Origin of the sequence: Pseudomonas sp. SB113, from assembly GCF_040754745.1 — a bacterium.
GTDB lineage: Bacteria > Pseudomonadota > Gammaproteobacteria > Pseudomonadales > Pseudomonadaceae > Aquipseudomonas > Aquipseudomonas grimontii.
The window spans coordinates 54,821-111,679 of the sequence record NZ_JBFMHW010000019.1 but is presented as its reverse complement, the minus strand read 5'-3'; the positions used below and the strand labels follow the sequence as shown (position 1 = coordinate 111,679).

51 protein-coding genes, 1 tRNA gene and 1 pseudogene (2 of these 53 only partly in view) are annotated in these 56,859 nt (G+C 61.0%); 26 read left to right on the top strand and 27 right to left on the bottom strand.

The window, feature by feature from the left end; all coding sequences use genetic code 11:
- Together AB1462_RS23075 and AB1462_RS23070 are read left to right on the top strand one after the other, a co-directional pair.
- A protein-coding gene (locus AB1462_RS23075) for a thiolase family protein (protein ID WP_090406946.1) crosses the window boundary here: on the top strand, window positions 1-578 show its 3' portion. Its footprint begins 607 nt before the window's first position; the window shows 578 of its 1,185 coding nt (coding positions 608-1,185); the start codon falls outside the window, past its left edge; the stop codon is at window positions 576-578.
- Between the two features lie 129 nt (window positions 579-707).
- Entirely contained in the window at window positions 708-1,664 is a 957-nt protein-coding gene (locus AB1462_RS23070) for a DMT family transporter (protein ID WP_090406943.1), read from the top strand.
- Here the strand turns inward: AB1462_RS23070 and AB1462_RS23065 are convergent.
- The gene (locus AB1462_RS23065) at window positions 1,661-3,043 is read right to left on the bottom strand and encodes a class II fumarate hydratase (protein WP_090406940.1); all 1,383 of its coding nucleotides are present in this window, start codon (window positions 3,041-3,043) and stop codon (window positions 1,661-1,663) included. The genes AB1462_RS23070 and AB1462_RS23065 overlap by 4 nt on opposite strands.
- Before the next feature lie 192 nt (window positions 3,044-3,235).
- On the opposite strand from AB1462_RS23065, the gene AB1462_RS23060 reads away from it, so the two are divergent.
- The 7 genes from AB1462_RS23060 (at window position 3,236) to AB1462_RS23030 (ending at window position 11,010) form a co-directional block, all read left to right on the top strand.
- Window positions 3,236-3,754 carry a DUF2059 domain-containing protein gene (locus tag AB1462_RS23060; RefSeq protein ID WP_090406937.1) on the top strand — a complete coding sequence of 173 codons (519 nt, stop codon included), beginning with the start codon at window positions 3,236-3,238 and terminating at the stop codon, window positions 3,752-3,754.
- Window positions 3,755-3,760: 6 nt separating this feature from the next.
- Window positions 3,761-4,054 carry a BolA/IbaG family iron-sulfur metabolism protein gene (locus AB1462_RS23055; RefSeq protein ID WP_090406934.1) on the top strand — a complete coding sequence of 98 codons (294 nt, stop codon included), beginning with the start codon at window positions 3,761-3,763 and terminating at the stop codon, window positions 4,052-4,054.
- Between the two features lie 196 nt (window positions 4,055-4,250).
- Window positions 4,251-5,192 carry a rhodanese-related sulfurtransferase gene (locus AB1462_RS23050; RefSeq protein ID WP_065923916.1) on the top strand — a complete coding sequence of 314 codons (942 nt, stop codon included), beginning with the start codon at window positions 4,251-4,253 and terminating at the stop codon, window positions 5,190-5,192.
- Between the two features lie 36 nt (window positions 5,193-5,228).
- The gene (locus tag AB1462_RS23045; protein WP_186731520.1) at window positions 5,229-5,831 is read left to right on the top strand and encodes a DsbA family protein; all 603 of its coding nucleotides are present in this window, start codon (window positions 5,229-5,231) and stop codon (window positions 5,829-5,831) included.
- A complete protein-coding gene (locus tag AB1462_RS23040) occupies window positions 5,824-7,626 on the top strand; it encodes an ABC transporter ATP-binding protein (protein ID WP_367248001.1) in 1,803 nt (600 codons plus the stop codon). Before AB1462_RS23045 ends, AB1462_RS23040 begins: the two co-directional genes overlap by 8 nt.
- Window positions 7,627-7,697: 71 nt before the next feature.
- Window positions 7,698-10,160 (top strand): EAL domain-containing protein, encoded by a 2,463-nt coding sequence (locus AB1462_RS23035; RefSeq protein ID WP_367248000.1) that lies wholly within the window; start codon window positions 7,698-7,700, stop codon window positions 10,158-10,160.
- Between the two features lie 46 nt (window positions 10,161-10,206).
- A complete protein-coding gene (locus AB1462_RS23030) occupies window positions 10,207-11,010 on the top strand; it encodes a TenA family transcriptional regulator (protein WP_090406922.1) in 804 nt (267 codons plus the stop codon).
- 21 nt (window positions 11,011-11,031) lie between these two features.
- Here the strand turns inward: AB1462_RS23030 and AB1462_RS23025 are convergent, their stop codons facing one another.
- Complete coding sequence (locus AB1462_RS23025; protein WP_315336990.1) at window positions 11,032-11,958, bottom strand: GGDEF domain-containing protein; 927 nt, start codon at window positions 11,956-11,958, stop codon at window positions 11,032-11,034.
- Between the two features lie 280 nt (window positions 11,959-12,238).
- Entirely contained in the window at window positions 12,239-13,381 is a 1,143-nt protein-coding gene (gene lldD / locus AB1462_RS23020) for an FMN-dependent L-lactate dehydrogenase LldD (protein WP_090406916.1), read from the bottom strand.
- Window positions 13,382-13,481: 100 nt separating this feature from the next.
- Between lldD and AB1462_RS23015 the strand changes: the two genes are divergently transcribed.
- Complete coding sequence (locus AB1462_RS23015; protein WP_367247999.1) at window positions 13,482-14,378, top strand: LysR family transcriptional regulator; 897 nt, start codon at window positions 13,482-13,484, stop codon at window positions 14,376-14,378.
- A gap of 60 nt (window positions 14,379-14,438) precedes the next feature.
- Window positions 14,439-14,514: transfer RNA gene (locus tag AB1462_RS23010), tRNA-Asn, on the top strand.
- A 267-nt stretch (window positions 14,515-14,781) separates the two neighbouring features.
- Here AB1462_RS23010 and AB1462_RS23005 read toward each other — a convergent pair.
- From AB1462_RS23005 to AB1462_RS22995, 3 genes are all read right to left on the bottom strand, one after another.
- Window positions 14,782-15,693, bottom strand: coding sequence for a DMT family transporter (locus tag AB1462_RS23005; protein ID WP_367247998.1), 912 nt, complete (start codon window positions 15,691-15,693; stop codon window positions 14,782-14,784).
- A 549-nt stretch (window positions 15,694-16,242) separates the two neighbouring features.
- A complete protein-coding gene (locus AB1462_RS23000; protein ID WP_090406884.1) occupies window positions 16,243-16,836 on the bottom strand; it encodes an NADPH-dependent FMN reductase in 594 nt (197 codons plus the stop codon).
- The gene (locus AB1462_RS22995) at window positions 16,833-17,690 is read right to left on the bottom strand and encodes a sterol desaturase family protein (protein WP_367247997.1); all 858 of its coding nucleotides are present in this window, start codon (window positions 17,688-17,690) and stop codon (window positions 16,833-16,835) included. The genes AB1462_RS23000 and AB1462_RS22995 overlap by 4 nt, the downstream gene beginning before the upstream one ends.
- A 67-nt stretch (window positions 17,691-17,757) precedes the next feature.
- Between AB1462_RS22995 and AB1462_RS22990 the strand changes: the two genes are divergently transcribed.
- Both AB1462_RS22990 and AB1462_RS22985 read left to right on the top strand, forming a co-directional pair.
- Complete coding sequence (locus tag AB1462_RS22990; protein ID WP_367247996.1) at window positions 17,758-18,720, top strand: AraC family transcriptional regulator ligand-binding domain-containing protein; 963 nt, start codon at window positions 17,758-17,760, stop codon at window positions 18,718-18,720.
- Between the two features lie 128 nt (window positions 18,721-18,848).
- Window positions 18,849-19,025, top strand: a pseudogene (locus AB1462_RS22985) (integrase); the annotation flags it as partial.
- 155 nt (window positions 19,026-19,180) lie between these two features.
- On the opposite strand, the gene AB1462_RS22980 reads toward AB1462_RS22985, so the two are convergent.
- The gene (locus AB1462_RS22980; RefSeq protein ID WP_315337015.1) at window positions 19,181-20,404 is read right to left on the bottom strand and encodes a benzoate/H(+) symporter BenE family transporter; all 1,224 of its coding nucleotides are present in this window, start codon (window positions 20,402-20,404) and stop codon (window positions 19,181-19,183) included.
- A gap of 211 nt (window positions 20,405-20,615) precedes the next feature.
- Here AB1462_RS22980 and AB1462_RS22975 point away from each other — a divergent pair, with 211 nt between their 5' ends.
- The 5 genes from AB1462_RS22975 (at window position 20,616) to AB1462_RS22955 (ending at window position 26,472) form a co-directional block, all read left to right on the top strand.
- Window positions 20,616-22,115, top strand: coding sequence for a PLP-dependent aminotransferase family protein (locus AB1462_RS22975; RefSeq protein ID WP_259192027.1), 1,500 nt, complete (start codon window positions 20,616-20,618; stop codon window positions 22,113-22,115).
- Window positions 22,116-22,514: 399 nt separating this feature from the next.
- Window positions 22,515-23,618 carry a non-hydrolyzing UDP-N-acetylglucosamine 2-epimerase gene (gene wecB / locus AB1462_RS22970; RefSeq protein WP_367247995.1) on the top strand — a complete coding sequence of 368 codons (1,104 nt, stop codon included), beginning with the start codon at window positions 22,515-22,517 and terminating at the stop codon, window positions 23,616-23,618.
- Entirely contained in the window at window positions 23,615-24,721 is a 1,107-nt protein-coding gene (locus AB1462_RS22965) for a glycosyl transferase (protein ID WP_259192025.1), read from the top strand. Before wecB ends, AB1462_RS22965 begins: the two co-directional genes overlap by 4 nt.
- A complete protein-coding gene (locus AB1462_RS22960) occupies window positions 24,699-25,610 on the top strand; it encodes a glycosyltransferase family 2 protein (RefSeq protein WP_259192024.1) in 912 nt (303 codons plus the stop codon). Before AB1462_RS22965 ends, AB1462_RS22960 begins: the two co-directional genes overlap by 23 nt.
- Window positions 25,603-26,472: an SDR family oxidoreductase gene (locus tag AB1462_RS22955; RefSeq protein ID WP_259192023.1), complete on the top strand. Its 870-nt coding sequence runs from the start codon at window positions 25,603-25,605 to the stop codon at window positions 26,470-26,472. Before AB1462_RS22960 ends, AB1462_RS22955 begins: the two co-directional genes overlap by 8 nt.
- On the opposite strand, the gene AB1462_RS22950 is transcribed toward AB1462_RS22955, so the two are convergent.
- Genes AB1462_RS22950 through AB1462_RS22920 form a run of 7 tightly spaced genes read right to left on the bottom strand, consistent with a single transcriptional unit; the run spans window position 26,473 to window position 35,798 of the window.
- Window positions 26,473-28,530 carry a glycosyltransferase gene (locus AB1462_RS22950; RefSeq protein WP_315337019.1) on the bottom strand — a complete coding sequence of 686 codons (2,058 nt, stop codon included), beginning with the start codon at window positions 28,528-28,530 and terminating at the stop codon, window positions 26,473-26,475.
- Between the two features lie 13 nt (window positions 28,531-28,543).
- A complete protein-coding gene (locus AB1462_RS22945) occupies window positions 28,544-29,521 on the bottom strand; it encodes a class I SAM-dependent methyltransferase (RefSeq protein WP_315337021.1) in 978 nt (325 codons plus the stop codon).
- Between the two features lie 19 nt (window positions 29,522-29,540).
- Window positions 29,541-31,697 (bottom strand): glycosyltransferase, encoded by a 2,157-nt coding sequence (locus AB1462_RS22940; RefSeq protein ID WP_367247994.1) that lies wholly within the window; start codon window positions 31,695-31,697, stop codon window positions 29,541-29,543.
- 11 nt (window positions 31,698-31,708) lie between these two features.
- Window positions 31,709-32,413: a 2OG-Fe(II) oxygenase gene (locus tag AB1462_RS22935; RefSeq protein WP_259192019.1), complete on the bottom strand. Its 705-nt coding sequence runs from the start codon at window positions 32,411-32,413 to the stop codon at window positions 31,709-31,711.
- A complete protein-coding gene (locus tag AB1462_RS22930; RefSeq protein WP_259192018.1) occupies window positions 32,406-33,728 on the bottom strand; it encodes a polysaccharide pyruvyl transferase family protein in 1,323 nt (440 codons plus the stop codon). Before AB1462_RS22930 ends, AB1462_RS22935 begins: the two co-directional genes overlap by 8 nt.
- Complete coding sequence (locus tag AB1462_RS22925; protein ID WP_259192017.1) at window positions 33,725-34,993, bottom strand: ABC transporter ATP-binding protein; 1,269 nt, start codon at window positions 34,991-34,993, stop codon at window positions 33,725-33,727. Before AB1462_RS22925 ends, AB1462_RS22930 begins: the two co-directional genes overlap by 4 nt.
- Window positions 34,983-35,798 carry an ABC transporter permease gene (locus AB1462_RS22920; protein ID WP_259192016.1) on the bottom strand — a complete coding sequence of 272 codons (816 nt, stop codon included), beginning with the start codon at window positions 35,796-35,798 and terminating at the stop codon, window positions 34,983-34,985. Before AB1462_RS22920 ends, AB1462_RS22925 begins: the two co-directional genes overlap by 11 nt.
- 255 nt (window positions 35,799-36,053) lie before the next feature.
- Here AB1462_RS22920 and AB1462_RS22915 point away from each other — a divergent pair, with 255 nt between their 5' ends.
- Together AB1462_RS22915 and AB1462_RS22910 are read left to right on the top strand one after the other, a co-directional pair.
- Window positions 36,054-36,512: an Hsp20 family protein gene (locus AB1462_RS22915; RefSeq protein WP_090406878.1), complete on the top strand. Its 459-nt coding sequence runs from the start codon at window positions 36,054-36,056 to the stop codon at window positions 36,510-36,512.
- Between the two features lie 181 nt (window positions 36,513-36,693).
- Window positions 36,694-37,749: an NAD(P)-dependent oxidoreductase gene (locus tag AB1462_RS22910; protein ID WP_367247993.1), complete on the top strand. Its 1,056-nt coding sequence runs from the start codon at window positions 36,694-36,696 to the stop codon at window positions 37,747-37,749.
- A gap of 81 nt (window positions 37,750-37,830) precedes the next feature.
- On the opposite strand, the gene AB1462_RS22905 is transcribed toward AB1462_RS22910, so the two are convergent.
- The 4 genes from AB1462_RS22905 to AB1462_RS22890 form a co-directional block, all read right to left on the bottom strand.
- Window positions 37,831-40,242 (bottom strand): TonB-dependent siderophore receptor, encoded by a 2,412-nt coding sequence (locus AB1462_RS22905; protein ID WP_259192013.1) that lies wholly within the window; start codon window positions 40,240-40,242, stop codon window positions 37,831-37,833.
- 75 nt (window positions 40,243-40,317) lie between these two features.
- Complete coding sequence (locus tag AB1462_RS22900; RefSeq protein WP_090406869.1) at window positions 40,318-41,268, bottom strand: FecR family protein; 951 nt, start codon at window positions 41,266-41,268, stop codon at window positions 40,318-40,320.
- Window positions 41,265-41,786, bottom strand: a complete 522-nt coding sequence (locus tag AB1462_RS22895; RefSeq protein ID WP_367247992.1) for a sigma-70 family RNA polymerase sigma factor — start codon at window positions 41,784-41,786, stop codon at window positions 41,265-41,267. Before AB1462_RS22895 ends, AB1462_RS22900 begins: the two co-directional genes overlap by 4 nt.
- A gap of 140 nt (window positions 41,787-41,926) precedes the next feature.
- Window positions 41,927-42,568: a TetR/AcrR family transcriptional regulator gene (locus tag AB1462_RS22890; protein ID WP_315337037.1), complete on the bottom strand. Its 642-nt coding sequence runs from the start codon at window positions 42,566-42,568 to the stop codon at window positions 41,927-41,929.
- A gap of 122 nt (window positions 42,569-42,690) precedes the next feature.
- Here AB1462_RS22890 and AB1462_RS22885 point away from each other — a divergent pair, with 122 nt between their 5' ends.
- The 4 genes from AB1462_RS22885 (at window position 42,691) to AB1462_RS22870 (ending at window position 46,892) form a co-directional block, all read left to right on the top strand.
- Entirely contained in the window at window positions 42,691-43,902 is a 1,212-nt protein-coding gene (locus AB1462_RS22885; RefSeq protein WP_367247991.1) for an MFS transporter, read from the top strand.
- Window positions 43,903-44,065: 163 nt separating this feature from the next.
- Window positions 44,066-44,398 (top strand): hypothetical protein, encoded by a 333-nt coding sequence (locus AB1462_RS22880; RefSeq protein WP_244176384.1) that lies wholly within the window; start codon window positions 44,066-44,068, stop codon window positions 44,396-44,398.
- Window positions 44,395-45,864, top strand: coding sequence for an RAD55 family ATPase (locus AB1462_RS22875; RefSeq protein ID WP_367247990.1), 1,470 nt, complete (start codon window positions 44,395-44,397; stop codon window positions 45,862-45,864). The genes AB1462_RS22880 and AB1462_RS22875 overlap by 4 nt, the downstream gene beginning before the upstream one ends.
- Before the next feature lie 8 nt (window positions 45,865-45,872).
- Entirely contained in the window at window positions 45,873-46,892 is a 1,020-nt protein-coding gene (locus AB1462_RS22870; protein WP_259192009.1) for a HAMP domain-containing sensor histidine kinase, read from the top strand.
- Here the strand turns inward: AB1462_RS22870 and AB1462_RS22865 are convergent.
- Window positions 46,889-47,950 carry an SDR family oxidoreductase gene (locus AB1462_RS22865; RefSeq protein ID WP_367247989.1) on the bottom strand — a complete coding sequence of 354 codons (1,062 nt, stop codon included), beginning with the start codon at window positions 47,948-47,950 and terminating at the stop codon, window positions 46,889-46,891. The two genes, AB1462_RS22870 and AB1462_RS22865, sit on opposite strands and share 4 nt — an antisense overlap.
- Window positions 47,951-48,106: 156 nt before the next feature.
- Here AB1462_RS22865 and AB1462_RS22860 point away from each other — a divergent pair, with 156 nt between their 5' ends.
- Window positions 48,107-48,904, top strand: a complete 798-nt coding sequence (locus AB1462_RS22860; protein WP_367247988.1) for a DNA/RNA non-specific endonuclease — start codon at window positions 48,107-48,109, stop codon at window positions 48,902-48,904.
- 9 nt (window positions 48,905-48,913) lie between these two features.
- Here AB1462_RS22860 and AB1462_RS22855 read toward each other — a convergent pair whose 3' ends face one another.
- From AB1462_RS22855 to AB1462_RS22845, 3 genes are read right to left on the bottom strand one after another with little or no spacing between them, the layout of a single operon-like run.
- Window positions 48,914-49,093, bottom strand: a complete 180-nt coding sequence (locus AB1462_RS22855; protein WP_090406844.1) for a DUF1289 domain-containing protein — start codon at window positions 49,091-49,093, stop codon at window positions 48,914-48,916.
- Window positions 49,094-49,126: 33 nt separating this feature from the next.
- On the bottom strand, window positions 49,127-50,050 hold the full coding sequence (gene dmeF / locus AB1462_RS22850) for a CDF family Co(II)/Ni(II) efflux transporter DmeF (RefSeq protein ID WP_367247987.1): 924 nt from the start codon (window positions 50,048-50,050) through the stop codon (window positions 49,127-49,129).
- On the bottom strand, window positions 50,047-50,322 hold the full coding sequence (locus AB1462_RS22845; RefSeq protein WP_367247986.1) for a metal/formaldehyde-sensitive transcriptional repressor: 276 nt from the start codon (window positions 50,320-50,322) through the stop codon (window positions 50,047-50,049). The genes dmeF and AB1462_RS22845 overlap by 4 nt, the downstream gene beginning before the upstream one ends.
- Window positions 50,323-50,644: 322 nt before the next feature.
- Here AB1462_RS22845 and AB1462_RS22840 point away from each other — a divergent pair, with 322 nt between their 5' ends.
- The gene (locus AB1462_RS22840; protein ID WP_367247985.1) at window positions 50,645-51,856 is read left to right on the top strand and encodes a YeeE/YedE family protein; all 1,212 of its coding nucleotides are present in this window, start codon (window positions 50,645-50,647) and stop codon (window positions 51,854-51,856) included.
- 1 nt (window position 51,857) lies between these two features.
- On the opposite strand, the gene AB1462_RS22835 is transcribed toward AB1462_RS22840, so the two are convergent.
- From AB1462_RS22835 to AB1462_RS22815, 5 genes are all read right to left on the bottom strand, one after another.
- Window positions 51,858-52,019, bottom strand: coding sequence for a DUF2986 domain-containing protein (locus AB1462_RS22835; protein WP_090406832.1), 162 nt, complete (start codon window positions 52,017-52,019; stop codon window positions 51,858-51,860).
- 80 nt (window positions 52,020-52,099) lie between these two features.
- The gene (locus tag AB1462_RS22830) at window positions 52,100-53,326 is read right to left on the bottom strand and encodes an MFS transporter (RefSeq protein WP_259192003.1); all 1,227 of its coding nucleotides are present in this window, start codon (window positions 53,324-53,326) and stop codon (window positions 52,100-52,102) included.
- 211 nt (window positions 53,327-53,537) lie between these two features.
- Window positions 53,538-54,056: a DUF2569 domain-containing protein gene (locus AB1462_RS22825; protein WP_090406826.1), complete on the bottom strand. Its 519-nt coding sequence runs from the start codon at window positions 54,054-54,056 to the stop codon at window positions 53,538-53,540.
- An 80-nt stretch (window positions 54,057-54,136) separates the two neighbouring features.
- Complete coding sequence (locus AB1462_RS22820; protein WP_367247984.1) at window positions 54,137-55,177, bottom strand: alpha/beta hydrolase family protein; 1,041 nt, start codon at window positions 55,175-55,177, stop codon at window positions 54,137-54,139.
- A 95-nt stretch (window positions 55,178-55,272) separates the two neighbouring features.
- A protein-coding gene (locus tag AB1462_RS22815; RefSeq protein WP_276544320.1) for a methyl-accepting chemotaxis protein crosses the window boundary here: on the bottom strand, window positions 55,273-56,859 show its 3' portion. 435 nt of this gene lie beyond the right edge of the window; 1,587 of the gene's 2,022 nt are visible here — the last part of the coding sequence; its start codon lies beyond the right edge, outside the window; it ends in the stop codon at window positions 55,273-55,275.

Genomic DNA, 56,859 nt, shown 5'->3' with positions numbered 1-56,859 from the left:
ACACGGGTGCCGTACAAATCCTCGAGGGCGTCGTTGATCGCGATGACTGCAACCGCCCGGACACCACGTTGGCCAGCCTGTCCGGTTTGAAACCGGTGTTCGCCGAAGACGGCTCGGTGACGGCGGGTAACTCGTCGCAGCTCTCCGATGGCGCCTCGATGACCCTGGTGATGAGCCTGGAGAAAGCCCTGGAGCTGGGGCTCAAGCCCAAGGCGTTTTTCCGTGGATTCACCGTGGCCGGTTGCGAGCCGGATGAGATGGGCATCGGCCCGGTCTTCTCGGTGCCCAAGCTGCTCAAGGCGCGGGGCTTGCAGGTGGCGGACATCGACCTGTGGGAACTCAACGAGGCATTTGCTTCGCAGTGCCTGTATGCGCGCAATCGCCTGGAAATCGACAACGCCAGGTACAACGTCAACGGCGGCTCGATTTCCATCGGCCACCCGTTCGGCATGACCGGCTCGCGCCAGGTCGGGCACCTTGTGCGCGAGTTGCAGCGACGTAATTTGCGCTATGGCATCGTCACCATGTGCGTGGGCGGCGGCATGGGCGCCACGGGACTGTTCGAAGCCGTACGCTGATAAGTGTGGGAGGGGGCAAGTCGAATCGTCGCACCGCCCCTCCCACAGGTAAGCAGCGCCATATCCCAATTCGTCCACTTGCCCCTAGAATGGCCGCTCCTCCACCTCTGGCATTTTTTTGGGGCACTCATGCACATCTCTTCCGGCCGCTGGGTCTACGGTTTTTTCCTGACCCTGCTGACCGCGTTTCTCTGGGGCATTCTGCCGATCAAGCTCAAGCAAGTGTTGCAGGTGATGGACCCGATCACCGTCACCTGGTTTCGCCTGATAGTGGCCGGCAGTTGCCTGTTCGTGTACCTCGCCGCGACCCAGCGCCTGCCCAGTCGTAAAGTGCTCGGCCCCAAGGGCGGCTGGCTGGTGGCGATGGCGGTGTGCGGCTTGGTGGGCAACTACGTGTTGTACCTGGTGGGCCTGAAACTGCTCAGCCCCGGCACCGCGCAGTTGGTGGTACAGATGGGCCCGATCTTCCTGATGATCGCCAGTGTGTTTGTGTTCAAGGAGCGTTTCAGCGTCGGGCAGAGCGTGGGCCTGGTGGTGCTGATCGTCGGCTTTGGTCTGTTCTTCAACCAACGCCTGGAGGAGCTGTTGACATCCCTCGGCGCTTATACCGCCGGCGTGCTGACGATCCTGCTCGCGACTTCGATCTGGGTGTTCTATGCCTTGGGCCAGAAGCAGTTGCTGACCGTCTGGAATTCGCTGCAAGTGATGATGGTGATCTACCTGTCGTGCGCCGTGCTGCTGACGCCTTGGGCACATCCGCTGGAGGCCCTGCAACTGAGCCCGCTGCAAGGCTGGCTGTTGCTGGCGTGTTGCATGAACACACTGGTGGCCTACGGCGCATTTGCCGAAGCCCTGGCCCACTGGGAAGCCTCCCGGGTGAGCGCGACCCTGGCACTGACGCCGTTGGTGACCTTTGTGGCGGTGGCATTGGCGGCGTGGCTGTGGCCCAGCTATGTGCAGGCCGAAGAGATCAATGCCCTGGGCTATTTCGGCGCGTTGGTGGTGGTCATGGGGTCGGCGGCGGTCGCGCTGGCGCCGTCGTTGCTCGCCGGGCTCAAGGCCCGGCGGCTGCGTATGGCGTCTTAGGTGCCCAGCATGTTTTCCGGGCGTACCCACTGGTCGAATTCTTCATCCGTGAGGTAGCCCAGGTCCAGCGCGGCTTCCCGAAGGGTCAAGCCTTCGGCGTAGGCCTTCTTGGCGATCTCTGCCGACTTGTCATAGCCGATGTGCGGGTTGAGTGCCGTGACCAGCATCAGCCCGCGCTCCAGGTGCTCAGCCATTTTCGCGGCGTCGGGTTCGAGGCCGGCGATGCAGTGCTCCTGGAAGTTATTGCAGCCATCGGCCAGCAGGCGGATCGATTCAAGCAGGTTGTGGATGATTACCGGCTTGTACACGTTCAACTGCAGATGCCCTTGGCTCGCCGCAATGCCGATGGTCACGTCATTGCCCAGCACCTGGCAGGCCAGCATCGACAGCGCCTCGCATTGGGTCGGGTTGACCTTGCCGGGCATGATCGAGCTGCCTGGCTCATTGGCCGGCAGTTTCACCTCCGCAAGGCCGGCACGCGGGCCGGAGCCCAGCAGACGCAGGTCGTTGGCGATTTTCATCAGGGCCACGGCCAGGGTTTTCAGGGCGCCGTGCAGGGTCACGATCGGTTCATGGCCGGCCAGCGCGGCGAATTTGTTCGGTGCGGTGACGAAGGGCAGGCCCGATAAGGCTGCCAATTCCGAGGCGATCGCCTCGCTGAAGCCATGGGGTGCATTGAGCCCGGTGCCCACGGCGGTGCCACCCTGGGCCAGCTCGCACACCTGGGGCAGGGCGCTGCGGATCGCGCGTTCGGCGTAATCGAGCTGGGCGATAAACGCCGAGAGTTCCTGGCCGAAGGTGATCGGCGTGGCGTCCATCATGTGGGTACGGCCCGTTTTCACCAGCTTTGCATGCCGCGCCGACAATTCCGCGAGGCCGCCGGACAGCGTGTTGATCGCCGGCAACAACTGCTTGTGCACCGCTTGCACCGCCGCAATGCTCATGGCGGTGGGGAAGCAGTCGTTGGAGCTTTGGGAGCGGTTGACGTGATCGTTGGGGTGAACCGGGCTTTTGCCGCCACGGGGCTTGCCCGACAGCTCGTTGGCACGGCCGGCGATGACCTCGTTGGCGTTCATGTTGCTCTGGGTGCCGCTGCCGGTTTGCCAGACGACCAGGGGGAACTGGTCATCATGTTGACCATCGAGCACTTCGTCGGCGGCTTGTTCGATCAGGCGGGCGATGTCGGCGGGCAGGTCGCCGTTGCGGTCGTTGACCCGGGCGGCGGCCTTCTTGATCAGGGCCAGCGCGTGCAGTACCGCCAGGGGCATGCGCTGCTCGCCGATGGCGAAGTTCACCAGCGAACGTTGGGTCTGGGCGCCCCAGTAAGCGTCATCCGGGACTTCCACTTCTCCCAGGCTGTCGGTTTCGATACGGCTCATCGGGCACACTCCTTCAGGTTCGTTTGCGCAGTTTAGGCCCTGATCAGCCTGGGGGGTTCCCTAAAAGACTTTTCATCGGATTCATTCACGGCAATCCGCGCCCGGTAAGGCTCGGGGTTGAGCCGCAGCGTTTTTTAGGCGCAGAATGGGCGCCCTTGGGGTCTTACCTCGCCTGCTAGAAAAGGAAACTCGATGACTCGTCTTCGTGCCATCTGTACCGCGGTTGCTCTGGTTTGCGCCAGCGGCCAGGTTTTTGCCGATACCGCCAGCCACAACGCCAGTGCCGAAGCCTTCCTTACCCTGGCCCATGCCGACAAGCTGGGTACCCCGGTGTACATGCAAGTGCAGCAAATGTTCGCCCAGCGTTTCGAACAGACCAAGGCGCCTGCCGCCAAGCAGTCCGTACTGGACAGCTACCAGGCCAAGGCCAACGCCGCTCTGGACCAAGCCATCGGCTGGCCGAAACTGAAGCCGGACATGGTAAAGCTCTACACCACCACCTTCAGTGAATCCGAGCTCAAGGACCTGGTTGCCTTCTACCAGTCGCCACTGGGCAAGAAAGTCCTGGAAAAAATGCCGCAGCTGACCCAGCAATCGGCCCAGATGACCCAGCAGAAGCTGGAAAGCGCCGTGCCGGTGGTGAACAAGCTGTTGGAAGACATGACCAACGAGCTGACGCCAAAAGCCGCTGCACCGGCCAAGAAGAAGTAAGCAGGAATGACCATGCAACAGCGTATCGAAACGGCGCTCGCCGCCCTGGTCCCGGACCACTTGAGCGTGCTGGATGAAAGCCATATGCACAGCCGTGGGTTGCAGACCCACTTCAAGGCTGTGCTGGTGAGCCAGCAGTTCGAGGGGCTTAACCGCGTCAAGCGCCACCAGAAGGTCTACGCCACCCTGGGTGACCTGATGAGCGAATTTCATGCGCTGGCGCTGCATACCTACACGCCCGAAGAATGGGCGAAAATCGACGCAGCCCCGGCCTCGCCGACCTGCGCCGGAGGGCACTGACAGCAGCTGCAAGCTTCAAGTTTCAAGCTGCAAGATTGAAGCGCGCTTGCCTCTGCGTTTTTGTTAGAATCCCCACGCGCCGCCTAGTCGGCGCGTTTTTTTGCTTTCGCTTTTACTTGCAGCTTGCAGCTTAAAACTCGCAACTGCCCAAATCCGGTCCACCCCTTACGAGGGTAGCCACCTGGAGAGAACACCCATGACTCAACCGATTGTCGTGGCGGCACTGTATAAGTTCGTCACCCTCGAAGATTACGTCGCCCTGCGCGAGCCCTTGCTGCAGGCGATGGTCGACAACGGCATCAAAGGCACCTTGCTGATCGCCGAAGAAGGCATCAACGGCACCGTCTCCGGCAGCCGCGAAGGCATTGATGGCCTGATGGCCTGGCTGAAGAACGACCCACGCATGGACGACATCGACCACAAAGAGTCGTACTGCGATGAGCAGCCGTTCTACCGCACCAAGGTCAAGCTCAAGAAAGAGATCGTGACCCTGGGCGTCGAAGGCGTCGACCCGAACAAAAAAGTCGGCACCTATGTCGACCCGCAGGACTGGAACGCGCTGATCAGCGACCCCGAAGTGCTGTTGATCGACACCCGCAACGACTACGAAGTGTCGATCGGTACCTTTGAGGGCGCAATCGACCCGAAAACTACCAGTTTTCGCGAATTTCCCGACTATATCAAAGCCAACTTCGACCCAGCCAAGCACAAGAAGGTCGCCATGTTCTGCACCGGCGGCATTCGTTGCGAGAAGGCGTCGAGCTATATGCTCAGCGAAGGTTTCGATGAGGTCTACCATCTCAAGGGCGGCATCCTGAAGTACCTCGAAGAGGTGCCGCAGGCCGAAACCAAATGGCAGGGCGACTGCTTTGTGTTCGACAATCGCGTCACTGTGCGCCACGACCTGAGCGAAGGTGACTACGATCAATGTCATGCCTGCCGCACACCGGTGAGCGCTTCCGACCGCGCATCCGAACACTATGTGGCTGGCATCAGTTGCCCTCATTGCTGGGATAAGCTGCCGGAGAAAACCCGTCGCAGCGCGATCGACCGGCAAAAGCAGATTGAGCTGGCCAAGGCCCGCAATATGCCGCACCCGATTGGCTTCAACTACAAGCAAACCCCTTCCGAGGCCTGACCCATGTCCGCGCGCCTGCTCTATGTTATGGACCCGATGTGTTCCTGGTGCTGGGGGTTTGCCCCGGTAGCGCAGGCGCTGGTTGAGCAGGCCCAGGCGGCCGGCGTGGACGTGCACCTGGTGGTGGGCGGCTTGCGTACCGGCAGCGGTGCGGCACTGGAACCAACCACCCGGCGCTACATCCTTGAGCACTGGCAGGCGGTCACCGACGCCACCGGCCAGCCGTTCAAGCGCGATGGTGCGTTGCCCGACGGCTTTGTCTATGACACCGAACCTGCCTGCCGCGCCATTGTCACCGCGCGTAGCCTGGCACCGGATTGCGCATGGACGTTGTTAGGGCTGATCCAGCGCGCGTTTTATGTCGAGGGCCGCGACGTGACCCTCGCCAGCGTGCTGGTGGAGTTGGCTGAGGAGGCGGGTATCCCGCGCATCGAGTTTGCCGGCGAATTCGACCGTGCCGAGCAGCATGCCGCGACCGCCGCTGACTTCACCTGGGTCCAGGACCTGGGCATCGCCGGTTTTCCGACTTTGCTCGCCGAGCGTAACGGCCAGTTGGCGTTGCTGACTAACGGCTATCAGCCGCTGTCCGAGTTGTCACCGTTGTTGGGGCGATGGCTGGAGCGAGCAACCTGTGCATGACCAGCCACCGCGCACTGATCGATTGACCTGGGCGGAAGTTCGCCGCCTGGCCCTGCGTCACAAGAAGTCCCTGTGGATCGCCAATGGCGTCGCCGTGCTGGCGACGCTGTGCAGCGTGCCGATTCCCTTGCTGTTGCCGTTGCTGGTGGACGAAGTGCTGCTGGGCCACGGCGATGCCGCGCTCAAGGTGATGAACCACGCGCTGCCTCTTGTCTGGCAGAAAGCCGCCGGTTATATCGGCCTGATGCTGCTGATCACCCTGGCCCTGCGTTGCGGCGCACTGCTGTTCAACGTGGTGCAGGCGCGACTGTTTGCGCGCTTGGCCAAGGACATTGTGTATCGCATTCGCGTGCGCCTGATCGAGCGGCTCAAGCGCATCTCCCTGGCCGAATACGAAAGCCTGGGCAGCGGCACGGTCACCACCCACCTGGTCACCGACCTGGATACGCTGGACAAATTCGTCGGCGAAACCCTCAGCCGTTTCCTGGTGGCCATGCTGACCCTGGTCGGCACCTCGGCGATCCTGGTGTGGATGCATTGGCAGCTGGCGTTGCTGATCCTGCTGTTCAACCCGCTGGTGATCTACGCCACGGTGCAGTTGGGCAAGCGCGTCAAACACCTGAAGAAGCTGGAAAACGACAGCACGTCGCGCTTTACCCAGGCCCTGACCGAAACCCTCGACGCCATCCAGGAAGTACGCGCCGGTAACCGCCAGGGCTTTTTCCTTGGGCGTCTCGGCCAGCGTGCCCAGGAAGTGCGTGACTACGCCATTCACTCGCAATGGAAAACCGACGCGTCGAGCCGCGCCAGTGGCTTGCTGTTCCAGTTCGGCATCGACATCTTCCGTGCGGCGGCGATGCTCACCGTGTTGTTTTCCGACCTGTCCATCGGCCAGATGCTCGCGGTGTTCAGTTACCTGTGGTTCATGATCGGCCCGGTGGAGCAACTGCTGAACCTGCAATACGCCTACTACGCGGCGGGCGGGGCGCTGACACGGATCAACGAACTGCTGGCGCGCGCCGATGAGCCGCAATACGCCGGCGGTGCAGACCCGTTCACCGGGCGCGAAACCGTGGGCATCGAAGTGCGTGGCCTGAACTTCGGCTACGGTGAAGACTTGGTCCTCGACCAGTTGAACCTGACCATCGCGCCCGGTGAGAAGGTGGCGATTGTCGGCGCCAGCGGCGGTGGCAAAAGTACCTTGGTGCAACTGTTGCTCGGGTTGTACACGCCGCTGGCGGGCAGTATCCGTTTCGGCGGTGCCACCCAGCAGGAAATTGGCCTGGAGACCATTCGCGAGCACGTCGCGGTGGTGCTGCAACACCCGGCGCTGTTCAACGACACCGTGCGCGCCAACCTGACCATGGGCCGCGAGCGCAGTGACCAGGCTTGCTGGCAGGCGCTTGAAATCGCCCAGCTGGAGGCTACCGTCAAGGCATTGCCCCAGGGCCTGGACAGTGTGGTGGGGCGCTCCGGCGTGCGCTTTTCCGGCGGCCAACGTCAGCGCCTGGCGATTGCGCGCATGGTCCTGGCCGAACCCAAGGTGGTAATACTCGACGAAGCAACCTCCGCCCTGGACGCCGCCACCGAGTACAACCTGCACCAGGCGCTGGCACGCTTCCTCAGCGGCCGTACTACACTGATCATCGCCCACCGTCTGTCGGCGGTAAAACAAGCTGATCGAGTGTTAGTGTTTGACGGCGGTCATATCGCCGAGGATGGCGACCATCAGCAATTGATCGCCGATGGCGGTCTTTACGCCAAACTCTATGGGCACTTGCAGCAAGTACGTTGATTTAGCCTAGGCTGTGCTATCGGAAGTGGGTGTTTGCGTGCGTTTCCAGCAGTGCATATGCAAGGGACTTCATGAAGCAAAAGCGGACTTTCGGAACGCCTCGGCTACTGGGCATTGTCTGGCCCTTTATCGCCGTCGTGCTGTTCCAGGCATTGTTGGGTTGCGTCAGTCTCTACGTGCTTTCAGCGGTGCGTGGTTATGTGGGCGGCGAGAGCTTGTGGTCCAAGGGCCAGAAGGACGCGATCTATTACCTGACGCTTTATGCCGATAACCGCGCCGAAAGTACCTACCTCAAATATCACCAGGCCATTGCCGTGCCTCAGGGCGGCCATGAACTGCGCATTGCCCTCGACCGTCCCAGCCCTGACCTGGCGGCCGCGCGCCTGGGCATCCTCAAGGGCGGCAACCACCCGGACGATGTTTCCAGTGTGATCTGGCTGTACCTGAATTTTCGGCATTTCAGCTACCTGGAAAAAGCCATCGAGCTGTGGACCGTGGGCGATGGCTACCTGGTTCAGTTGGACGATCTGGCCCGCGAGATGCACCGAGCGATCAGTGCCGATCGGGTCAATCCCAACGATGTTCGGCAGTGGAAAGCCCGCATCACCGCCATCAACGAGGGTGTGACCCCTGCCGCCAAAGCCTTCAGCGACGCCTTGGGTGAAGGCTCGCGCATGATTCTGCGGTTGCTGCTGATCACCAACCTGGCGACGGCCCTGGGCCTGATTGCGCTGGCGCTGTTGCGTACCCATAAGCTGCTGACCCAGCGCCATGCGTTCGCCAATGCCCTGCAAGCCGAGAAGGAGCGCGCACAGATCACCCTGGAGTCGATAGGCGACGGAGTGATCACTACCGACGTCGATGGGACCATTACCTATATGAACCCGGCAGCCGAGGCGATGACCCACTGGAACTCGGCCCAGGCCCAGGGCCTGCCCCTGGCTGCACTGTTCAACCTGCTGGATGACAATGCGCAGCCGGATGGCTTTACCCTGATCGAACACATCGTCAAGGGCCAGCTCAAGGGCGGCAGCGAGCATTCGAAAACCATCCAGCGCCTGGACGGCAGTACGGTCTCCGTCACTCTGGTGGGCGCGCCGATCCTCAGTGGCGGCAAGGTCAGCGGTGCAGTGCTGGTACTGCACGATATGACCCAGGAGCGCCAATACATCGCCAACCTGTCGTGGCAGGCCACGCACGACGCCTTGACCGGCCTGGCCAACCGTCGCGAGTTCGAGTACCGCCTGGAACAGGTGCTGCACAGGGCAGGGCAGTCCCAGGGTGGTCGACATGCATTGATGTTTCTCGACCTTGACCAATTCAAGCTGGTCAACGACACCTGCGGCCATGCGGCGGGCGACGAGTTGCTACGGCATATCTGCGCGCTGCTGCAATCGGACCTGCGCGAAGGCGACACCCTGGCGCGCCTGGGGGGCGACGAGTTCGGCATCCTGCTGGAGAACTGCCCGGCGGCAGTGGCGGAAAAAGTCGCCGAGAGCCTGCGCCACACCGTGCAGAGCCTGCATTTTGTGTGGAAGGGCCGGCCGTTCATGACCACCGTGAGCATCGGCCTGGTGCACGTCTCACAAACCCCGACCACCCTGGAAACCTCGCTGCGTGCCGCCGACATGGCCTGCTATATGGCCAAGGAAAAGGGCCGCAACCGTGTTCAGGTGTACCACGCCGATGACTCGGAGCTGTCCCTGCGCTTTGGCGAGATGGCCTGGGTGCAGCGCTTGCACATGGCGCTGGAAGAAAACCGGTTTTGCCTGTACGCCCAGGAAATTTCGCCCCTGGGACATACCGACGGCGGCAATGGGCATATTGAAATCCTGCTGCGCCTGCATGACGAGGCGGGTCGGATCATCCTGCCCGACAGCTTCATCCCGGCGGCCGAGCGTTACGGTTTGATGACCTCCCTGGACCGTTGGGTGGTGGAAAACGTATTCAAGTTCATTGCCCGGTGCATGCACGAGCATCCGGGCCGGCCTATGGCGATGTGTGCGATCAATCTGTCAGGTATTACGATTGGCGATGATGATTTTCTCGGCTTTTTACGGGAGAAATTCGAGGCTTACAGCATTCCACCAGAAATGATTTGTTTTGAAATAACAGAGACAAGCGCTATTGCAAATCTGGGCAGCGCCATTCGCTTTATTAATGAACTCAAAGCCTTAGGCTGCTACTTTTCCCTCGACGACTTCTGCGCCGGAATGTCCTCATTCGCGTACCTGAAACATTTACCTGTAGACTTCCTGAAGATCGATGGAAGTTTCGTAAAGGATATGCTGGACGACCCGATTAACCGCGCGATGGTCGAAGTGATCAACCACATCGGCCACGTCATGGGTAAGCGCACAATTGCCGAATTTGTTGAAACACCGCAAATCGAACAGGCTTTGCTCGACATCGGTGTGGATTACGCTCAGGGCTACCTGATTGAACGACCGCAATTGTTTACCTTTGATAGCTTGCAGTGTCGACCTGTGCGGCCGCAGCCCCTGTTATTCAGGGCGCCCGGCACATTCCGCTGAAACATTTGCCGGTCTGTAAAATCACACTTAAAAAGGAGCCTTAATAGTGATCGACACATTCAGCAGAACCGGCCCGCTTATGGAAGCCTCAAGTTACCCCGCCTGGGCTCAGCAATTGATCCAGGACTGCAGCGAGAGCAAGCGCCGGGTTGTCGAACACGAACTGTACCAACGCATGCGTGACAACACGCTCAGCGCCAAGACCATGCGTCACTACCTGATCGGTGGCTGGCCCGTGGTGGAACAGTTTGCCTTGTACATGGCACAGAACCTCACCAAGACCAAATTTGCCCGCCATCCAGGGGAAGACATGGCGCGACGTTGGCTGATGCGCAATATCCGTGTGGAGCTGAACCACGCGGATTATTGGGTCCATTGGGCGCGTGCCCATGGCGTCAGCCTCGAAGAACTGCAGGCCCAGAATGTGCCGCCGGAGTTGCATGCGCTGAGCCACTGGTGCTGGCATACCAGCTCGGCCGATTCGTTGATCGTGGCCGTTGCCGCGACCAACTATGCGATCGAGGGGGCGACGGGGGAGTGGTCGGCGGTGGTGTGCTCCACTGGCGTGTATGCGGCGGCCTTTCCCGAGGAAGACCGCAAGCGTGCGATGAAGTGGCTGAAGATGCACGCCCAGTACGACGACGCCCATCCTTGGGAAGCCCTGGAAATCATCTGCACCCTGGCCGGGATGAACCCGACCAAGGCACTGCAGGCAGAGCTGCGCCAAGCCGTGTGCAAGAGCTACGACTACATGTACCTGTTCCTGGAAAGTTGCATGCGTCTGGAGAAAGACAAACCTGCGAGCGCTGTTGTGCGTGAGCGCCCGATGCGCGTCGCCAGCGAAGCGTGATGTAACGGCAATGGCGGGGTTTTATCCCGCCATTGCCAGGCGATTACGGCCTTCGCGCTTGGCCACGTACAAGGCGTTGTCGGCCCGGCGCAACAGGCTTTCGGCCGACTCGGCGGCCAGTAAGGTCGAACAACCGAGGCTCACCGTCAATTCGATCCGTGTTTCATCCGCCCAATAATCCTGGGCCTGCGCCGCCTGGCGCAGGCGTTCACCGACCATGGCCGCCGCATCCCGGCCGGTGTTGGACAGCAGGATCAGAAACTCTTCCCCGCCAAACCGAAACACCATGTCCACGTTACGCAACTGCCCCTTGATCGCCCCGGCGACGGCGCGCAATACGTTATCGCCCGCCGCATGGCCGTGGGTATCGTTGATGATCTTGAAGTGGTCGATGTCCAGCATCAGCAAGGAGAGCGGACTCAGGTGCCGGCGCGCCATGTCGATTTCGCGTTGCAGGGTCTGGTCCATGGCAATGCGGTTGCCCGTCTCGGTCAGCGGGTCGCGCAGGGCGCTGCGGGTTGCGGCGCGGTAGAGCAGGGCGTTGCGCATCGGGTAGAGCAGGGTCGACAGCAGTGATTCGAGTTGGCCGAGTTCCTCTTCCAGCAGGCGCTGGTTGCGGCGAAAGATCAGCTCGCCGAGGTGCTCGCCTTCGTGGCTCAGGCTGTAGCTCACCGAGTGGTGGCCGCGCAGGCCAAACTCCAGGCGCAGGTCGCTGGTCTCGTGGCGATATTGCAGGGCATCCAAGGGCACCAGGCGCTGTATCTCGCGGAAAAACACCGCGAGGATGCGCTCCGGTTCCAGGCTGGTCTGCAATTGCATCCCCAGTTGCTGGCGAAGTTGCGCGACGGTCGTGGGGCGGCGAGGTACGAGTAATGGCTGACCAAAGCCCAGGCGTTGCAATTTGGCACTGTCGAAGTCAATTGCGTTGGTCTGGGTTGGTGTTTTCATAAGCGTTCGGCCTCTAAGCACTTAGCTGTCTTACAGGCTCGATGAGAGTGGCGAGCGCCAAGCGTCTTACTGTTCCTTCAGTTCCGTAAAACATTGGAAACAGTTTAAACCGCTTTGCCAGGGGTTATAACCCCTGGGCCCTGCCGCACGTCTTGTCATCGCTTAACCTGCTTGAGCGTGTTAGAGCGATATTCATGCCACTTCGTTTGAATTAATAAAAGTCCTTATAAATCAAAGACTGTTTTTAAACTCAACAACAGTCGTTGAGCAATGACGTCAGTTATTTGGCAGCTTGCACCAGGGTGGTGGAGTCAATCTGGTCAATGGAGGTGACACCGGTCAGCGTCATGGCCACGCGCATTTCCTTGGCGAAGATGTCCAGCAGGTTTTCCACGCCGTGCTGGCCATCGGCGGCCAGGGCATAGGCGGTGGCGCGTCCGAGCAGGCACGCCTTGGCACCCAGGGCGAGCATGCGCACCACGTCCAGCCCGGAACGGATGCCGGAGTCCACCAGCACTGTCAGGTCATCGCCCACGACATCCGCAATCGGTGGCAAGGCCTTGGCGGTGGACAGCACACCGTCCAGCTGACGGCCGCCATGGTTGGAAACCACGATGCCATCGGCGCCGAAACTCACCGCGTCCTTGGCATCCTGGGGGTCGAGGATGCCCTTGATGATCATCGGGCCTTTCCAGAATTCGCGGATCCACTCCAGGTCTTTCCAGCTGATGGAGGGGTCGAAATTATTGGCCAGCCAGCCGATGTAATCTTCCAGGTGGGTGGGTTTGCCGAGGTACTTGGAAATATTGCCCAGGTCGTGGGGGCGGCCCATCAAGCCTACGTCGAATGCCCATTGCGGCTTGGTGACGGCCTGCAGCATGCGCCGTTGCGCCGCGAACGGCCCGGACATGCCCGAGTGGGCATCGCGGTAGCGCGCGCCCGGCGTGGGCATGTCCACGGTGAACACCAGGGTGGTAACCCCAGCCGCCTGGGCCCGCTCCAGGGCGTTGCGCATAAAGCCCCGGTCCTTGAGCACATACAGCTGGAACCAGATCGACTGCGGGCTCTGCGACGCCACTTCTTCAATCGAACATACCGACACCGTCGACAGGCAGAAGGGGATGCCCTTGTTCGCCGCCGCCTTCGCCGCCTGCACTTCGCCACGCCGCGCATACATGCCGGTCAGGCCGACCGGGCTGAGGATGACCGGCATGTCCAGGGCCTGACCGAACAGCGTAGTCTTGAGGCTCAGGCTATCGACATTGCGCAGCACGCGCTGGCGCAGGCTGATCTCGGCCAGGTCCGAACTGTTCGCGCGCATCGTGTGCTCGGCGTAGGCACCGCCGTCGATGTAGTCGAACAGAAAGCGCGGCAGCTTGCGTTTGGCCGCTGCGCGGTAGTCGGAGGCGGACGAGATGATCATTAAGCGTGTCTCCACAAGGCTGGGCGGGTCAGGATAGGCAAATATCTGTCATGATAAAAACAACTTTTATCGCTAGTAGCCAGTCGCTAAAGGAATACCCATGAACTTGAGGACGTTGCGCACGTTCGTCGAAGTGGTGCGCCAGGGCGGATTCTCCCAGGCCGCCGAAGTGGTGGCCTTGACCCAATCCACGGTAAGCAAGGCGGTGAAGACCCTGGAGGAGGAACTCGGCATGCCGCTGCTCGACCGCCTGGGGCACCGCAACGAACTCACCGCCGCCGGTGAGATCGCCTACCGCCGCGCCCTGGTGCTGCTCGCCGAACACCATGACCTGGTCGCCGAGATCAACGACCTGCGCGGTCTCAGACGCGGCGTGTTGCGCATCGGCCTGCCACCGGTGGGGTGTGGTGTGCTGTTTGCGACGATGTTTGCCACCTACCGCAGTCGTTACCCGGACATCGACATCGAACTCACCGAATACGGCAGCAAAAGATTGCGCGAGTGCCTGGAAGCGGGGGAGGTCGACCTCGCTGCATTGCTGCTGCCGGTTGACGAAGGCTTCGATTATCAGCCCGTGCGTAACGAACCGCTGATGGCCGTACTGCCCAGGAGCCACCCACTGGCCCAGCGTCAACGCATCGACTTCGCCGACCTGGCGGATTCGCCGTTCATCCTGTTCGAAGCCGGCTTCGCCCTGAACGCCAAGATCTTGGCCGCCTGCGAGCGCAAAGGCGTGACACCCCGCGTGGCGGCGCGCAGCGGACAGATCGACTTCATCGTCGACCTGGTCGCCGCCGGCCTCGGCGTCGCCTTCCTGCCCCGCATGCTGGCGCACAAGCACCAACACGCAGGCATCGCCCTGATCCCCCTCGACGAACCCCACACAGACTGGCACATCGCCCTGGCCTGGCGCGCCACCGCCCACCTGCCCCCCGCCGTGCGAGCCTGGCTGGAGCTGGCCAGGGAGCAGCAACGTTCAACCGGTCATCCGGATTAATCGTCCAGAGTGTCAGGGAAGGCTTGACTTCTCCTTTTCAATCAGTAACATACGGCGCATTCCGCGATAGCTCAGTTGGTAGAGCAAATGACTGTTAATCATTGGGTCCCTGGTTCGAGTCCAGGTCGTGGAGCCAGATAGGGAAAAGCCTGCAGCGATGCAGGCTTTTTTTTGCCCTGGATTTTTCCGGGGCGATCAAAGCGCACAGCCCGTTCAGGACGTTCTGAAGTCGAAGCAGGGCAATTGCCTAGCCGTAACGTCACATCTTCAATCCGGTACATAGCTCCCGAGTTGGTATCCGTCCGGCCAAGTCATCTCCCAGACTCCGCAAAACTAAGACATGGTTCTTCGTGGCCACCAGCCAATCAGATTAGAAATCGTTGAGGGCAGCTAAGTTATTGGATCAATCCGAAGCAGGTGAGGGCTCTTGCTTCGGCTTGCTCTTACTGAGAACGAACCACACAGCTAAACAGATAAGCCCGCCGCCGTATAAATGTGCGACCGAAGGACGCTCACCAAGGAACATCACACCCCACAGCACGCCGAAGGGAGGGATGAGGAAGGTAACGGTCAGCGAGCGCACCGGCCCGATATCCGCTATCAAGCGGAAGTACAGAATGTATGCACACGCGGTGCAGATGAAACCCAGCGCAACCAGCGCTATCCAACCCTCCGGGTTACCCCAACTCGTCGGTAGGTTTATTGCGGTTGAGATTCCGAAAAACGGTACGAGAAACAGGGTAGCGCCAATATGACTGCCAAAAGCTACGAGTTTCGCGTCCAGCCCACCCTTGTCTGCTATCCATCGTTTAGTCATAAATCCTGCTGCACCGTAGCAACTGGTGGCGACTAAACAAGCCAACGCGCCCATGGCCACGTTCATTGAAAGTGTGACGGAGCCGGTGCCGGTCAGCAACGTAATGCCCATGAGCCCGATCAACACGCCAATACCTTTTTTCAATGTCAACGAATCGCTGAAACACATCCAACCGATCAAGACGCCCATCATCGGTGTGGTCGCATTGAAAATTGCTGAATAGCCGGCAGGTAACAGCCGTGCCGCCACGCAATACATCAAAAATGGGATGCCAGAATTGATAACGCCCAACACCATGATCTGCTTTAGCTTACCTTTGAAGTCGATTTCGGTTTTTAAAATGACAAGAATGACGGCCAAGCCAATGGCGCCTAACAACACGCGGAAAAATGCAGTCGGCAACGCGCCCAGAACAGGAGCCGAGATGCGCATGAAGAGAAAACTGGCGCCCCAGATCGCCGCTAGAGCAAGTAGTCGTACATAATCGGATAATTTCATGGGTTGCCTTCGGCGCTGTTCGTTAACTAAAAAATGACTCGAGAATTGCATAGCTGATGCCGGGCAATCCAAAAAGTTGTTGGAATGGTTAATGGGGAAAGGCCAGCTATACGGAAGCCAGGGTGGACTCCTCTAAGTTTGGAGTCTCACTGTAAGGGTGTTCGAAATGTGCTCGCACTCCGATTCTTGCTGCCGAAAAAGGATGTGCGTTTGGGCATCACGCCTTGCGTGATCAGGCCGGTGACGTTTACCGGTTCGCAAATGACCGCTTCTGGCCGACGGTTGTCTGTCGCAAAATAGCTATTCCAGCGTCATGAGCTAGTTAAGATTGAGTTGTAAAAATTACATTCTTAATTAATCGCTGCATCTTATTTGCCGGTGCGTTGATGGTTGCTTTTAACCATGCCAATCGCGTATCCGTTTGACTTAGATCAACCCGTCGATGCAACACTCTGCGGGCTCAATATTTAATGTTTTTGCATCGACTTGGTTGAAATGCACACATTAGCGTAAGGTTTTATTTATTCAACTCATTGAGGTGCGACAGTTTTACATCCCCGTAGAGAACTCAGGTGGGTGTTTGATTGCAGTTCGTATCGTGCGTAAGGCATCATCGTATTGACAAAGTAAGTGCAAAGCCCAGTCGGTACGTGTGCGGATGCGAATATCATTTTCGTCTGAGGGAATTTCGCTATTCAACATCGATTCAACATTTCTTATGATGAGTTGTTCAGGCAAATACATGATCCGGCTGTTTTTGTAGCTCGAAGCACGCAATTCAGTAATTGGATAAGCTCCCCCGAGCCCAGCCGAAACCCCCACCAGGAGCGCTGGCTTGTGTCCAAGTTCACCGAGTCCTGCGTACAAAAAGAAATTTTTCAGCGCCGGGCAAGCCATGCCATTCCACTCCGGGCTGATCACGATCAGTGCGGTTGCTTTTTTGAGGATGGATTGCTGGACACTCCAGATTCCATCAATGTCTTCTTCTGGCCACAGCGGTAGCCGACTAGAAGCCAAGTTCAGCAGTTCGCCTGAATCACAAAGACCAAGTTGCTCTAATCGGTCGCGCAAATATTTTGCGACTTTGAGTGATTGGCTGTTTGATCTATTCGATCCAGACAGCAGAACGATATGACGGCTCATTGCGCCACCTTCTGTTTAGCGTTGTGTGCTTTGGGGGCGACACGGCGTGAACGCACGACGGGCCAGAACAACTCTTCTTTCCAACTGATCGGTGACAAGTGTTCGATGCCGTATAAGGGCGGACGCCGGCGGGTAATTTTGGCCGTTCCGAACAGGATGTCCCAGAAGAACAACAGGTTGCCGAAGTTGCCCTTGTAATGCGTGACACCATCCTCGGCAGTCAAGCCGTGATGGGCTGAATGAGTGGAGGGGGTGGAGATCGTTCGCTCCAGAACCCAGACAATAGGGCGCAACACACGGATGCCATACAGTTTGTCATCCCACGCAACGCTGCTGTGCGCTGCGAAGATGACGGTCATCTTTAGGATCAGATAAACATAGTAAATATGTGCAAGCCCTAGATAGATCAGTATGCCGGACAGCCAGATGCTGGGCATCAGCATGTAGTAGAAGCTGTTGTTTCGATAAACGATGCGGACACTCATGTAGGGCGCGGAGTGATGAGCGCGGTGCAGCGCATAAAGTGCCGGGACCCGATGTGTCAGTCGATGCCACCAGTATTGAGTCATGTCATCCAGTACTAAAAACAACACGAACCCTGCGACCCAAGGAAGGGTGGCCAGGGCGTCTTTCATTTCCGGAACAGCCAGGCTCAGGATTTTTCCACTGAGCCACATGACACTGGGGAACGTGATTGCAACCAGGATCCCGGAGCCGATGACTTCGATCAGTACGTCACGTTTCCCGCTCGACGGGTGACGGAGCGAAGAACACGCGAGTTCCAGCAAGATGAAGGCAAGGAATATCCCGGCCACTATTACGGAAGGATTGTTGGCGAGCATTATTGTATTCATGGCACTCTCGATTAAGGCCCCTGCGGGCAATGCCATTTCATTAGAAGCCAACGAGTAAGCCGTCCCTATGCGCGAAACGGACAAAATTGAGAGAGAACAGGTCAATCGTTCTCCCCAGCGCTTTCACCGCGGCAAACTGGGCCAGGTGCTGGAACGTTTCCTGGATAGCCAGGCCTTGAGAGAAAACAGGGATTACAGCCTGATCGAGCTGGATCAGCTTTGGCGCGAGGCGGCGCGAATCGATCCGGCGATCGGGTTGAAACTGTTCACGCTATTCACGCCTCAGGACTGGCACGTCCTGGCCTATCTGTGCTTGTACAGCGCCGACGTTTTATCATCGATGAAACTTTGGGCCCTTTACGCGCAGCTTGCGTCGGACACGGACACGGTGAAACTGCTCAATGATGAAAACGGCGTCGGCATCGAGCTGTGCGTCGATGCGCCCAGTGAGCTGGCGCGCTATGTCATTGAGCACTACGGCGTAATGTCCATCGCGCAGTTGCGGCGGGGAACAGGGCAGCAGGTACAGCCGGTCCTGGCGAGATTTACTCACTCTCGTCCGTCGTATTACAAGCAATACACCCAATGGTTTGGGGGCCGTGTCGAGTTTGACTGTCCGATTAACTGCTTCTATTTCGATGCTCGAAGCTTGAGCCTGCCGATGCAGACACGTCATCACGGGATGCTTGAGGTATTGACCCAGGAACTGGATCGACGGATCGCCGCGCATCGGAATTTCAGCGGTTGGTCAGCCAAGGTTGCTGAAGGCGCGCGACGATCTCTAGCGAGAGATGAAACTCCCAATCTGGACAATCTGGCGAAGGCGCTGCACCAGACGCCAAGGACCTTACGGAGACGACTGGAAGAGGAAGGTACAACCTTCAGACAATTGCTCGATCAGATTCGCGCAGAGTTGGAACTGCATCTTGAATTGCAAGGAGAGTCATTAACGGAGATTGCAGCTCAACTAGGCTACAGCGATTTGGCGGCGTATCTCCACGCCCGAAGTCGATGGCGTGACAGGCAGTAATGTGGCGGGCCCGAATTTTTCGGAACGACAGCGTTACCTCACAAATCACCTCATCCCACGCCAGTAATTTCCCTTGTGCGGTTCCAACCCCACGGCGGTACGTTCGACCCAACTCTAGGCGTTCAATCATGGCACTGGTGGGCAGGCGAAATAGACGCAATTTTGGCTATGGCCGGCAACTGAGCTATGCAGGGCCGCAAGCGCTAAAAGATCTGTTTGGCGGCGGGTATTCTCGGACTGTCAAGGCGCACAGTGATCGCTGGCAGACGTTTGTGCGCTGGTGTCGTTCGGAGGATGGGCCAGGATCGCGAACACGTGATGCCCATCGTCGAGACGCTCAGCGACCAGCATTCTCGTGCCGCGGCCATCGCTCTTTTGGGGTCGCTATTCAGCGAACCTTGTCAGTTGGTGATGCTCGGCTATGAATGCAGCCGGGAAGCCTCTTCAGTAAGGGCTTGCATCAGTTGGTAGTGCCTTCACGGCTGACCGGCTCGCGACGTGGCAAACGGCCGTTGAGTACGGCGTACGCCACCAGACCAATCAGCAGCCCCCAGAACGCTCCGCCGATCCCGAACAATGTGATGTTGGCGGCAGCCGCCAGGAAGGTAATCAGTGAGGCTTCGCGGGATTTGGCGTCGACCATGGCACTGGCCAGGCTGCCGCCGATGGTGCCCAGCAGGGCGAGCCCGGCCAGTGTAGTGATGAAGGTTGCCGGGAAGGCCATGAACACCGCAGCGAGGGTCACGCCAAAAAAACCTACGAGGATGTAGAAGACGCCCGCGGCAATGCCGGCGATCCAGCGCTTGGAGGGTTGTTCATGGGCCTCCTTGCCGGTGCAGATGGCGGCTGTAATCGCCGCGATGTTGAAGGCGTGGGAACCAAAGGGCGCCATGAGCAAGGAACCCAACCCGGTGAGGGTCACGATCGGATTGGCACTGGTGCTGAATCCATCGTTGCGCAGTACCAGCATGCCAGGCATGTACTGACCGGTCAGGGTGATCAGAAACAGCGGCAGCGCGACACTGAGCAAAGCATTGAGCGAGAACTCAGGCAGGGTGAACACTGGTGCTGCGAGTTGCAGCCCCAGGCCTGAAAAATCGAGACGTCCCTGAATCAGCAGGAAGGCCAACCCCAGTGCCAAAATGCCCACCACCGCGTAGCGTGCGGTAAAACGCTTGAGCAGGATGTAGGCAATTATCAGCAGCCCGACCAGCATCGGCTCAAGGCTCATGCCGCCAAAAGCACCGATGCCAAACTGCAGCAGGATACCGGCCAACAGCCCTGCGGCCACACCCGGCGGTATCAGTCGGATGACTTTTTCGAAGTAGCCGGACAAGCCCAGCAGCACGAAGGCAGTAGCCGAGATCATGTAGGCGCCCACCGCCTCGGCATAAGGCGTGGTGGCCAGGGCGACGACCAGGAATGCCGCCGCGGGTGTCGACCAGGCCGTGATGATCGGCTCGCGAGAAACCCAACTGAGGAACAGCCCGGTAACGCCCACGCCAATCGACACGGACCACACCCACGAAGCTGTCAATTCAGGGCTCAGCCCAGCGACCTTGGCTGCCTGGAAGACCAGGATGAAGGTGCCGCCATAGTTGACAATGACCGAGATCAGACCGGCGATGATCGGATGCATGAGATCGCTGAGGCGGACAGATGACTGGGATGTTGAAGAAGGCATGGCTGAACTTTGCTCCTTGCAAAGCGAGGTACTTGGCCTCGACTGGAAAGTGATTTTTTGCGCTGACATGGCCTGTTTTAGCCATGCACTTTTACGTATGAAATCCGACCACTATTCGGGCTTGCGTCCGGCCCTTACCTAGCGATGAGCAGAGTCTACGGATAGACTGGCCTGCCTATATGGGCCAATTTATTCGTAGTGAGCAGACCGCATGGCAAAAACCTTCGAGCTTGAAACGCTGAAGATGCGACTCAACGACGCCGAGTTTCAGATGCTGGATCTGCACCTGCGGATTCAGCGCGCCCTGCGGGCACTGATCCTCGACGGTGCCCTTGACTCTGGCCTGAAGCTGCCCGCAACCCGGGTCCTGGCCAAGACGCTCGGCGTTGCTCGCGACACGGTCGAGAACGCCTACGTGCAATTGCACCGTGATGGCTTCATCGTGCGGCGCGAGGGCTCGGGCAGCTATGTATCCGAGACGGTTGGCACCGAGTTGCGCGGGGCAGCGCGCCGGCGCATGAAGGTGCAAGACGCCCAACGCAGCGCGGCGGTGCCAGGACCAGGCTTGAGCCGGCGCGGTCGGATGATTTTCGACAGTGGTGGAGTTAGCGATCAACAGGTGATCAAGGCCTTTGCCACAGGTCTACCGGAAACCCGCGCCTTCCCCACCGATGTCTGGGAACGCCTGCAACGCCAGGTCATGAAGGACTACCGGGGCAATGTCCTGCTGCACGGAGACCCGCAAGGTGTCGAGCCTCTGCGCAAGGCTATCGCCACCTACTTGAACCTCGAACGCGGGGCCAAATGCTCCCCCGACCAGATCCTGGTGTTGAGCAGTACTCGCCAAGCCCTGTTCCTGTGTGCTCAGTTGCTGGTGGACGCCGGCAAACCGATCTTGCTGGAAAACCCGGGCTACTACGGCGCCAAGAAGGCCTTTGAAACGGCCGAGGTGAAGGTCGTGCCCATTGACGTCGATGGCCTGGGCATACGCACGGACGTGCTGCAGGCAGACCGCAGCGGCGCCAATTGCGTCTATGTCACGCCCTCGCATCAATACCCCACCGGAGCGACCTTACCGCTGGAACGCCGACTCGAGCTGATCAGTTGGGCGGCGGAGCAGGGCAAGTGGATCATCGAGGACGACTACGACAGCGAATTCCACTACGAAGGGCTGCCGACCGCGTGCGTACAGGGCCTGGACAAATACCAGCGCACGATCTACCTCGGCACCTTCAGCAAGACGCTCTATCCAGGGTTGCGGATGGGCTACATGGTGCTGCCTTTCGAGCTGGTCAAAGCCTTCACCTACGCGCGCAGCATCATGGACGGCCACACGCCGCAGATCCTTCAGCTGACCCTGGCGCGCTTCATGGAGGACGGTCACTACAACTCCCATGTCCGGGCCATGCGCAAACTTTACGCCGGGCGCCGTGCAATCATGCTCAATGCCATCGGAAAGCACCTGGACGGTATTGCCACGGCCTTATGCCCCCAAGGCGGGCTGCAGATTCCCTGCCTGTTGGCTGATGGCTGGTCGGAGGAAAAGACCATCCGCCAAGCGGCCAGCGCGGGAGTGCAACTGCCCGGCCTCAGTCGGCTGTACGCCGGCGAGGAGAAGAAACAAGGTTGGCTATTGGGCTATTCGTCCTTGACCGCCTATGAAATCGAAGCAGCCATGCTTCGCCTGGCCAATGCGCTGAGCAAGAAGTAAGACAACAAATGGCTGGCCGAGCTGCAGAACACCGTGTCCGTTTCTGCGCAACGCTCCGGGACAAACACGTTTCAGACACGGTCACGCGCCTCCTCCCATGGTTTGCCGGCATCACTGCCCGTGCCCCTGCGGCGGTGAAATAGTTCATCTCAGTTACACGAAAGGATGGGATCAGACCGTCCTTTAGTCCACTCACCGTGCAGGTATTGCAGTCTGTGTCTATGCTGCAGTACCGGTGTTGAGTGCCGGACCGAACCTATGTCGGTGGGCCACCCTCGATGGCCGGCAGTCCGGTTTTAAACCACCACAGCATCAAAACAGCACAGCGGAATGTGCGTGAGCATGAGCTTGAATGCCTGAGCGATTCAGCCACTTATCGGATATGGAAATAGGCTTGATGTGTCGGTAAAAAAAATCTTTTGCGTGATCGGGACACGTCCCGAAGCTATCAAAATGGCCCCGGTCATTCTGGCCTTGAAACAACAGCGTTGGGCCGATGTGCGTGTGGTCGCCACGGCACAACATCGCGATATGCTGGATCAAATCCTGGTGTTTTTCGGCATCGAGCCCGATATCGACCTGGACGTCATGCGGCCAAATCAAACCTTGGCCACCCTGACCGCGCAGTTATTGCTCAAGCTGGATACCGTCCTGCTCGAAGAGCGGCCCGATGCTGTTCTGGTGCAAGGTGATACCACCACGGTGATGGCCTGTGCCCTGGCCTGTTTTTACCGACGCATACCGGTGGGGCATATTGAAGCCGGCTTGCGCACGTGGGATCTGCGGCATCCGTTCCCCGAGGAAGCCAACCGGGTCATTACCAGTCAATTAGCGCACTGGCACTTTGCGCCGACGGCAAGCACCCGGCAAAACCTGCTGACAGAGGGTGTGGCCAGTGCGGATATTTTCGTCACGGGCAACACGGTGATCGACGCACTGCTCACGACAGCGGCCAGTGAGGTGCAGATCGGTCTTGATCTTGATCCGGGCAAGCGCCTGGTGCTGGTGACGGCCCATCGTAGAGAGCATTTTGGCGCACCGTTTCTCGACATCTGCCGAGCGCTGCGCACCCTTGCCGAGAACAACCCTGAGGTTCAGTTTCTTTACCCTGTGCATCCGAATCCAAACATCCAGGATGTCGCCCAGGCGTGCCTGGCAGGCATGCCTAACTTCAGACTGTGCGCGCCGCTGGGTTACGCGGCGTTCATCGCTGCTATGAAAGCGGCGTATTTCATCCTGACCGACTCGGGAGGCGTCCAGGAAGAGGCGCCGGCGCTGGGTAAGCCGGTGCTGGTCATGCGCGATGAAACCGAGCGTCCAGAGGCGGTAGAGCAGGGCAGCGTCAAGCTGGTTGGCGCCAGCTATGAACGCATCATCGAGCAGGCGCAGCGCCTGCTTGACGATGAATCGGCCTACCGTGGCATGGTGCGAGGTGTTTCGCCCTACGGCGATGGGCAGGCTGCAGGGCGTATCGTGAAGGTCCTGCACGAGCACTTTTCTTGAAGCGCCTGGTATTTCTCTCGCCGTTGCCTTGGCAGAGCTTCGCCCAGCGGCCGCATAAGTTTGTCGATTGGGTGCACAGCCGCACAGGTGCGTTGGTGCTCTGGGTTGACCCTTATCCCACGCGGCTGCCCAGGTGGAGCGATCTGAGGGCGGCGGCGCCATCCGCGCAAACGAATCCATCCAGCGGCACGCCGTCATGGCTCACGTTGATCAAGCCTGGCGGTTTACCGATAGAGCCTCTACCTGGCTCGGGCTGGGTGAACCGGTTTTGCTGGCGGCATGTATTGAGCCGGATCGATCAATTCACCCACTCATCCCCAGCCTTGCTCGTGGTCGGCAAGCCCTCGGTCCTGGCGCATCTGTTGCTGCTGCGTCTTCGTCACTGCTCGTCCTTGTATGACGCGATGGATGATTTCCCGGCGTTTTATACCGGCCTTTCGCGGTCAGCCCTGGCGCGCCGTGAGCGGCTGATCGCCCAGCGCGTGGATGTTATCTGGACGTCGAGTTCCACGCTCAACGCGCAGTGGCGGCGTTATCGGAATGAGGTGTGCCTGGTGCTGAACGGCCTGGACTTGTCGGCGATCTCTGCCGTGGAGCTGGCGCCAACGTCATCGAGTCGAAAGATTTTTGGCTACGTGGGCACCTTGGCCGCCTGGTTTGACTGGGCCTGGGTGGCCGCTTTGGCCGAAGCCAGGCCCAACGACGAAATTCGTTTGATGGGGCCGGTTTTCGGCGCCGCGCCCGCGCACTTGCCGAGCAACGTGGTGGTGTTGCCCGCCGGTAATCATGGCGCGGCGTTGGCCGCCATGGCTGAGTTCGACGTGGGGTTGATCCCTTTCAAAAAGACCCTGCTCACCGCGTCGGTCGATCCGATCAAGTACTACGAATACCGCGGCCTCGCATTGCCGGTGATCTCGACTGACTTCGGCGAGATGCACGACCGTTCAGGGCTGCCCGGTGTTTTTATCAGTCATTCACACACCGATATTGCCGGGTTGGCCGAGGCCGCCTTGCAGTGTGAGCGTAATGCGGATGAAGCCCGTGCATTTGCACTGCAACACTCATGGGAAGCGCGTTTTGATGCCGCCACGCTTCATCCATAACTGCGACGTGATCGTCGTTAACTACAACGTTGGCAAACTGCTCGGCGAATGTGTGGCATCGGCCCTCAGGGAAGGCGCGTTGCGGGTGATTGTGGTGGATAACGGATCGAGTGACGGCAGCCTGGCGTACCTGGATGAGTTCCTGGCCGATACGCGCCTGAGCATCATCCGGAATAACCGGAATATGGGCTTTGCCTCGGCCTGTAATACCGGTGTGGCTGTATCGGGTGCCGGTGCGTTGTTGTTCCTGAACCCGGATTGTGTCCTGTTGCCGGGCTCATTGCAGGGCATGATGGAAGCGCTGCGCGCCGATGCCGCTACGGGCATGGTGGGGGGCTTTCTATGCAACCCCGACGGGTCCGAACAGCCGGGCGGGCGCCGGGTCTTTCCGACCCCCCGGAGAGCCTTCGTGCGGGCTTTTGGCTTGTCGCGCCTGGATGGGTTATTTCCTACGCTGTGCGCCGACTTCCTGTTGCATCGTGAACCGCTGCCTACCGAGCCCGTCGCGGTAGAAGCCATTTCCGGTGCCTGCATGCTGGTCAAGCGTGAAGCGTTGACGTCTGTGGGTCTATGGGACGAAGGCTATTTTCTGCATTGCGAGGATCTGGATTGGTGCATGCGCTTCAAGCTGAAGCAGTGGCGCGTCGTGTTTGTGCCACAGGCGCGCGTCATGCACTGGCGGGGCGCCTGTAGCCGGAATAGACCGTTCTTTGTCGAATGGCACAAACACCGAGGGATGGTGCGGTTCTACGCAAAGTTCTTCAGGGCCAACTACCCCAAGGGGTTGTGGTGGTGGGTGGTCCTGGGTGTGTGGCTGCGCTTCGGCTTGGTCTGCATCTACCATGGATTCAATGGGTTGTTGGGGCGATCCCGGGGTGGGCATGCCTGAGGTCACGGTCGGTGTGCTAGGGGCCAGCAGCCTGGTAGGCCGCTGCCTGCTTGCGTTGCTGGTGCGCGAACAGTTCAAGGTCGTCGCTTTTTCCCGGCAGCCACAGCACGGCAGCGACAGTGACGCGGTCAGTTGGCAACGGCTTCCTGAGGCGGATGTAAGCGCATATGCCGCGCCGATTCCCTACTGGATCTGCGTGGCACCGATTTGGGCGCTGCCGCAGCATTTTGCGCTGCTGCAGGCCTGCGGAGCGCGCAAAATCGTGGCCCTGTCTTCCACCAGTCGCTTTAGCAAAAGCCACTCCGTCGACTCCGCAGAGCGGCGTCTCGCCAGCCTGTTGGGCGACGCCGAGTCGCGCGTTGAGCAGTGGGCGCAGGCCCACGGGGTGCACTGGGGCATCCTGCGTCCGACCTTGATCTACGGCCAGGGACGCGACAAAAACATTACCGAGATCGCGCGCTTTATTCGGCGCTTCGGCTTTTTTCCGCTGTTTGGTGGCGCGATGGGACTGCGTCAACCCGTGCATGCCGAGGATGTGGCGAGCGCCTGTGTGGGGGCGTTGCAGGCCCCCCAGGTGTGCCGTCATGCCTACAACCTCAGCGGCGCAGAGACGCTGCCCTATCGGGAGATGGTCGCCCGCGTGTTCACCGCGCAGAACCGCCGCCCGCGTTTATTCACGGTGCCGCTCTGGGTGTTCCGGATAACCCTGTTGCTGTTGCGAGTGCTGCCGCGCTATCGCCATTGGTCGGCGGCGATGGCGCAGCGCATGAACCAGGACCTGGTGTTCGAGCATACCGAGGCAGCCCGGGATCTTGGCTTTGCGCCCAGGGGATTTTTATTGTCGGAACAGGACCTGCGTTAGTTACTCATGTTCATGGGGCACCCACGGACCCCACTTGGCTTCATAGATCGCCTTGTTGCGCTCGAACAGCGCTTGGCGTTCGCCCTGGTTCATAAGCGCGAACGATGCCGACAGTTGGTGATGGATAAACACATCGCGGGCGCAGGCGTTCACCAGGCCGGCGCGTTCGACACGCCGGCAATAGTCGTCATCCTCGAAGAATCCACGGCCATAGACTTCGTCGAGCGGGCCGATTCGCGTGTAGGTACTGCGCGGCATCATCACGCAGAAGAACGCCAGGGTCGGCAGCCGGACCACCTCGCCAAGGTGGCGGCAGGTAAAGTGCCGAGCCGCTTGCGGCATGTCTGCGGGGTCGGCGTAGTGGATGTCGATCCTGGCCTGGTTGCCGATGTTGTTGGTCACCGGGCCAATCAAGCCAAGCTCGGGATTGCGTTGTAAATGCCGTCGCAAGGTACTCGCCCAGCCGCAGGTGACCTGCGTGTCGTTATTGAGCAGCACCAGATATTCACCGCTGGCGATCGCCAGGCCCTGGTTGTTCGCGGCGGCGAAACCCCGGTTGTCGGTGTTGAGCACGACCGTCTGGCCGCTGCTGGCCGCCCACTGCCTGAGAAAGGCTGCGCTGCCGTCACTGGACGCGTTGTCCACCACGATGATTTCCAGTTCAGGCCCGTCGCGGTCGTGCTCGAGGCTGTCCAGGCACGCACGCGTCAGCGCCAGGTTGTTGTAGGTCACTACGATGACGCTGATGCGTGCGGTGGAGGCGTCGCGTTCGGCCAGGGTGATGAGCGCCTCGGCGCGGTGTGCCCAGGTTTGTTGGGCGGCGAACGCCTGTCGCTGGGCAATCTGTTCAGCCGTCGATGGCAGCAGTGCCCGCGTGATCGCGGCAATGAACGCCGTGCCGTCGTGGCCTACCTGCACCAGGGTGCCGAATTGTTGCATCTCTGGCAGGTCGACCGAGACCACGGGTTTTCCGGCGCTCAGGTACTCGTAGACCTTGACCGGGTTGGTGGCGAGCGTCAGTGCCGTGATGTGAAACGGCACGATGCACACATCAAAGCCATGCAGGTAATAGGGCAGGGTGGCATAGGGGACTTCGCCGATGAATTCAACGTTCGGGTAGCCACGCAATCGCGCCCGCGCGCCCACCGTATCGGCGCCGATCAGCAGCACCACATGCCCTGGAAACGCCTCGGCAATGCGGGCCACGAGCGCGGGGTCAAACCAATGGGCAATGGCGCCGTAGTAGCCAATCACCGCGCGCTGCAAGCGATCCCGGTAGATCAAGGCCGGTGGCTTGGAGAACTGGTTGAAGTCTGCGGCATTGCGAAGGATGGCGCGGGTTTCATTGGCTTGGGTCGGCCATTGCTCGGCCAGCCAGTCGGAGCTGAACAGCCGAACGTCAGCGTTGCGCACCAGCCGTTGCTCCAGTTGCAGTATGCCGGGGGCGTTGTTGCCGAAGCCTTGATGATGGTCCATGCAGTCGTAGATCAACCGGCTGTTGGGTAATTCACCGGCGATGTCGCACCAGAAAGGGTGCTGCACCAGTGAAATGACCCGAGCGGACCCGGCCCAGAGGAGTACCTCGCCAATACTGCGGCACAACTGCCGAACCTGTACGGCGTCAGGCGGCGCGGCATAGATAAGCGGTGCACCATGAGCGAACAGCTTGACCTGGAACAGCCGCTGCGTCTGGTCCAGCGACTCGAGTTCAAAGCCGGCTTGGGGCGCATGTATCAATGATGCCGACACGTAGATGACCCGCCGCCCAGTGGCGCTCAGTGCCTGGGCCAGTTGTTGCGGGCGCTGGTGGCGCAAGTCCCAATCGATAGCCCCCCAGATAATGTAGTCCGCCAGCCCGGCCTGTTGTGGTTGAGGCGTCAGCGCTGGGCTGGCGAAGGTTTTCACAGGTCGCAGGACGCCACGCAATGTGCGCACAACGCGCAGCAATGCGCCTCGGTAAATGACCGCCAGGAGTTTTTTTACGCTGTCCGGCAACGGCAACCGGTGATACGCCGCGCGCCAGCGCTGCCGGCGAGATGGGCGCCGCTCGATCAGCATGGGCGGGGCGACCTCATCCGGACTTTCTCGGCGACGCGGCGACCACTACAAAGTCGCTTTTCAGGGTGCCTGACTCGATCAGCCCGTCTTCGATGTCGAACAACATCTGCAGTACCCTGAGGGACTGCGGGTTGTCCGGGGTGAAGTTGCCGGCGATACCGTGCAGCAGAAACTGCAGTAACGAGCCACCGCAGAGGTTCAGCGCACGCACATCAAAGTGCTCCTGCACCACCTGCAGAATGTCTGCCGAACGCACGGCCTCAGAGGGGTCGACTTTCACCACCTCGGCGGGGTCGGGCAGTGGCACGACCTGTTGCACCTGTCCGTATGAACCCTTCACGAATGAGCGGCGCAAATGCTCGGGAATCAAGCCGAACGCATGGCTGATGGCCGCGCGTTGTCGGGCATCAAAGGCAAAGTGATTGGCCCCGACATATTCATTGAAAAACAGCCAGCCGCCGGGCTTCAGGCTACGGCGAACCCGCTGGCAGACCACCTCTAGCTCGCGGATATGGTGCAGCGAGCCATTGAACCAGACCGCGTCGTAGTGATCGCCCGGCAGGTCAGTCCGTTCGATATCACACAGGGCGTAATGGATCGTCGACGCGCCCATCGCCAGCGCTTCGGCCCTGGCCACCTCAAGTGCGGCAGGGGCTATATCCACGGCGTCACAGTGCTCGAAGGCGTTGAGCGTGTAGAGTTCGCGCTCAAGGGTGCCGGTGCCGCAGCCGATGCTCAGCATACGTGTGCCTGGCGCCGGGCTGCCGAGAAACTCCTTCAGGCAGTACTGCACCCATCCGGGATGGCCGCTGCCCGCCGTCGCCTTATGCTGATGGCGGCGTTGTACGGTTGGTACCGCCAGCCAATATACATCCGCAGAAAAGGCGTCGGAACCGGCCATGTTTTCTGACCAGTGATCCGCTGTGACTTGCTTGTCGGCGCTGATCCCTTCGCGCTTGCCGTTGAGCTTGTTCATGATTCGCTTGAACACGGTGTCTTCCTTCCATTGGTCAAGGGTTACCCGATTGCCGGTGCGGTTGAGGGCGCGTCCATGTGCCCCATTTGCTTTCAAAGTACGCCTGGTTCTTGTCCCACAGTGCTTGATATTCGCCGCTGGCGATCAGCTTCTTGAAGGACGCCTGCCCGTAGTGGTGGATGAAGGCATCCTCGGCGCACACGGTCCTCAGGCCGGCCGCCTGGATGCGCCGGCTATAGTCATCGTCTTCGAACATACCGATGCCGAACGCCTCATCCAGCCAACCGATGCGCTCCAGCACCTCGCGGCGCATGGCCACGCAGAACATGGCGAGCATGCTGATATCGAAGGTGCGGCCGCGATGCCGCGCAACGTGCTGATCGGCGAAGGCCTCCATGTGCTCAAGGCCGACGTAGTCGACGACCACCTTCGCTTCGTTGCCTACCGAGTTGGTCATCGGGCCGACCAGGCCAATCTGCGGGTCTTGCAGGTGGCGCAGCAACGGGTCGACCCAGCCCTTGGGCACCACGGTGTCGTTGTTGAGCAGCACCAGGTATTCCCCGGTCGCCAGGCGCAGCCCCTGGTTGTTGGCGGCGGCGAAGCCCAGGTTGCGGTCATTGAGCACCAGCGTGACGTTCGCTTGGGTGCGGCCCAGGTAACGCAGGTAGTTGCGCGTGTCGTCGGAGGACGCGTTGTCGACAATGATCAGCTCGTAATCGGGGTACGTGGTGTTGCGCAGCAGGCTTTGGATACAGCCCTGGGTCAGTTCGACGTTGTTGTAGGTGACGATCACGATCGACACTTTCGGGTGCAAGGCCGTCAGCGCGCTGAGGTTGGTGTCGAAGCGGTGGCGCCAGTCATTGTCGCTGGCGAGCGCGACGCGTCGGGTGGCGGCCTGGGTATCGGTTTCGTTCAGGGCGCGCTCGATCTGCTCGATGAAGGCCTGTGGTTCGCTGGCGAAATACACGAAATCCGCGTAGATCTGCATTTCTTCCAGCGGCACCGACACCACCGGTTTGCCGGCGCTGATGAATTCGTAGAACTTCACCGGATCGACCGCATGGGTCACGTTATACAGGCGGAATGGGATAAGGCAGACATTGAAGTGGTAGAGGTACAACGGCATCTGTGCATAGGGCTTCCTGCCGAGCAAATGCACGTTGGGCAGGCGGTCCAGCCCGGTCAGGTCCTTGACGAAAATGTCGCCGATCAGCACAAAGTTCCAGTCCGGCCGCAGCTGGGCGATGCTCGCGATCAGCGCCAGGTCGACCCATTCGGCCAGGGCGCCGTAGAAGCCGATCAGGGGCCGCTCGATCTCCGCCATCAGGGCATTGGGTACACAATTGCGGTCGAAGAATTCGAAATCCACGCCATTGCGCAGCAACAGGCAGTTACGGCTCATCGGCGCCCATTTTTCCTGCAACAGCGCGGCGGTGACCGTCACCAGGTCGGCGTCTCGGACCAGGGTGTGTTCTTCCTCCAGCAACGTCTGGCCGATCCCCGGAAAGCCCACCCAATCGTCCATGCAGTCGTACTGGATTTTCCAACCGTGGGCGCTGCGCAACCGCTGCGCGAGCGGGGCCCAGAAGGCCAGGTGCACCACGCTCACCGCGGTTTTTATGCGCAAGTCGTTAGCCAGCGCATCGATCGCGCTGGCGTAGGCGAGCAGGTGTTTTTCCGGCATACGCTGGTGGTAGTAGTCCACGAACGCGTCGCGCTGCAACGTCACCTCGAATACCCCGGGCGACACTTCCAGGGTGCTGTAGGCCTGGCCGGGCTCGGCGCTGCGGGAGGGCACGATGTAGAACACGCGGTAGCCGTGACGGGCGAACTGGCTCATCAACTGCTGGGGTCGCTGGAAGCGCGCGGCCCAGTCGATATTGGCGAAGCAGAGGATGTCGAAGCGCGCCTCTGATGACGATAAATCAGCCGATGGCGACAGCGGGTTTTTCGACGCAGTGTGCAACGGCAGAGGTTGCCCGTGCAGGAAGTCGGGGGTGTCGTCTTCGGTGTGCCGTGACCGATACCTGAACCAATGCAGCAGCGCTCGCAATGGCCGGGTGATCCGCCACGAGCGGGTGTTTTTCAACATGGCGATGTAGGCCAGCGCCGCATTTCGTTCCCTGATGGCCGCATCGCGTTCCACGTGGGCGCTTTCGCGCTCAAGGGTGGCCAGATTGTCCTTATCCATGGTGGGGTCCTTCACGAAAACGTTGTGCTGTGCTGTTCGCCGTAAGTGTGCAGCGGTGTCGGGTCGTTGGCTGGCCACATCGAGCTGGTAGACCCTGGGCGGTAAAACGTCACTGTCACGCTGCGCCTGGAAGAGCCGCAACCCTCCACCACCCGCGAAACGGCATGCCAGGAGTTGTCGGCGCGCACGAGAACCGCCGAGTTACCGACCTCGGGCGTCACTTGCGCGACGATATCGGTCGGGCTGGCAGAGCCGAGGATCTGCAGGCAGCCGCCGTCGGCGGGGTCCCAGGTCTGGTTGAAGTACAAGATGTGCGTGACCAGTTTGTCGTCCAGGTCCGGGTGCGGCCCGAGGTTGGCCCCGGGGCCGTAGTGGAACAGGTTGGCCTCCATGGGCGCCTCGGTCACGTCCACCCCGGTCAGGGCGGAGATAGCCTGACGGTATTGCGGTGAACAGAGGCTGTGGGCCAGTGCCCGCCATTGCAGACTCAAAGCCTGTGGGTTGACCACCTCGTGGCTGCCCATGGCGATCAATTGCCGCGCTTCGTACTCGTAGTCCTTGGCGCCGCCGTAGCCGGAGACCGTCTTGAAGTGGTCGTGCGGGTAGGTTTGCGCCAGCGCCCTGGCATTTTCGGGAGCGTAAAGCTCGCCGATTTGCGCCCAGGAAAAAGGTTCGGTTTGCAGGCGGTGGGCCGTCAGTTTGCTCAGGTCAATCATGTCGAAGGGCTCCCAGCCATTTCTTCAGGGTACGGCGAAGACGGCGCAACGGCGCCGTCAGCTTGAACGAGTTGGAGCGATACAGCATTTCCAGTGCCTGTTGATGTTGCTCGCGTTCGCGTTGCCGGTCCTCGGCCAAGCCTTGGAGCTGTGAGTGCAGGTCTTCGAGAACGCCCGGCAAGGCTTGCCAGTAGCGGTTGAGCGCGGGCTGCGTGGGCCTGCGACCTTCGCGGATCAACGCGGCCACGCGGTCCCAGTGCGCATCGATCTGCACCATCGCGTGGGCGGTCACCTGGGACACCGGCTGCTTGCCCAACTGTGCGCGAAACCACTGCGGATCAATCGGCTGGTCCCGGTGTAATTGGAATATTCGCCCATGGCTGGGCAACGCGGTGTATTTGCCGGTGCCCAGGTCCGCCGAGCAGAAGATCGGCACACCAAAGGCCAGTGCACTGATCGCCAAGTGGTAGCTGTGGCCGATCACCCCTTCGGCATGGGCGAGCAACTCCGCCAGCAGCAGGGGCTCGGGCCAGAAGGGCAGGCGCCGCGAGCGCGCAAGGCCGTCGCCCAGCACGCTTTCATGATCACCGAGCACCGGCCCTATGGGCAGCAGCAGCAGTTGCACGTCATCGAACTGCTCGGCATGGGTTTGCCACAGCTGCAGGAAGCTGTCCAACCCCCACATTGCATGCACCACCAGATAGGGTTGGGTCAGGCCGGCGCTGCTGCACAGCTCCAGGAACCGGGTAGAAGGCGATTGAGGGTCGAGCAGCCGTGGCAGGCCAAAGGCCGTGTCGGGGAGCACCTCGACGTGGGCCGTCGGCGACAGCTGGGCCAGGGCCGCTTGGGACAGCACATCGCGTACCCTGATATGCGGGCTGTGTTCGAGGGTCAGTTTCACCAACGGCGCGGCCCATGGCGGGATGTCGTTGCAATGCATGCCTGGTGCATTCCAGATCAGCGGGACGCCGTGTTGCAACGCGATCAGTGCGGGCGTCAGCCAGTAACCGGTGGGGTGGTGAATGGCGGCATCCGGGGGGGAATAACCGGTGGCGACCAGCTTGTCGAAACGCACAATGAAACCACCGCCGATCAACACCCCATCCAACTGACCCGCGATGTCCGGCAAGCGGGTCAGTGATGTGACCTCGTACGGCCATTCGGGCGGCGTTTTCCCGTGATAGGAAAACCGGTGCAGCGTTATCGCGCCCAGGCGCCGGGTCAATTCCGCCTCGGCGAGGATGGGAAACAGCAGGTCGCCATAATTGGCGACATCGAACGTCCCGAAGATCCCGACCTGCCACTCTCGGCTCATGGCAGCACCCCCGGTTCATTCGTGTGAGGGGGCTGACCGGCTTCTATTCCCAGGTCGACGAACCCGAGGAATTCCTTGGCGCCCGGCAAGGTGTCGAATGCCAGCAGCGCGACCTGCTTCTCGATCAACTGCGCGGTTTCTTCGAGGTGGCCATTCATCAGTTTCAGCGTGATGTGGTACTTGCCGGCCGCGAGGTTGGCGGGGAAGCGGACGTTGAGCGTCGCCTTGCGCCAGCCGTCTTGCGCTGCCTCCGGGTGCAGCGGCAGGTTGGCGCCACCGATCACCAGCAGGCGCGCCTCCTGGATCGTGACACTGAGGGTCGGCAGCTTGATGCTGTCGCGAACCTGACTTTCGACACGCAGTTCGATGGTTTCGCCATACACAAAACTCGAATACAGGCTGTCCGTGTTGGTAAAGCAGGCCGCAACGATATGGCCCTCATCGGTGCCAAAGGCGATGCCACCCTGTTGGGCAAGAAACGCCTTGGGGGCAACCGCCACCGCGCCGCCACTGGCCCAGCGACGCTGTTCGTCACGCATCTCCAGCAGGTAGAGTTCGGCCATTTCTTCGGGAGAGCCACTGGCGCGCACCTGGCCCTCACGCAGGTAGATCACCCGATTGCAAAAGCGTTTGACCATGCCCATGTCATGGGACACAAACAGCAGCGTCGTGCCTTGCTGCGTGAGCGCTTCCAGCCGATTGAGGCACTTGAACTGAAAGGACGCGTCACCCACTGCCAGGGCTTCATCGACGATCAGGATGTCGGGCTCCACGCACACCGCGACGGCGAAGGCCAGCCGCACCAGCATGCCGCTTGAATAGGTCTTGGTGGGTTGGTCGATAAAGTCGCCAATATTGGCAAAGTCGGTGATCTGGGCAAAACGGGCGTCGATTTCCGCGTGACTGAGCCCCAATACGGCACCGTTCATATAGACGTTTTCACGCCCGGTGAAATCGTGATTGAACCCCGAGCCCAGCTCCAGCAACGCCGCCACGCGGCCCTGGCTCTGAAGGGTGCCGGAGGTGGCACTGAGCGTGCCGCAGATCAGTTGCAACAGCGTCGATTTGCCGCTGCCGTTGCGGCCGATGATCCCGACGGTTTCACCTTTGCGCAGTTCCAGCGACACGTCCCGAAGTGCCCAGAACTCACGATAAAAATGTTTTTTGCCGCGAGACAACAGCTGCCACAGGCGATCCCTGGGCGTGTCGTAGATGTGATAGCTCTTACTCAGGTGGGCCGTTTGTACGGCGATGTCAGAGCACATCGGCAAATCCTTTGCGGGTTTTCTGGAACCAGGTGAACCCCAGCCAGGCGACGCCACCGGCCACGAGCAGGCCGCAGGCCCAGGTGAAAGGGTCCGGCACCACGCCCCAAAACAGCACGTCACGGGCCTGTTCGACCACCAGGGTGAGCGGGTTGAGGTGGAGGATGCCCTGGTAGGCCGGCGGAAATGCGCTGGTCGGATAAAAAATCGCCGAGACAAACATCAATGCCGTGGTCAGTACGCCCACCATCTGGCCGACATCACGCAGGTAAACGCCCAGCGATGCCAATAGCCAGGCGATTCCCAAGGTGAAGAGCACCAGCGGCAACAGCACCAAGGGCAGCAACACACTGGTCAGGGGCGGCAAGCCGAAAAACACCAGGTGGAAGACCAGCCAGATCACCAGGCTGGCCAGGGTATGGAACAACACGGCGCCCAACACCACCCACGGCAGGATCTCCAGGGGGAACATGACTTTCTTGACGTAGTTGGCATTGGCGATGATCAGGCCCGGCGCACGTCCCACGCATTCGGCGAACACGTTGAACACCAGCAGGCCGGCAAACACCAGCAGCGCGAACTCGGTGCGCGAACCGTCGCCCGCGGGCCAGCGCAGCTTGAACATCACGCTGAACACGAAGGTGTAGACCAGTAACATGAATAGCGGGTTAAGGAACGACCATAACAGCCCCATGATGGAGCCTCGATAACGCCCAATCACTTCCCGCTGGACCATGGAAAATAATAGCTCTCTATGTCGCCACGGGCTGGAAAACATACCAGCCCGCGCGGTTGTTTCACTCATGCAGCGATTCCCATTGCCAGTGCGGTGCGCCCATGAGTCTAGTCAGCAATTGCAGTTTAGCTATGTGACGTTGAGTGATTGTTCGACCGAGGGGGGATGCTCATGCGTCAGCCTGTCTGCACGCGATCACAGCAGCGGATAAATTTTTTGCTGGCACCGCTTGAAATTTTTCCCCCTGAACCTACTTAGGTTTTACGCGATGCCGACTACGGGTCGCGTCTCAAATCACTTGGAGAAAACTCAGGAGATTTTGCAATGGCTACTACTCTTTCGTTGGCCCCACTGTTCCGTCATTCCGTCGGCTTTGACCGTTTCAACGACCTTTTTGAATCGGCGCTTCGCAGCGAGGCCGGTACCACCTACCCACCCCACAACGTCGAAAAACACGGTGAAGATCACTATCGGATCGTCATCGCGGCGGCAGGCCTGGTGGAAGATGACCTGGAGATCCAGGTGGAAAAAGGCGTGTTGACCGTCGCCGGTGGCAAGCGCGAACACAACGAGGGCATCACCTACCTGCACCAAGGCATCGCCCAGCGCGCGTTCCGTTTGTCGTTCCGCCTGGTCGACCACATCGAAGTGCAGGGCGCACAACTCGCCAATGGGTTGCTGAGCATCGACCTGCTCAGGGAGGTCCCGGAGGAAGCCAAGCCTAAGCGCATTGCGATTGGCGGTGCTGCCAAGGCGGATGTGAAAACCATCAGCGAGCAGTAAGGCTGGAATGAATAAAGGCGCTCTTGGGAGCGCCTTTGTTCTGCCCAATGATTAACAGTCATGTGCTGTGTCTGTGTATCGTTCAGGTCTATGATTTATTCGAGCCCGGATGTAGTCAGTTCAACTCCATGCTTGAAGGCGCATCAACCCGCTCCCCTATCTGCCAGGAGGACCAACGTGCATGGCATTCACCACGCTGATACTGGATGCACCCGGCCCGCCGTTGCTATTCGAGGAAGTCGACCGATTCCTTGAGTTGGGCTTGGTCGTCACCCTGAATCTCTACTATTTCACGGATAAACCCAGTATCCGCAAGCACTATGGCGAGCGCATCCGGTACACCGAGATCAATGGCCACGACCGGCAAGCTTTCATCGACGCCGTGACTCAGGCCGGGGGGTATAGCGTGTTCAAGACGCGCCTGAATATTCCCATTGAGGGCGAACTGATCCGCGCCGCGGCATCATCGGCGTTGCCAACGCCGCTGCGCGCCATCGCCCAAGCGGGTGCAGGCGTTAACCATATCGACCGGCAAGAGGCTGAGCGCTGTGGCGTGAGCGTACTCAACACGCCGGGCTCTAACGCGGCGGCGGTGGCCGAATACGTCGTCGCCCAGGCGTTGTTTTTATCCAGGGACCTGGACCACTACAACACCGAAACGCACAGCGGTCGCTGGGCCAAGGGCACCTTGGCGCCAGGCCTCGAATTCGGCGAACTCACGCTGGGGCTGGTCGGCACCGGCAGCATTGCCCAAGCCGTCGCGCGCAAAGCGGGATCGCTCGGTATCAAGGTCATCGCCTGCGGTTCAGAGCGTTTTACGCAGCAGGTCGCGCGCAGCCTTGGGTTTGAGCGACGGCAAACCCTCGAGCAATTGCTGGGCGAGGCCGACGTGGTTTCTCTCCACGTACCGCTGACACCGCTCACCCAAGGCCTGTTCGGCCTTGCCCAGTTCAGGCAGATGCGCCAAGGCTCGATACTGATCAATACCGCTCGCGGTGGCATCGTCGATGAAGCCCAGTTGGCAAGCTTCATGACCGCGTTTCCCCGGCATATAAAAGCGGTCGCCATCGATACCTTTGTCCGCGAAAAAGACCGTTTTGACTCGCCACTGGCAGGCATCGGCAATGCCCAACTGACACCGCATATCGCAGGTAACACGACGACGGCGATCCGTAAGGCTTCACGGCAGATTGTCGACAAGATCCACTCGCTCAGCCTGGCTGCGGACGCAGGTTAACCACCGACCTGCTCATGGCCATCGGCTCGTTCGCCTGCTTGCTGATGCTGCTGACCATGACCGAGCCGGTGCCTGTGAGCGTTACCAGCGATACGTCAACGAACTGACCAACTGTCGCTCATCGCCATAGCGGCAAATCGCGAATTCGCAGTAGGTGTAGCGCTTGTTGGTGACGTTATTGGCGTTCAGCGCGACTTCCCAATGCGGGTCTATTTCGTAGCTGGCGCGGGCGTCGTACAGGGTATAAGCGGGCATCGATGACGGCACGCCGGAGGCCTGGGTGGTGCCTTTGTAGCGGGCGCCGCCGCCGATGCGCAGTTGCGGGATGCCGAGCGCAGCCAGGCGGTAATCGGCCCAGAGGGCGGCCTGGTGGTAGGGGGTGTCTTCGCTGCGTTGGCCGATTTCGCTGGCGATATCGCTTTTGGTGATGCGTGCGTCGATGTACGCGTAGGAGGCGATCAGGCTGAGGTCTGGGGTGACTTCGGTCTTGGCTTCCAGCTCGAACCCACGGGAGCGCACTTCGCCGACTTGTACCGAGAAATTGAGGTCGGTGCGGTCCTGGCTCAGCACGTTTTGCTGCTCCAACTGGTACACCGCTGCACTCAACAGCGTGGCGCTGCCCTCGGGTTGATAGCGGATACCGATTTCATACTGCTTGCCTTCGGTGGGAACAAATGTTTGTCCCGCTTTGTTGGTGCCGGCCACCGGGAAGAATGACTCGCTGTAGCTGATGTAGGGCGCCAGGCCGTTGTCGGCCTTGTACACCAGCCCTGCACGCCAGGTGGTGGCTTCATCGCTCTGGCTGCTCTTGGCCGAACTGCGGAACAGTTCGGTGTCCTGGTCGGCCCAGTCATGACGGCCGCCCAACAGCAAAATCCAACGCTCATCAAATTTGATCTGGTCCTGGAAGTAGATGCCTTTTTGCAGGGTGTCGATCTGCGAGCCACGGTCGGTCGCGGGGTTCTTGTTGACCACCACCGGCTGGCCGTAGTTGTAAGTCGCCAGGTTCAGCGACGGAGCGGTGCCACGGAAGTTGTGCGAGTCATAGCTGGTGTCGTAGCCATCGAAGCCGAGCAGGAAGGTGTGCTGCCAGTCGCCGAACTGCCATTTGCTCTCGATATTGGTGTCGCTGGCCAGGCCCCGCGAGCGTTCCTGGCGGTCGCTGTATTGGCGCCGCAGCAGGCCGGTGGTTTGCGCGGTGCCGATGTTGGTGCCGGTGATGTTGACTTGCAGGTAACGCCACGTCACATCCGACTGGTAGTAACGCAGCTTGTTGCTGATACGCGTGTGTTCATCGAAGCGGTGTTCGAACTCATAGCCGAGTGCCGACATCTCGCCGTTCATTTCGTCGTAGTCCGGCTCGCCGATAAAGTCGTGACGGCCGATCTGGAACCGGCCTTCGCCTACGCCTTTGGTCAACTGATAGGGCAGGGGCGCGGAGAAGCCGGTTTCGGTCTTCTGGTAGAACGACAGCAGGGTCAGCGAGGTGTCGTCATCGGGCCGCCAGGTCAGGGCCGGGGCGACGTAGATCTTGTCGTTGTTGATGTGGTCGGCGGCGGTGTCGCTCTTGCGATCGAGCAGGGTCAGGCGGTAGCTCAAGGTGTCGCTGTCACCCAACGGGCCGGTGAAGTCCGCGGACAGTTGCTTGCGGTCGTTCTGCCCGGCTTGAAGGTTGATCTCGTGGTAGGGCGTCTGGCTGGGGCGCTTGCTCACGGTATTGATCAGGCCGCCCGGCGACAGCTGGCCATACAGCACCGACGCCGCGCCGCGAATCACTTCGGCCCGTTCCAGGCCATAGGGTTCCTGCACGCCGTCGTAGGAGTTGTTCTGCAAGCGCAGGCCGTCGCGCAGGGAGCCGCCGGTGGCCGATTCCACATCGAAACCGCGAATGCGGAAGCGGTCCGAGGTGCGGTTGAAACTGGTGGGCTGGCTGGTGAAGCCCGGGGTCAGGTCGAGGGTTTGTGACAGGGTTTCCGATTGGCGGTCGCGGATCTCGTCGCTGGTGACCACCGACAGCGATTGCGGGGTTTCGATGATCGGGGTGTCGGTCTTGGTGGCGCTGAGGTTGCGCGTGGCCACATAGCCTTTGACATGCTCGGTGCTGCTTTCTTCGATTCGCCCGGTGATCGCCGTAGGACTCAGTTCCAGGGAACCTGTGGTGTTGATCGGTACCAGCACGTAGCCATTGGCGCCTTGCACCGCCTGCAAGCCACTGCCGCGCAGCAACTGGGCAAAACCCTGGGCCACCGGGAAGTCGCCTTGCAGGCCGCTGGTGTTCAGGCCGGCCACGGTTGTGCTGTCGAACAACAGCGCCACATGGGCCTGCTGGGCGAACTGGTTCAACGCAGGTCCCAGGGCCCCGGCGGCAATGGCATAACGCGCCGCTTCCTGCGCCGCCACCGGGCTGCACACCCCTAGATTCAGCACGGCCAGGCTGGCCAGGTTGATCGCCAGGGCGAGGGGTAAGGGAGAACGCTTGAGGTGGCGTGGCATGGAAGAAATTCCTGTTATTGAGGTGCTTTCTTCCTTGACGGGGCAGGCGTGAAAAGCGGAACCCGGCAGGCGAAACTATTTTTCCAGGCGTTCGACCTGCAACCACCACGGGCTGAACGCGCGGATGCGTACCGGCAGGGCGTCGGCAATCAATTGCAGGGCGCGACGCGGGTTGTCCAGCGGCAACACCGCCGAAACGCGCAGGTCGGTCAGCTGCTGGCGATCGAACTGCACGTGGCCGCCGTACTGGCGCGCAAGTTCGTCGAGTACCTCCGGCAAGGGACGGTCCTGCACCACCCATTGATGGTGCTTCCAGGCGTCGTCCGTGGCGCGCGGGTCGATCCTGCCCAGCCGCGTGACTGCGTCCGGGGTGATGCGTGCCTGTTCGCCGGCGCTGACCTGGACAGCGTCATGCTGGCTGGCGTCGGTGGCGGCGACGCTCGATTCGAGCATGCTCAGCAGCGTGCCCGGTGCTTCGCGCTTGACCGTGAAGCGCGTGCCGAGGGCGCGCATCTGGCCGTCGTCGGTCACCACCGTAAACGGCCGCGTCGCATCGTGGGCAACTTGCACGAGGATTTCGCCGCGCAGCAAGCGCACCTGGCGCTGCTGGCCGTTGAAGGTCAGGTCGACGGCGCTGTTGCCGCTGAGGGTCAATTGCGAGCCGTCTTCCAGATTGACCTGCTGCCATTGCGCCGGTGCGGTGCGCTGGTCGGCCAGCCAGTAACTGGGCGGGTAAGTTCGCAGCGCCAGGGCCACCGGCAACGCCAGCAGCACACCCAGCAGCACGCGGCCGGCCGGGTTGCGCCGACGTACCCGGGCGGCTTCCAGCGCGGCCTGCACCGGCGCCTGTTGCGGACGCAACGCCTGCAAACGGCCGACAAAACCCTGCAAGCGTTCAAACGCGGCCACGTGCTGTGGGTCGGCGGCTTTCCAGCGTTCGAATTGCTGTTGCTCGCGCTCACTGAGGTTGCCTTCGTTCAGGCGAATCACCCAGTTGGCGGCCTGCTGGTCGAGGTCGGCGCTCATACGTCCAGGGCGTGGTTGCAGTGCATCAGCGCGTTCATCAAGTGCTTGCGCACCATGCGCTCGGAAATCCCCAGGCGGCTGGCGATCTCGCTCTGGCGCAGGCCTTCGAGGAAGTACAACAGGAACGCCTGCCGTGCATTCAGGGCCAGGCCGTCGAGCACGAAGGCAATCTGTTCCAGCGCTTCCAAGGTGACGAGGATCTGTTCCGGCGACTGCTGGCACTGCTCCATCATCTCGACGGTCAGCGCCAATTCCCGCAGGTAGGTGTCTTCCAGATGACGCCGGCGTGCGCGGTCGATGATCAGGTGGCGCGCCGTTGTGGTGAGAAACGCCCGGGGCTCGCGCATGCCACCGAGGGCGTCGCGGGAGGAGAGGATTCGCACAAACGTATCGTGGGAAAGATCCGCAGCGTTATGGGGGCAACCCAGCTTTTTGCGCAGCCAGCCGAACAACCAGCCATGGTGCTCGGTGTAGAGCGCATGGACGGCGTGGTTCAAGGGAAGGTCGCTGGCCGACATGGGAGGATACGTCTGCGGATAAGAATTATTCGCAAGATTAGCGGTGTGCCATCAGCGAAAGCAAGCGTGTCCAGCATGGAGTGTTGTATTTATATCGCCTGGGCTGACCGGCCGATGGGTAATCCACTCATGGAAGCCGGTTATTTCGAAGGTTTGCTACGGGGCGGCACCGTCGAGGCGGCAATATCCCAGGTCAGCAGGAGTTGGCTGATCGCTGCGTGGAGGGTGGCATGGGGCACGTCGTCCCGCGCCAATATCGAAACCCCCTGCAAAAAACTGTCAAACACACTCGCCATCGCGGCGGGCTGGGTCTGCTGCGGCAACTGGCCCAACCTAACCGCGCGCTCCACACACGCCACAATCCCCGCCCGCGTGCGCAGGCGCGACTGGGTCAACCCGTCGGCCACCCGCGCATTTTCCGGGCTGGGCGCACTCATCACGCCCAGCGCGACCATGCAGCCCTTGGGGTGCCCGTCTTCGCACTGCATGCGCACAGATTGGCGCAGCGCGGTTTCGACGGCCTGGCGCGGGGGCAGGCTTTCGTCCCACAGGCATTCGGTGACCTGGGCGTAGGTCGCCAGGTAGCGCTTTACGCACTCGTCGAACAACGCCTCCTTGGAACCGAATGCCGCGTAGAAACTCGGCGCGGAGATCCCGCCACCCAAACCCGCCTTGAGCTGGGCCAGGGAGGTGGCGTCGTAGCCATGCTGCCAGAACAGGTGCATCGCCTGTTCCACGGCGTGTTCGCGGTCGAAGGTGCGGGGGCGGCCCATTTGTGCCATGTCAGGTCTCCGGTGGGAAAGCGAGATAAATACTAGTCGATACATAAGTCGTTGACAACGCGCACTGATCGCCCGCAACATTTATATCGATCAGTATCTAAGTCTTGCCCAAGGAGTTTCCCGTGACCCCCTCACTCACTTTATCGGCCGCATCCGAGCGCTTGCCCATCGGCGCCTTGCTTGCCCTGGCCATGACCGGCTTCATCTGCATCGTCACCGAAACCCTGCCCGCCGGCCTGTTGCCGTTGATCAGCGACGGCCTGGCGATTTCGCCGTCGATGGCTGGGCAGATGGTCACCGCGTATGCGCTGGGCTCGGTGCTGGCGGTGATCCCCATGACCATCGCCACCCGTGGCTGGCGCCGGCGCAATGTGCTGCTGCTGACCATCGTCGGTTTCCTGCTGTTCAACTCAATCACTGCAGTGTCGTCCCACTATGGCGTAACGCTGGTGGCGCGCTTCTTTGCCGGGGTGGCGGCGGGGTTGGCCTGGAGCCTGCTGGCCGGTTACGCGCGGCGCATGGTCGCGCCCCACCAACAGGGCAAGGCACTGGCGCTGGCGATGGTCGGTACGCCGATTGCGCTGTCGTTGGGGGTGCCGTTGGGTACCTGGCTCGGTGGCCTGGTGGGCTGGCGCACCACGTTCGGCCTGATGTCGGCGGTGAGCCTGGTGCTGATCGCCTGGGTGCTGGTGAAAGTCCCGGACTACGCGCCGCAACCCGCCCATCAACGCCTGTCGCTGCGCAAGGTGCTGACCACGCCGGGCGTGCGCCCGGTGCTGGCGGTGGTGATCAGTTGGATGCTGGCCCACAACATGCTGTACACCTACATTGCCCCGTTCGTGGCGCCGGCGGGCCTGGCCGAGCGCGTGGACCTGGTGTTGCTGGTCTTCGGGATCGCTGCGTTGGCGGGTATTTGGATCACGGCCAGATTGGTCGAGCCGTTATTGCGCAACACCGTACTGGTGAGCCTGGCGACGTTTGCGGCGGTAAGCGTGCTATTCGGCGTGCTGGGGAATGTGCCACTGGTGATCTACCTCGGCGTGGCGGTCTGGGGCCTGAGCTTTGGCGGTGCCGCAACCTTGCTGCAAACCGCCCTGGCGGATGCGGCGGGGGACGGCGCGGATGTGGCGTTGTCGCTGAACGTGGTGGCATGGAACAGCGCAATTGCCGGCAGCGGCGTCGCAGGCGGTGTGTTGCTGGACCGCTGGGGCGTAGCGGCGTTTCCCTGGGCGATGCTGGGGTTGATCGGGCTGGCGCTGGTGATTGCCTGGGCGGCGCGTGGCCATGGTTTCAGGCCCGGACGGCGCACCGCGCATAGGGCAGTAGGCCATTAACCCCTCGGTCGAGCGCGATTGGGTGTACGATCAGTGTCAACTCATCCGATATAAGCCCGTCATGTCCACGCTAAGCGAAGAGAGCCGCCAGATCGTAGCTTCTCTGGCGCACCGTGTTGGCCCTACCGTTGACCCTGCAAGCATCGCTGAGGCGATCGTTTCGATGCTGCAGGATATCGACGCAGCACTCACACCCATTATCGGTCAGCAAGGTGCCGTGGCGCTGCTGCGTCGCAGCCTGCGCCTGAGCGTCCTGACGCATTCGCGCCTGGCCGATACCTACGACCGCGTGCAGGCTGCGCCGGACCTGAGCGATCTCAAAGCCCTATTGATCGAGCAGACTGAAGCCGATGCGCTGTTCTTCGGTGAAGTACTGCTGACCACTTTCTACACATTGCTGACCACGCTGATCGGGGCTTCGCTGACTGCCCGTTTGCTGCGCGACGTGTGGGAGCCCTCCTTGAGCGACACCCCTTCGCAGGAACAATCGCCATGAGCACCAAAGTAACTATCAACCGCCTGGCCACCGGCGTGCCAGGACTGGACGAGGTGCTGGGCGGAGGATTGCCGGAGTTTTCGTTCAACCTGATCGCAGGCCCGCCTGGCTGCGGCAAGACCACGCTGGCGCATCAAATGATGTTTGCCCTCGCAACGCCGGAGCGACCTGCACTGTTTTTCACGGTATTGGGCGAGCCGCCGTTGAAGATGCTGCGCTATCAGCAGCAGTTCGATTTTTTCGACAGCGAGGCGATCAACCAGTCGATCCGCTATATCAACCTGGCCGACGACACGCTGGCCGGCAACCTGGACGAAGTGCTACGGCGCATTGTCAGCGAGGTGGAGGCGCATTCGCCGTCGCTGGTGTTTGTCGACTCCTTCCGCTCGGTGGTACTGGCCAGCCAGACGCAGCACAACCCTAACAACAACTTGCCGCAGTTCGTCCAGCAACTGGGCATGTTGATGACGACGTGGCAGGCGACGACCTTCCTGATCGGTGAGTACTTCACCGAAACCGACACCAACCCTATCTTCACCGTGGCCGATGGCTTGATCTGGCTGCGCCAGAGCGTCGAGCGCAATTCGATGGTGCGCAAGATGGAAATCATGAAGATGCGTGGCCAGCCGACATTGCCGGGGCTGCACACTTTCCGGATTGCCAGCTCTGGCATCAAGGTGTTCGCGCCTGCCGCGCTTAACGCAGTTGAGGCGCCGATGACGCTGCCGGTGCAGCGCCTGAAAATGGGCGTGCCACGCCTCGACGAAATGCTCGGTGGCGGGCTGCCCAAGGGCTATTCGCTGCTGGTGGCCGGGCCCTCCGGGTCGGGCAAAAGCATCCTGGCGGCGACCTTCCTCGCCGAGGGCGCGCGCAATGGTGAAACCGGCGTTATCGCCGTGTTCGAGCAGCGCCCCCACCACTCACAGAACGCCACCCTGGCCAACCTGATTCAAAGTGGGCAAGTCGGCCTGGTCGACAGCCGCGCACCTGACTTGTCCATTGATGAAATCGTCCAGCTGCTGCTCAGCGAGATCCGCCGCTTGAACGCCACGCGCGTGGTCATCGATTCGCTGTCGGGCTTCGAGCTGGCCCTGGCGCCGACCTTTCGCGAGGACTTCCGTGAGTCGCTGTCGCGCATGGTCACGGCGTTGACCGGTGCCGGGGTGAGCGTATTGATGACCTCGGAGCTGGAAGACCGCTACACCGACCTGCGTTTCAGCCCTTACGGCACGGCGTTCCTTACCGATGCGATCATTGTGCAGCGCTACATCGAGGTGCGCAGCCGGCTGCTGAGGATCATGGCCGTGGTCAAGGTGCGTGCCAGCGCGCACTCCGATGAACTGCGCCAATACCACATCAATGACGATGGCCTGCAGATCGGTGAAAGGCTTGCGGAGCAGGAAGGCTTGCTCGGGGGGCGGCCAACCGCACTGCACCCGTCAGGGGCAGGAGACGGAAATGTTTGAGCTGAGCCATGAGTAAAGGCGAAGGGCAGGACGAGCGTGAAGTGGCCAGTGCCGCTCATGAACTCTTCCTGCTTGGCCAGAAAACGGTTGAGGCCCGCGCGGTACTGGCGGCATTGCAGCAACAGCTGAGTGAGGCCAACAGCCGCCTGGTGGATTCCCAGCACGTCGAACAACTGATCGAGGCCAACCAGCAATTAGTGCTGGCGATACTGCTGGCGCAATCGGACGCCGTCGCGGCCCCTCATCTGGAGGAGCAGCACCTCTACCAGGAACTGCGCGAGGCCAACGCGCAACTGGTGATCGCGGCGCTCAGCGCCCAGGACCTCCAGGCAACTGCCGAGCGAGCGTTGGGCCAGCAGAAAAACATCCTCACCATGGTCGCCCATGAGCTGCGCAACCCGCTGACGCCGATCAGCCTGATCGCCGAGCGTATGGTCCGGTTGCCGAGCGACCAGTTGCCGCGCATGCGTGAGCTGATCGAGGGGCAGGTCCAGCATATTTCCCAACTGGTCGACGACCTGCTGGATGTGTCCCGCGCCAGCACCGGCAAGTTGTGTATCAACCGCAGTCAGGTGGATATGCTGCGTATCCTCAATGCCGCGATCGACGCCTGCAGCCCTGTGATGATCACGCGCCAGCAGCAATTGGACGTCGAGCTTCCCGACGCCAGTTTGAGCATCAACGGCGACCCTGGGCGGCTCGCGCAGATTCTGCATAATCTGCTGGCCAACGCGGCCAAGTACACGCCCATCGGCGGGCGCATCAAGGTGGCTTGTACCGCGCAGGCCGGGGTGCTGAGGATAAGCATCAGCGACAACGGCATCGGCGTCACCGCCCAGGCACTGCCGTTTATTTTTGATCCTTATGTGCAGGACGTGCACGCCGTCGGCTTCAACGGCGCCGGCCTGGGCATCGGCTTGACGGTGGTGCGTGAACTGGTCGAGGCACACGGCGGCAGCGTGACGGGCATGAGCGAGGGGCATGGCAAGGGCAGCGAATTTGTGGTGACGCTGCCCCTGATGGATTAAGGGATCAAACGCGCTGCGCGCAGTTGGTCGAACACCTCGAAGAACGCCTGGTCGCTGGCCTGGTAGGCGGTAAAGCCCAACTTGCGGCTTTTGGACATATCCGTGACCACCTCGATGGGCCGGCCCAGGTCGGCGTCGGTGTGCCAGGGCGAGACCAGGCGACTGATGTCGGTTTCTTTCAACCCGTGTTTGGCCGCGATCTCGCTCCAGGCACCCTGGTCATCGGCCATCTGGCGCTCAAGCGGCGAGGGTTTGGCCGGGAACTCTGCGGGTACAAGACCAAAATAATCGGCGATCTGCGCCCACATCCATTTCCACCGAAACACGTCGCCATTGGTGATGTTGAACGCCTGGTTGGCCGCCGCCGGCGTGGTGGCCGCCCACAGCTGTTGTTGCGCCAGTTGCCGCGCATCGGTCATGTCGGTGAGGCTGTCCCATTGCACGCGGGAGCCTGGGAATACAAACGGGCGTCCGGTGTGCTTGCAGACACTGGCATAGACGGCGAGGGTGGTCGCCATGTTCATCGCATTGCCCACGGCCACACCGGTGACGGTGTGCGGGCGATGCACGCTCCAGGTGAAGCCGTCCTTTTTGGCGGCGGCGAACACTTCGTCTTCCTGGGCGTAGTAGAAGTTCTCCACGTCCAGGCGGCCTTGCTCTTCGCGGAACGGGGTGTGCGGCAGGCTGCCCTTGCCATAGTTTTCGAACGGCCCGAGGTAGTGCTTCAGGCCGGTGACCAACGCCACATGCCGGACGCTCCCGGCGGGGCGCACGGCGTCCAGCACGTTGCGCACCATGGCCGCGTTGACGCGGATGTTCTCGGCTTCGGTGGCCTGGCGTGACCAGGTGGTGATGAATACATGGGTAGGTTTCAGATCGGCCAGGGCTTGTTGCAGCGATGCCGGGTCCTGCAAGTCGGCGGCGACCGGAATCACGCCTGGCACCCGCGAGGGCTGACGAGACAGCGCGGCGACCTGCCACTGTTGGTCGAGCAGTAACTGGGTGATGGCGCTGCCAACGATGCCGCTGGCGCCCACGACTAATGCGGTCTGGGTCATAGGTTTCTCCCGAGGATGTAGGGTTCTGAGCCTCCAGGTGTAGGAGAGGTTCAACCTTATCCGTGGGTCTCGCGGCACCAAACACACGAATCAGGGTCCATAAGCCCCGCACGAACCTTCGCGCTCATCCGTTACCCTCACCATAAGATTTAACGCATGTACCTACGCACCATCGCAGTCGGGCTGTCGGCCCTTGTTTTGCTTTCTACCGCTGTAGAAGCCCGCAGTCTGGCAAACCCTTACACCCCCACCGAGCAACGCGCCTCATTCGATGGCTGCGCCGATCTCTTCCCTGCCGCCGCCCCGATCAAGACGGCTACCGTCCCGGCGTCGATGAAGCCGCTGGCGCTGTGTTCCGAGACGTTTGCGGTGCTCTACTCACAAACCAGCAAGACTCCGCTGGTGGTGGTCGAACGCCTGAACGCCGCGCAGTTGAAAAATGCCAAAGGCGAGGAGCGCACCAACCAGTTCTACGCCGACCCACGCATTCCCAAAAGCGGCCGCGCGGAGCTGAGCGACTACCGCAGCCAGCACCCGGCCATGGACCGTGGCCACCAGGCCCCAGCCGCCGACGCACCCAACGCACGAGCCATGGCCCAATCCTTTGCGCTGTCGAACATGGTGCCCCAAGACCCTACCAACAACCGCAAGATCTGGAGCAAGGTCGAGGCCGACGTGCGCAAGTTCGCGGTGCGCGCGGGCGGTGATGTGTATGTGTTCACCGGGCCGCTGTTCGATCCGGGCTACAGCACCATCGGCGATAACAAGGTCTGGGTGCCCACGCGCCTGTTCAAGCTGGTGTACGACGCATCCTCCCAACGCGCCTGGGCCTACGTGCTGCCCAACGCCGAAACCCGTATCCAAAAGCCGATGAACTACGACACCTTCGTGAAAAGCACCGGGCTCAAATTGCTCGGTAATCTTCCGGTGTCAGGGTCGGTTGGGCGCTCCTGAGCACGCGGCTTACCTGGCTTTTTTCAACGCCTTCAAGCGTTGGGTCGCACGTTGCACGGCGGCCATTTTCTCGGGGCGCTTCATGCGTTTCCACTTGCGGATGTCGTCCTTGCTGCGTCCACAGCTGACGCACAGGTCGCCGCTGAGCTGGCAGGTTGAAACGCAGGGGTTTTCGATGTCTTTAGCCAAGAGGTCACCTGCAGATGGGGTAAAGGGGCGCACTCACGCCGAACGAAACTCAACGGTGAGGTGGCTCACTTCATGCACCGGCTTGAGGCGCTCACGAATGCGCTCGGCATCCGTGGTCGCCTGGCCGAGCACACTCACAATCGCCGCGTGGGCGTCGGGGCCGACGCGCCACACGTGCAGGTCGGTAATCCTGGCGTCGCCGGGTTGCTCGACCAACTCGCGGATCTCGGCGGCGACGTGCTCATCGGTTTGATCCAGCAGCACGCCGGCGGTCGCGCCCATCAGGCTCCAGGCCCAGCGCGCAATCACGATGGCGCCCACGATGCCCATCACCGGGTCCAGCCACACCCAGCCCAGGTAACGCCCGGCCAATAGAGCGGCGATGGCGAGGACGGAGGTCAGCGCATCGGCGAGCACATGCACATAGGCGGATTTCAGGTTGTTGTCGTTGCCGTGGTGGTGATGCTCGTGGTCGTGGTCGTGGTCATGTCCGTGGCTGTGGCTGTGGCCGTGACCCAGCAACAGCGCACTGACGATGTTCACCACCAGGCCCACGATGGCAATCAGGGTCGCGGTACCGAACTGCACCTCGGTGGGTTCAAGCAGGCGGATCAGCGACTCGACGCCAATGCCCAGGGCCACCAGCGCCAGGATCAGTGCCGAGGCGAAGCCACCCAGGTCGCCCACCTTACCGGTGCCGAAGCTGTAGCGCGGGCTGCGCGCGTGGCGTTTGGCATAGGCATAGGCTGCGGCGGCAATGCCCAAGGCACCGGCATGGGTAGCCATATGAAAACCGTCGGCCAGCAGGGCCATGGAGCCAGTGAGGTAGCCGGCGGCAATTTCCGCCACCATCATCACCACCGTCAGCATCACCACCCACAGGGTGCGCCTGGCGTTCTCTTCGTGGGCGGCGCCGAGGAACACATGGTCGTGGGCATGGTGTGTGATGAGCGTCATTTGGCGTAACGCCGGATGGCTTCGAGCAGTTCTTCGACGCCCTTGTTGCGTTCTTCCTCGCTGAGGGAGGGGGCTGCCACGTGCGCCCTGGCGTGCTCTTCGATGATTTCTTCCATCAAGCCGTTGATGGCGCCGCGCGTAGCGGCCACCAGGTGCAGGGTCTTGGCGCAGTCAGCGTCCGACTCCAGGGCTTTCTCCACCGCCTGAATCTGCCCGGCGATGCGTTTAACCCGTTTTATCAGGCTGTCTTTATTGGCTGCGATATGGCTCACGGTATACCCCCCCTACCTATAGTGGGGCGGATGGTGTCATACCCCACCCCCCTATACAAGATGACCGGGGCGAGGGTTACTTGGGCCGGTCCAACCGATGCCGCAGGGTGTAGATCGCAGCACCCACTGCCAGGATGCCCGACAACGCGCCGCCCCCCAGCGCGGGCCCAGGTGGTCCGCGACTCAGCCGACGCAGGGCGATCACCCGGCCGCGCGTGGCGGGTTCGGTGGTGAGTTGCCTCGAGCCTCGCTTAAGCTCGACAACTCCCACAGGCTATACTCGCCCGTTCGAAATCCCTCTTCAAACAAACCGAGATACCCCATGAGCACCTCTCTCCCTATCACCCCCGCGCGCAAGCCTGTCGCGCCGTTGGTGGCCTTTGTCATCCTGGTGCTGGGCGCCTTGTTCCTGCAAAACAGTGTCGGCTCGCGCCAGGTGCTGTTGCTGGTGGTCGGCGCCGCACTGGGCTTGACCCTTTACCACGCTGCCTTCGGCTTTACCTCCGCCTGGCGCGTATTCATCAATGAGCGCCGTGGCGCTGGCTTGCGGGCGCAGATGGTGATGCTCGCGCTGGCGGTGCTGCTGTTTTTCCCGGCGCTGGGGGCGGGCACGTTGTTTGGGCAACCGGTGGTCGGGCTGGTGGCGCCGGCCGGGGTGTCGGTGGTGTTCGGTGCATTTATTTTCGGCATCGGCATGCAGTTGGGCGGCGGGTGTGCCTCGGGCACGCTGTTCACCGTGGGCGGCGGTAATGCGCGCATGCTGGTGACGTTGTTGTTCTTTATCTGCGGCTCGCTGATCGCCACGCATCATGTGGATTGGTGGTTCGCGTTGCCGGCGTTCCCGGCGGTGTCCATCGTCAAGAGTTTCGGCGTAGTGCCGGCGTTGCTCGCCAGCCTGGCGATGTTTGCGTTCATCGCGACCGTCACCGTGCGCCTGGAAAAGCGCCGTCACGGCCAGCTTGAAGAAGGCGTGACCAGCGAACACCAAGGCTTGCGCCGCTTCCTGCGTGGGCCATGGCCGTTGGTGTGGGGCGCGATTGGTTTGGCGCTGCTCAACTATGCCACGCTGGCACTCGCCGGGCGGCCGTGGGGGATTACCTCGGCGTTCGCGCTGTGGGGCGCCAAGGTGGCAAATGGGTTGGGTGTGGACGTGGCCAGCTGGGCGTTCTGGCAAATGCCGGGCAATGCCAAGGCCCTGGCCGCGCCGGTGTGGGAAGACATCACCAGCGTCATGGACATCGGCATCGTCCTCGGTGCGCTGTTGGCTGCGGGCCTGGCCGGCCGTTTCGCCCCCAGCCTGAACATCCCGGCCCGCTCACTGGTGGCGGCGGTGATCGGCGGCCTGCTGCTCGGCTACGGCTCGCGCCTGGCCTACGGCTGCAACATCGGCGCGTACTTCAGCGGCATCGCCTCGGGCAGCCTGCATGGCTGGGTGTGGCTGGTGGCGGCGTTTATCGGCAACGGCGTGGGCGTGCGCCTGCGGCCGTTTTTCTTTGCGGGTGAGCGTCGGCCCGTGGCGTTGAGCGGTTGCTGAGTTACTGCTCAGGGGAAATGTCTGGCGCCTGAGCGGCCTCAGTCGCCAGCTTTTCCCGTTCCGCCTTGCTGATGTATTTATCCTTGGATTTCGGTGCCAATTTGGCGCTGGCCTTTTTGGCTTTGGCCTTGAACAGCTGTTGCAGTTTTTTCTGGCGATTCATGTGGTTTACCCGGGTTGGACAGGCCGGGATGATACCAGCTTAAAAACTGCAACCGGTCTCTGCATCGCAGCGGCACAGGCCTAGCCGGGCTGGGCCGCCAAGCTGTTACTGATGTTGCGCCCCAGTACCAGCACGGTGACAAAACCACAGCCCACCAGCGCCGTGGCCAGGCTCAGCAGCACTGAACTGCCCAACTTGTCGACGATCTGCCCACCGAAGAACGAGCCCAAGGCAATGATCACCTGGAACAAGGCGACGAACAGCGGCATGCCGCGTTCGACATCCTTGGGCGCCACCACAAACATCCAGATACTGGCACAGGCCGGGAAGGCGCCGAAGGCGAAGCCCCACAGCCCGATCAGCATCGCAGCGCCGGTCATCCCCGTGGCGAAGTGGGGGAACAGCGCGGTGCTGGTGCCGATCATCAGCGCGACCAGCAACAGGGTGTGACGCACGCTGCGGTTGGCGGCGAAACCGGCAAAGATATTACCGAACACCCCGGCCACGCCGAAGAGCAGCAACAGCGAACCAATCGTCGGCCCATCGAAGCCGGAACTGTATTTGAAGAACGGCGCGACATAGGTGTAGGCCGCAAAGTGCGCCAGGCCGATCAACAGCACCGCGATCAACCCGACCCGCGCCTGTGGGTTGATAAACAACGCCGGCAGGTCACTGATGCGAATGGCCTTCTCCGGCGTGAGCCGAGGCAGCAGGAACACCTGCGCCAGCAGCACCGGCACGCCCAGCAGCGCGGTGACCAGGAACGTCATGCGCCAGCCCATCAAGCCGCTGAGCCAGGTGCCGACGGGCACACCGAGCACGGTGGCCAGGGTCACGCCCATCATGATGATCGAAGTGGCCTTCGCGACGTCCACACCCTTGGGCGCCAGGCGCCCACTGAGGGCAATGGCCGTGGCCCAGAACCCGCCGATGCTGATGCCCAGCAATACGCGGCCGAACAGCAGCAGGTTGAAGTCACTGGCAAAGGCCACGACCGAGTTGGCGATGATCATGATCAACGTCAGGCCGATCAGCAGGTAGCGACGGTCCATCGCGCCAATGCTTACCGACAGGAACGGCGCGGCGAGGGCAGCCATGATGCCCGGCAGGGTCACCATCAGCCCGGCGTGCCCGGCACTGATACCGAGGTCGGCGGCGACGTCGTTGAGTACGCCCACCGGCAGAAACTCACTGGTCACCAGGGCGAAGGCGCCCACCGCGACCGAGAGAATCGCCAACCACTGCTGTTTGACGCTTTGTTGATTATGTTCGGGACGGCCGCTGGGGGCCTGGAGGGCGCTTGGCATGATGCTGGGTTCCAAGGGGGGATGTCGCCTGAGGGCAGGCGAGGGGGAAGAATTGGGAGGCGATTATAGGAATCGGGCTCGGCAACGCTATAGGCGAGCGGTTCGATAGTAATCATCAGTGCTATCGATGTGACGGGGTTGGGCTGCGTATTTCAGCGGCATCGCTTCGGCAGCCTGCCGGTTATCTGGCAGGCGCTCGATGCTCACCGTGTCAAAGGCTGACGGGGCTAGGCGCTTCTGCCGCAACCGGCCGATGTTGTACAAACGTTGCCTTGACCCTTTTAGAGAACAGTATGTAGGGGACCCAGATCGAGGTGGACACCAATCCGCGCACGGTTTCCTTGGTCGTGTTGTAGTCGAATATGGGTTCATCCACCAGAACAAGCGAGCTGAACCATGCATCAAGTGGAACGTAAATAGCCGAGGCGATGAGCGTGACGATATAAACCTTGGGGAATAAATAATGTTCGCAGAAGAACAGGTAAACCAAATAACCAAAGGCCGCGATAAAGACTGCATTAATGAGGGTTTCTGAAATCAGGATCGCGCCCCATAGGGCGTTAGTCATCGTCGTGCCGGATGAGGTGAGGATGCTGAACGAGCCATCTGCGAATATCGGGTAATACACCGCGATAAGGGCATAGCCCAGACGCGCCAAGGCTATAAACAGGCCCAAGCCAACCACGATCAGCCAACCGCCAAGTCCCTTCGGGTGTTTACTTTCTTGCATGTTCGCTCCGCCGTTCAATGGAGTTAAAACGATAAATAGTCAGCCGTGGCGCGCCATCGGCTCTAAGGTCGACGCCGGCTTCACTGTCGAAATGAGCGCCGCAAAAACTCACTGATCAGCCCCACCACCTGCTGCTGAATCACCGCCCTCGGCCGAGCCCCCTCACCATCGCGGCAAATCATGCCATCGCCCGGCGAACTCTCCTCAATCAGCGCCATGCCGCCCGGCTTGCAGATCGACATAAAGCTGAAGTGCGTGGCGTCGCTGATCTCCACATACTGCGTCGTTGCCTTTGGCAGCCGCTTGACCATGTCGGCGGACTCCAACTGCGGGTCCATATCCTCCGACGGCACGCCCCCCGCAATCACCAGCGCCGGTACCGGCAGCGCGGCCAGGCTGGCGTCGGTGAAACCGCGCGACAGGCCCAGGTCCAACGACACAATGGCGGTGACGCGCTTGTCGCTCAAATCAGCGGCCAACCGGGCCTTGCCGGCTGGCGTGCCGGCGGGGTTCATCTCCTGATAGCCGATGCAACCGCCGAGCTTGGGGTGGGCGTTGCAGTCGCGGCTGAACAGATCCGGATCGAAGCGCGCCCCGGCGATTTCCAGCACGGTCCAGCCGCCAAGGGAATGGCCCACGGCGGCAATCTGGTCATTCGCGACCGCACCAAAGGGCTTCGGCTGAGCCAACACCGCGTCGATCGCGCGACTCAGGTCGGCCGGGCGTTGCCATAACTGCGCGGCAGTTTGCGGGTTGCGATCCTTGGTGGTGGTGCCGGGGTGATTGACCGCCGCGACGATGTAGCCCCGATGCGCCAACGCACTGGCCAGCCACACCAGCTTGCCCCAGTTACCGCCATAACCGTGGGAGAGCACCACCAGCGGATGCTCACTGGCAGCTGGCGGTGCGTCGGGCACGGCGAGGGCACCGATGAACACCGCGTTGTCGGCGATCAGCGTGGGTTTGGCGGTGGCGGCGGCGGGGTACCAGACAACCAGCTCAAGTGGACGATTGTTTTGCGCATCGGGCAGGGTGGCGGTCTTGAAACCGACGGGGCTTTCGGCGGCGAAGACGGGAGCGGTCAGGCACAGCAATAGCAGGGCGGCGAGGGCGTTTTTCACGGTTGTTATCGTCCTTGATATGAGCGACGCATCATGCACTGAATTCCCCGTTCAGTGCCATGAGCCCCGCGCCGTTTTTTACCTGCCGTTAACGCCTACGCATGGGTCAACCCCGTCAACGTATCCGCAATGGTCTTGGTCCGCTGCGCCGTACCCTCCGTCGCCCGGCTCGACGCCTCCAGCACATCCAGCATCTCCCGCAGCGCGCCCACTCCGGTGGACTGGTCTTCAATCTGCTGGGCCACCCGCTGGATCTCACTCGACAACAAGTCAATATCCACACCAATTTCCGCCGCATTCTTACGTGTGATTTCCGCCAGCTTGCGCACCTCGTCCGCCACCACCGCAAAGCCGCGGCCCAGGTCGCCGGCGCGCGCCGCTTCAATCGCGGCGTTGAGCGCCAGCAAGTTGGTCTGCCCGGCGATCTGCTGGATCACCTGCACAATCGACTGGATACGCAAACTCGACCCCGCCAGCGTGCGCGCGCCCTCGACCGCGACATCCGCCTGGCTGGACAGCCCCTCCACCGTGGCCCCGGCCTGCGCAGACACCGTGTTCTGCTGGCCAATCGTGCCCACCAGTTCATCCATCGACGCATGCAACTCACCCGAGTAATGCTTGAGCTGCGACGCGATGTCCTCCTGCTGACGCTGGGCATGGGCCAGCACCAGGCCCAAGTCGGCCAGACCTTCGAACACCGGCAGGATATTGCGGTCCAGCCCACGGGTATTCAGAGTGTTGCTGAAGTCATTGTTCTTGTACGCGGTAATCTGCTTGACCACCACATGGTTCAACCCCGCCAGCTTCTTCACCTGGCGCCGTAGGAAAAATGCCTTGAACTCACCGTAATGGGCGATGAAATTGTCCACGTACTCATCACTGAAACTCGCACCCTTGGCCACCCGAAAGAAGAAAATCGCCGTCAGCGTCTGGTTCAGGTTCAAGCCCAAAATCTCCCCAAAGGTCGAAAACCCCGCCAACGGCACATCCCCAAAAATGCCGGCCATGCTGCCCAGTTCGGCGCCGTTGTTCAGCCGGCGCAGAATGCAGTCATTCAAAATCCCCGCCACCGGCTGGCCGCCCTTGCCGCGCAGGAACTGCTCATAGTCCAGGCGCGTCGTCTCCCGCAACGGCGTACGCCGCACCATCACCAACTCCTCACCCGGCGCCACGTCGCAATACAACTGCACGATCTGCTGCACATAATCGATGCGCGCGATTGAACGCACAAACAACTCACTGCCCACCCGAATCGCAAACGAATAATCCGCCAGCTTCGACTCCAGCGCCTGCGGCGCGCAACTGAACGCATCACACAGCGCCTGCACCATGCTCTTGATATTGCCGCTGCTGTCGATCACCTGGTCAATCGTGCGGTCCTCCACCGACGCCGTCAGCACACTGAAGGTCAAATCCGCCGCCTTGAAATTCTGGCTCTTGAACACCCCAAACCGCACATGCGCCGCCGTCTTCAGGAACACAATCTGCGCATGGTTCTGATAACTGCGCTGGCCGTCATGAATCAGCGTCTTCTGGAAATCCGACTTACCCCCGGCCGATCCCCCTACAAACAAACACGGAAACCGTCCCGACTCATACAGCGCCTCCATAAAAAACGACTCCGACGCCGACAACCCATCGAACACCACATACGCCAACGTATCGCGATGATCGATCGACGT

What these genes read in the sequence shown, in the direction of transcription:
- AB1462_RS23070 (WP_090406943.1), top strand. Translation starts at nt 708, where the DNA reads ATGCACATCTCTTCCGGCCGCTGGGTCTACGGTTTTTTCCTGACCCTG.
- AB1462_RS23065 (WP_090406940.1), bottom strand. Translation starts at nt 3,043, where the DNA reads ATGAGCCGTATCGAAACCGACAGCCTGGGAGAAGTGGAAGTCCCGGAT.
- AB1462_RS23060 (WP_090406937.1), top strand. Translation starts at nt 3,236, where the DNA reads ATGACTCGTCTTCGTGCCATCTGTACCGCGGTTGCTCTGGTTTGCGCC.
- AB1462_RS23055 (WP_090406934.1), top strand. Translation starts at nt 3,761, where the DNA reads ATGACCATGCAACAGCGTATCGAAACGGCGCTCGCCGCCCTGGTCCCG.
- AB1462_RS23050 (WP_065923916.1), top strand. Translation starts at nt 4,251, where the DNA reads ATGACTCAACCGATTGTCGTGGCGGCACTGTATAAGTTCGTCACCCTC.
- AB1462_RS23045 (WP_186731520.1), top strand. Translation starts at nt 5,229, where the DNA reads ATGTGTTCCTGGTGCTGGGGGTTTGCCCCGGTAGCGCAGGCGCTGGTT.
- AB1462_RS23035 (WP_367248000.1), top strand. Translation starts at nt 7,698, where the DNA reads ATGAAGCAAAAGCGGACTTTCGGAACGCCTCGGCTACTGGGCATTGTC.
- AB1462_RS23025 (WP_315336990.1), bottom strand. Translation starts at nt 11,958, where the DNA reads ATGAAAACACCAACCCAGACCAACGCAATTGACTTCGACAGTGCCAAA.
- lldD (WP_090406916.1), bottom strand. Translation starts at nt 13,381, where the DNA reads ATGATCATCTCGTCCGCCTCCGACTACCGCGCAGCGGCCAAACGCAAG.
- AB1462_RS23015 (WP_367247999.1), top strand. Translation starts at nt 13,482, where the DNA reads ATGAACTTGAGGACGTTGCGCACGTTCGTCGAAGTGGTGCGCCAGGGC.
- AB1462_RS23005 (WP_367247998.1), bottom strand. Translation starts at nt 15,693, where the DNA reads ATGAAATTATCCGATTATGTACGACTACTTGCTCTAGCGGCGATCTGG.
- AB1462_RS23000 (WP_090406884.1), bottom strand. Translation starts at nt 16,836, where the DNA reads ATGAGCCGTCATATCGTTCTGCTGTCTGGATCGAATAGATCAAACAGC.
- AB1462_RS22995 (WP_367247997.1), bottom strand. Translation starts at nt 17,690, where the DNA reads ATGAATACAATAATGCTCGCCAACAATCCTTCCGTAATAGTGGCCGGG.
- AB1462_RS22990 (WP_367247996.1), top strand. Translation starts at nt 17,758, where the DNA reads ATGCGCGAAACGGACAAAATTGAGAGAGAACAGGTCAATCGTTCTCCC.
- AB1462_RS22980 (WP_315337015.1), bottom strand. Translation starts at nt 20,404, where the DNA reads ATGCCTTCTTCAACATCCCAGTCATCTGTCCGCCTCAGCGATCTCATG.
- AB1462_RS22975 (WP_259192027.1), top strand. Translation starts at nt 20,616, where the DNA reads ATGGCAAAAACCTTCGAGCTTGAAACGCTGAAGATGCGACTCAACGAC.
- AB1462_RS22960 (WP_259192024.1), top strand. Translation starts at nt 24,699, where the DNA reads ATGCCGCCACGCTTCATCCATAACTGCGACGTGATCGTCGTTAACTAC.
- AB1462_RS22955 (WP_259192023.1), top strand. Translation starts at nt 25,603, where the DNA reads ATGCCTGAGGTCACGGTCGGTGTGCTAGGGGCCAGCAGCCTGGTAGGC.
- AB1462_RS22950 (WP_315337019.1), bottom strand. Translation starts at nt 28,530, where the DNA reads ATGCTGATCGAGCGGCGCCCATCTCGCCGGCAGCGCTGGCGCGCGGCG.
- AB1462_RS22940 (WP_367247994.1), bottom strand. Translation starts at nt 31,697, where the DNA reads ATGGATAAGGACAATCTGGCCACCCTTGAGCGCGAAAGCGCCCACGTG.
- AB1462_RS22935 (WP_259192019.1), bottom strand. Translation starts at nt 32,413, where the DNA reads ATGATTGACCTGAGCAAACTGACGGCCCACCGCCTGCAAACCGAACCT.
- AB1462_RS22930 (WP_259192018.1), bottom strand. Translation starts at nt 33,728, where the DNA reads ATGAGCCGAGAGTGGCAGGTCGGGATCTTCGGGACGTTCGATGTCGCC.
- AB1462_RS22925 (WP_259192017.1), bottom strand. Translation starts at nt 34,993, where the DNA reads ATGTGCTCTGACATCGCCGTACAAACGGCCCACCTGAGTAAGAGCTAT.
- AB1462_RS22920 (WP_259192016.1), bottom strand. Translation starts at nt 35,798, where the DNA reads ATGAGTGAAACAACCGCGCGGGCTGGTATGTTTTCCAGCCCGTGGCGA.
- AB1462_RS22915 (WP_090406878.1), top strand. Translation starts at nt 36,054, where the DNA reads ATGGCTACTACTCTTTCGTTGGCCCCACTGTTCCGTCATTCCGTCGGC.
- AB1462_RS22910 (WP_367247993.1), top strand. Translation starts at nt 36,694, where the DNA reads ATGGCATTCACCACGCTGATACTGGATGCACCCGGCCCGCCGTTGCTA.
- AB1462_RS22905 (WP_259192013.1), bottom strand. Translation starts at nt 40,242, where the DNA reads ATGCCACGCCACCTCAAGCGTTCTCCCTTACCCCTCGCCCTGGCGATC.
- AB1462_RS22900 (WP_090406869.1), bottom strand. Translation starts at nt 41,268, where the DNA reads ATGAGCGCCGACCTCGACCAGCAGGCCGCCAACTGGGTGATTCGCCTG.
- AB1462_RS22895 (WP_367247992.1), bottom strand. Translation starts at nt 41,786, where the DNA reads ATGTCGGCCAGCGACCTTCCCTTGAACCACGCCGTCCATGCGCTCTAC.
- AB1462_RS22890 (WP_315337037.1), bottom strand. Translation starts at nt 42,568, where the DNA reads ATGGCACAAATGGGCCGCCCCCGCACCTTCGACCGCGAACACGCCGTG.
- AB1462_RS22880 (WP_244176384.1), top strand. Translation starts at nt 44,066, where the DNA reads ATGCTGCAGGATATCGACGCAGCACTCACACCCATTATCGGTCAGCAA.
- AB1462_RS22875 (WP_367247990.1), top strand. Translation starts at nt 44,395, where the DNA reads ATGAGCACCAAAGTAACTATCAACCGCCTGGCCACCGGCGTGCCAGGA.
- AB1462_RS22870 (WP_259192009.1), top strand. Translation starts at nt 45,873, where the DNA reads ATGAGTAAAGGCGAAGGGCAGGACGAGCGTGAAGTGGCCAGTGCCGCT.
- AB1462_RS22865 (WP_367247989.1), bottom strand. Translation starts at nt 47,950, where the DNA reads ATGACCCAGACCGCATTAGTCGTGGGCGCCAGCGGCATCGTTGGCAGC.
- AB1462_RS22860 (WP_367247988.1), top strand. Translation starts at nt 48,107, where the DNA reads ATGTACCTACGCACCATCGCAGTCGGGCTGTCGGCCCTTGTTTTGCTT.
- dmeF (WP_367247987.1), bottom strand. Translation starts at nt 50,050, where the DNA reads ATGACGCTCATCACACACCATGCCCACGACCATGTGTTCCTCGGCGCC.
- AB1462_RS22840 (WP_367247985.1), top strand. Translation starts at nt 50,645, where the DNA reads ATGAGCACCTCTCTCCCTATCACCCCCGCGCGCAAGCCTGTCGCGCCG.
- AB1462_RS22835 (WP_090406832.1), bottom strand. Translation starts at nt 52,019, where the DNA reads ATGAATCGCCAGAAAAAACTGCAACAGCTGTTCAAGGCCAAAGCCAAA.
- AB1462_RS22830 (WP_259192003.1), bottom strand. Translation starts at nt 53,326, where the DNA reads ATGCCAAGCGCCCTCCAGGCCCCCAGCGGCCGTCCCGAACATAATCAA.
- AB1462_RS22825 (WP_090406826.1), bottom strand. Translation starts at nt 54,056, where the DNA reads ATGCAAGAAAGTAAACACCCGAAGGGACTTGGCGGTTGGCTGATCGTG.